We start from the raw sequence: 57671 nt of genomic DNA, 5'->3' as shown, positions 1-57671 counted from the left end.
GAGCACATCCGCCAGAAAATTCATCACAATGAAGACGAGCGCGAAAATGAAGATCAACATCTGCACCGTCGGAATATCGCTGCCCAGAATCGATTGCAGCGTCAACCGGCCCAGGCCGTTGATGGCAAAGATGGATTCGACAATCACCGAGCCGCCGAACTTCTGACCCAACTGCACTGCCAGCACGCTGACGATGGGCAGCATGGCATTGCGCATGGCATGCCGCATCAATAGCGACACGCCGCGATAGCCTTTCGCGCGCGCAGTACGCACGTAATCGGAGCCCATGACTTCAATCAACCCCGCACGGGTCAACCTCATCACCGCAGGGACCGAGCTGGTCCCCAGCACAAAGGCCGGCAATACGTAATGCAACCAGGTCGAATCGCCCGAGACGGGAAATATCGGCACCATCACGCTCAACAAGATGACGAGGATCAGGCCCAACCAGAAATTCGGAATGGCCTGTGCCGACACGGCCACACCCAGCGAAAAACGATCAAGCGCGGAATTCGGTCGCAACGCCGCCGCGACCCCCAGAGGGATGGCCAAGAGCACTGTCACGATGATCGACATCAAAGCAAGGCGAATCGTCGGTGGCGCATGCTTGGCGACGAGTTGGCCTACCGAATCATGCCAGTAGTAACTACGGCCGAAATCGCCTTGCACGGCATCCGACAGCCAGTTCCCATAGCGTTCGAGAAAAGGTCTGTCAAAGCCGTACTCGTGGCGGATTTGCTCGACCAGCTCCGGCTCGGCATTCTCGCCCGCGATGGCTTGGGCGGGATCGGTCGCCAGGTTCAGCAAAAGGAACGTGGCAAACGATACGACCAGCGCGACCAGCACCGCCAACCCAAGGCGTTTTAGCGCAAAGCGCAACATGGATAATCTCCGTCGAGAAAAACAGGGCGCGCCCGGCGGTGCGGCGCGCAAAACGATTGCTTAGGATCGTTTCCAACGCGCTTCGTACAAACGCGGCAAACCGTCCGGTGGAATAGGAAAGTCCAGCGCCGGCGACATCAGATAATTCACGGAATAGGTGTACAGCGGAATCCAATACGCCTGATCGGCAATGATCTGCAATGCCTGATGGTAAAGATCAGCACGGCGCGTTTTGTCATTAGTGCGCTCGGCATCCGTGACCAACTGCGCCACCTGCGAATTACGCGACAGATTGCGGTCGGTATCGCCGAAATGAACGCGTGCGATCATGGCCGTGTCCGCCGTCCCGCCGTTAGCCCATGAACCGATATACGCACGAATCTTGCCGTCTGCCCGCGCACGATCCAATGACGCCAATTGCCCATAACGCAGCTTGACATTCACGCCGGCGGCGGAAAGATCTGCAGCCACTGCCTCCGCGACGGCACGGTCGCGATAAGCCCATAGTTCCAGAGAGTCCGTCTTCTTGTATCCGGCCTCGTCCAGCAATGCCTTGGCCTTTTTCAGGTCGTAGGCATAGTGGGGCACATCCTGCGAACATCCGAACTGCGTGGGATGGCATGCCGTAAACAATGGCTGCGCCACCCCGCCCACCAGAAACTCGGCAATCGCCTTGCGATTGACCGCGTAGTTCAGCGCGCGCCGCACTTTCACATCGGTCAACGGACTCGGCCCGCTCACCCCCGCCGCATCCAGCACAACGAAGCTGACACGCAGACTGGGACCAGCCTCCTGCACCGCACGCCCGGTGGCCGCCATACTCTGCGCGACGTCCAGCGGCATATCGTATGCCCAGTCCACCCCGCCACTCATCAACTCGGCCTGCTGCGTCCCCCAGTCGGGAATCGTGCGTGCGACGATGCGGCCGATTGCGGCCCGCCCCTTTGGACTGCCGGCATAATAATCATCGAATCGCACCAACACGGCGCGCTGTCCAGGTTCGAAGGACTCAACGCGATACGGTCCCAACCCATCGGGGTGCAGCGCCTGGGCACCGCGATCAGGCTTGCCATCGACCTCATAGACGCCATTGCGACGTATCGGTATGCGCCGCGCCATATCGCGCAACGCTAGCGGGTACACATCCTTCAGATGAAAACGCACTTGGTATGGGCCGAGCTTCTCGACGCTCTTGAGCCAACGGCTCACCGTGCCCGAAGCGCGCGTGCCGCTGTCTGGCGACAGTACCCAGTTGTACGTGTAGACCACGTCATCGGCCGAAAACGGCGCGCCGCTATGAAAATGCGCCCCCTCGCGCAATGTCACATCGATCGTGGTGTCGTCCACATATTGATACGAGGTCGCCAGCATGGGCGAGATCTCGTTGGTCTGTGTATCGACATCAAACAGACGGTCATCCGTGAGATCCGACAGAATCACGTGCTCTTGAGACGTGGTGTACAGATAATCCAGGTTCACCACTTCCCGCTGAAAAGCCACCACGAGCGTATCGTTATCAGGCCCGGCCCAGGCGGCCGTAGTCGCCATCGCACTACTCAAAGCAAGAGCGCCCGCCCAGCGCCGACAGTATCGCAACAGCATGTCGTCTCCCTAGAATTATCAGAATTTCAGGCATGCTACCGTGGCCGTTATCTGCGTAACTTCGAATTATCGGCACAAAACATCGAATTATTAGAATTATCGGGTCGATCAACGCCACGCATTTGGCAAAGCGGCCGGTCCCCGCCCCGGGCGCCCCATGGCAGGGCCGCATTTCCCCTCAGGATATGATGGCGCCTGTCATCCTATTGCGGCCAGATCTCCCTCCATGCCCCGGCGCCTCGCTCTGCTGATTTCCACGCTCATCGCTCTGCTATTGAGCGTCAATGCCTATGCGCAATATTCCGTCGAGTCGCTTCCGAATCCTAAAGACCGCGGACAGAGCCATTACGTCAGTGATCCGGATAGCAATCTGCAAACCGACACCGTGGTTGAACTCGATGCCATCAGCGCTGCCATCGAACAGCAGAACGGCAGCGAGTTCGCTATCGTGGTCGTCAATGACTACCTGGGCGACAGCGATTTTCAATTTGCCCTGGATCTGTTCAATCATTGGGGCATAGGCAAACAGGGCGCCAATAACGGCTTGCTGCTATTTCTGGCAATGGACCGGCACGAATATCGCTTCATCAGCGGTTACGGTGTCGAGGGCATATTCCCCGATGCGCTGTTAAAACAGATCGGGGAAAAATATCTCGTTCCCTATTTGAAATCCGGTAACACCGATATGGCGGTCTTGGCTGCCGCCAAGGCCGTGGAAACGGTGTTCCTCTCACCCGATCACGCCCTGGAGCTCGAGGGCTTGAAAGCCTATGAGCCCACGTTCTGGAACCGGCATGGCGAAGCGATCGATCAATCCGGATTTGCGGTCGCTCTGTTTGCCGTCGCTATGCTGTGGATGAGCTTGGCGCGCAAACACGTACTGACGAGATTTTCCATAAAGAGCACCAAGTACGAAGGCCACCCTTTCTGGTTTGGACTGTTCACCTTCGTGTTCCTGCTCTTTATGAGCCTGTTTGTTTTTCTTTTGACAGAAACGATCGAACAGGTCTATCAGTTCAAGAACCTGCCCTACTTTGTCGCGACGTTTTGTGCGTTGATATTGAGTTTTCATTACCACGCATGCTCCACCCTGCTTGCACGCAGCACCAAGGATAAAAAGACAGCCTTGGACATGCGCACCTCATTCACGCGCTGGAGTCTATTGCCGCTCGTACTCGCGCCATTTGCTTATCTGGCCTACGTCGGAGTCGTGAAAAACGGCAGACTGGCGCGCCTGCGGGCGACGCCACCCGACAACTCGGGAGACTGGTCGCGTCAGAGCCGGGACAAACTCACGCCCAAGGACTTGATGCGCTATCTCACCGGCGAACAGCAATGCGAAGAGAAAATTGAGTCCAAATCATATGAGATCTGGGTAAACCAGAAAACAGGTGCCAAGCAGCTCTGCGATTTTGCGGGAACACAGGCCAAGTCGTTCAGCGTCTGCCCGCAGTGCCATGCACAGACGCTGAAAAAGCCTGCGATCAAAGTCATAGAACCCTCGACCTATTCCGAGGAAGGAAAGGGCGAACGCATCCAGACGTGCGCGTACTGCGACTATAAAAAATCACTGGGCTTCATCGCGCTCGCTGTGCTGAGCGACAACGACTCTAGTTCCGGCGGCTCCAGCAGTAGTAGTGGCGGAGGCAGTAGCAGCTCATCAAGCGGGAGTTTTGGCGGTGGCTCCAGCGGCGGTGGCGGCGCTGGAGGACGGTGGTAGCCGATATTGCAGGCACATTAACCGTCGTGGCATTACTCCCGATAATTCACGTATTTGGACAGGAAGCCAATACCGGGGTTAAAGCAGTTGCACGGGTCCAGCTTCTTATAAAAAGCCTGCAACTGCAGCTTGGCCTGATATAGATGGCCCACATTGTGCTCGGCGGGATACTCGGCGCCCCTGGCATCCAGCAGCTCCAGCATCTGGTGCTCGATCGCCATGCAATCGTGCCCCTTGCGGATGATGTAGTCCTGATGAAAAACGTGGCACAAAAAATGCCCGTAGTACAGCTTCATCTCGATCGCATCATCGAACTTGGCCGGCAGACGCTCGAACCAATCGCGATCGTCCCGTCGCAAAGCAATATCCAATGCCACGATGTCCTCCACCGTCGAGCCATGCACGGCCCGATAGCGGACCGCTGCACTGGCTGCAGCAAAGCGATGCAGAAATGCCTTTTTTCCCTCTTCTTCGGTGCACTCGAAATAGCCGCCCCGGCCTTGCGCAAAATACTCGGATAAGAATGCCTGTGCTTCGGCAACGCCTTCGGCCGGGATCTTGAGCATCAAGTGATGCTCGTACTCATTGCGATAAGCCAACAGCCGGGCCGGCAGATGATTGGGCAGCAGCCGGCTGAAAAATTGCATCAGGCGATCACTGAGATTGGCCTGAAAAAACCCGAGCCGCTCAAAGAATGCGTCGCAGCGATTTTTCAGATTGAAGAACGCCGGCAACCGGTCTGTACCGAAGTGCTCGATGATCCAAAAGAGGTCTTTGCCATAACGCGCCGCCACATCAAAAGCATCGCGATGCACGTACTCGCCGGCAATGGGCAGATGCTCGAACGTGCCTAATGCATGACGGCGAATGTCGGTCAGCACATTGGTGTCGTTCGTACCGATATAGAACACCTTGGCGCCACGTGCGGCGGGAAAGGTATCGAGCCTGACCGCAAAGACCATGACCTTGCCTGCAGAGCCCGAGGCCTCGCGCAAACGCAGCGGGTCGGCGTTGTAGCGAGCGGGAGTGGAGGCATCGATATCACGGACGTGTTTGGCGTAGCCATGATCCGAGGCAGCGCCAGCGTCTCGCACTACATCCTGGTCCGTGAACCCGCGATTCTCCAGCGTCGCCAGGATCGTTTCCGGATCGGCTCCAAGCTCGATACCCAGGTGATTGACCAGATGCAGCTTTCCCTCTGCATCGACAGCACCGTATAGCGCCATCTCGGTATAGGCTGGCCCACGATTGACCAGGGAACCGCCCGAGTTATTGCACACGCCGCCGATGACTGACGCCCCGATGCATGATGATCCAATGACCGAGTGCGGCTCACGTCCCAACGGCTTGAGCAAACGCTCTAACTGATCCAGTGTCGAACCTGGCAGGCACACGACCTGGCGGCCATCTTCGATCACGTGCACTTTCTTGATGCGGCTGGTGCTGATGATGACGATATCGCGATCGTAGTCCTCGCCATGCGGCGTAGAACCGCCGGTCAGGCCTGTATTCGACGCCTGAGCGATGATGGCCACACCTGCCGCCACGCATTGCTCCAGGACTTTCCATTGTTCGACCAGCGAGCCTGGGCGCACGACCGCCAGGGCCTTGCCGCGGCCGAAACGAAAACCGGTGCAATAGCGGCGCATCGCCCGGTCGTCCGTAAGCACCTGCGAAGCGCCCACGATAGTGGACAGCGAGGTCAGCAATCGCTGGCGCATTTCAGGCGTTTGCGCCGAGGTAACCGTCGGCAGGATGACATCAGACATGAATCCTCTCTCTACATTTGGCACGTCGTTCTTTTTATGCACTGGACAGGGCCAGTTTGGCGTTGGATCGCTCACGCGCGAGAACGCCATCTATTTGACACCAAATGATAGGGGCGACGCCAACGTAGCGCCTATCCTGAAAATTGAGGGGCTTTGATGGGCAACAGTCAGGACTTATCCGCATAACGCGGACGAGACCAATGTACCGTCGCCTGCAATCCTATTTCTGCCCGGTTGCTCAACGTTACGGTAGCGCCATCGTTGGCAGCCAAGGTGCGGGCGATGGTCAGCCCCAGACCTACGCCACCCGTCTCGCGAGAACGCGAGGTCTCTAGCCTGACAAAGGGCTGGAACACTGCCTCGAACATATCTGCAGGCATACCTGGCCCGGCATCGCACACATCAACAGCCACCCCATTTTCGTTGGCGCGGGCAGAGACTCGAACCTGATGCCCATACTTCAGGGCATTGTCCACAAGATTCGAAAAAAGCCGCTGCATGGCCAACGGCCGCAGCATCAACACTGCGCCACAGCCCTGTTCGAAAACCGCGTCATGGCCTGTCTCTGCCGCATCCTCAATGATGCTTTCCAGCAGAGAGTCCAGGTCCAGCGCAACGGGCGCCTCTGACGTGGCGGCGCTGCGAGCAAGATCCAGGCCCTCTCGGACCAGCGCCCGCATCGCCCCTAAATCGGCAATCAAGCGCTCGCGCAACGCCTCATCGGCGACGTCCTCGAAACGCAGGCGCAAACGTGTCATGGGCGTTTGCAGATCGTGCGTGATAGCGGCCAACATATGCGTGCGTTCTTCCAGGTGTCGTTGCAGACGGCGCTGCATGGCATTGAACGCATCGGCTGCACGGCGGACTTCCAGCGGACCGCGCAATACCAACGGTGGCCGCTCCAGATTTTGACCCAGTTCGTCGGCCGCATCCGCGAGCTGACGCAGAGGCCGGCTGGCCAGACGCGCCACCGTAAATGCCAGCAATCCGATACATAGGGTGAGCAGCGAGATATAAACGGGGTCTGCCGCTAGCGCCTTGACGTGCATAATGGGCGGGCCGCCCATGGCCAACACGAGGGGTGTGCCGTCCTGCAGTTGGATGTGGACAATGCGGCACGTCGGCTCTGGCATGTCGGGATCGAAATTGTCATCTTGCTCGGACTGTGGCAAGAAATCACGCAGCCTGGGCCGGCATGCCTCCTCGTCGGCCGTCTGCACACGAGCCTGGGCAAAACGCGCGTACTGCGACGCCAATACGTGGGCGAACGTCGTGTCCAATTCCTCTGCCTGGACATCAGAGGGCGCCCGATGGATACCGGGTCCGCCCAACTCGATCAACCGCTGCCGCAGTTCCGCCGGGCTGTTGTCCAGCATGTTGACGTAACCATGCAAGCGATCGGCTGCCCGCACCATGTTCTGGTGCTCTTCGTCTTGTTGGCGGCGGGTTTCGGCCAGGACGGTCGCCAGCAATGCTGCGGCTGACATCCCCAACAGCAAGATCAGAAACAGCCGGCCGGCCATCGTGCCGAAGAACCGGCGCAGGCGTTTCATTCCAGGGTAACCGCTGCGGCCAGGACGTAGCCTTCGTTGCGCACGGTCTTGATCGGGCCGATACTGCCTCCAGCCGTGCCGAATTTATGGCGCAAGCGGCTGACCTGCAGATCGATGGCGCGCTCCTGCCCCTCGTATTCACGGCGCGCGGTCAGCGAAGCCAGTTGTTCGCGCGACAGGATCTTGTTGGCATGCCCGACAAATACGCGCAGCAAGCGGAATTCCGCCCCCGACAGCATGATCACGCGTCCACTGGGATCCACCAGGTGGCGGCGCTCCAGGTCGAACATCCAGCCCACGAAATGAGCTCGGCGGATTGCGAGCGGCTCGAGATTGACGGGCAGCGCCTCGGTGCGGCGCAACACGTTACGGATGCGCGCCAACAATTCACGCGGCTCGAAAGGTTTGGCCAGATAATCATCGGCCCCCATCTCCAGGCCCAGCACCCGGTCGATGGCTTCGCCGCGTGCCGTCAGCATGATGACGGGCGTTCTGGATTTGGCCCGCAGATCCCGGCATAGGGTCAACCCATCCTCGCCGGGCAGGCTCAAGTCCAACACAATCAGATCGATGTGTTCACGGTCCAGGATAGAGCGCATTTCAGTGCCCTGGCTGGCGGTAACCACCCGATAGCCCGCGCGGCCTAGTTGTTCGGCCAGCAGAGTTCGGATGTCCACATCGTCATCGACGATGAGTAAGCGGTGCACGCAGAGGTCCTCGTTCATAAGAAAGAGAGGATCCATTTTATGCTTCTGATTTGCACGCGGTTTTTTTTGTCGCAACATAGCGGGTCCGCTATGCGGTTGACATGTTATGACACCGTCTCGGGCCGCATTGACAAAGAACGACATATTTCGAGCGTTGCGGCGCCCCGTTGGCATCGCTGTGCTGTCGCGGAGGGAAATAAACGAAAAAAGGCAGCCGTGGCTGCCTTTTTTGCGATCCGGATTCGCATCTGACGCGATATGCGCCAGAGATGCGATCCGTCGTGCTTAGTGCGTACTGCGGGTCTGGCGCAATTTGCGTGCTGCCACGGCCTGGGCTGCCAGCATGGCCAGCTCGGCTTCGACAACGGCGATATCGGCCTTGTCCTTGGCGTTGCGCAGGGCTTCTTCGGCCTTGGCACGCGCCTCGACGGCGCGGGCCTCGTCCAGATCGGCAGCGCGGATGGCCGTATCGGCCAACACCGTCACCGAACCCGGCTGCACTTCCAAGATGCCCCCGGCGACGAAGATGTTTTCCTCGGCGCCATCGGGACGGACAATTTTGACCGTACCAGGGCGTATGCGCGAAATCAGCGGGGTGTGGCCGGGCAAGATGCCCAGTTCACCCGCCTCGCCAGGCAGGGCCACGAACTTTGCCTCACCGGCAAAGATCGCTTCTTCTGCGCTGACGACATCCACATGCAGGGTAGCCATATCAGATCCTTATTGCAGTTTCTTGGCCTTCTCGAAGGCCTCGTCGATGGTACCGACCATGTAGAAAGCCTGCTCGGGCAGCGAATCGCACTCGCCGTCGACGATCATCTTGAAACCACGGATGGTTTCGGCCAGCGGCACGTATTTACCAGGCGAACCGGTGAAGACTTCGGCCACGTGGAACGGCTGCGACAGGAAACGCTGGATCTTACGCGCACGGGCCACGGCTTGTTTGTCGTCGGGCGACAGTTCGTCCATACCCAGAATCGCGATGATGTCACGCAGTTCTTTGTAGCGTTGCAGGGTTTGCTGCACGCCACGGGCCACGGCGTAGTGCTCTTCGCCCACGACTTGCGGGTCGAGCTGGCGGCTGGACGAGTCCAGCGGATCCACGGCGGGGTAGATACCCAGCGCAGCGATGTCACGCGACAACACGACGGTGGAATCCAAATGCTGGAAGGTCGTGGCAGGCGACGGATCGGTCAAGTCATCCGCAGGCACGTACACGGCCTGGATCGAGGTGATCGAGCCGGTCTTGGTCGAGGTGATGCGCTCTTGCAGCACGCCCATTTCTTCGGCCAGCGTCGGTTGGTAACCCACGGCGGAAGGCATACGGCCCAGCAGTGCGGACACTTCGGTACCGGCCAGGGTGTAACGGTAGATGTTGTCAACGAAGAACAGGATGTCACGGCCTTCGTCGCGGAACTTCTCGGCCATGGTCAGGCCGGTCAGCGCCACGCGCAGACGGTTGCCCGGGGGCTCGTTCATCTGACCGAACACCATGGCGACCTTGTCCAACACGTTGGACTCTTCCATTTCGTGGTAGAAGTCGTTGCCTTCGCGGGTACGCTCGCCCACACCGGCAAACACCGACAAACCGCTGTGCTGCTTGGCGATGTTGTTGATCAGTTCCATCATGTTGACGGTCTTGCCCACACCGGCGCCGCCGAACAGACCGACCTTACCGCCCTTGGCGAACGGGCAGACCAAGTCAATCACCTTGATGCCGGTTTCGAGCAGTTCGACCGAAGGCGACAGCTCGTCGAAACGCGGCGCAGGCTGGTGAATGGCGCGTTTTTCTTCCGAAGCGATGGGGCCGGCTTCGTCGATGGGACGACCCAGCACGTCCATGATGCGACCCAGGGTGCCGTGACCCACGGGCACCGAGATCGGTGCGCCGGTGCCGACGACGGTCATGCCGCGGCGCAGGCCGTCGCTGGAGCCCAGGGCGATGGTACGTACCACGCCGTCGCCCAGCTGTTGTTGGACTTCCAGGGTGAGACCCTTTTCAGCGAACGGCGACGAGTCGTCGGTCAGCGTGAGGGCTTCGTAAATCTTGGGCATGTGATCGCGGGGGAACTGAATATCCACCACGGCGCCGATGCACTGAACGATGGTTCCGTTGCTCATGTCGATTCCTTGCTTGATAGCTTTTTGACGGGATGCAGCCTGCTTACACAGCGGCCGCGCCCCCTACGATTTCCGAAATTTCCTTGGTGATCGCCGCCTGACGGGTCTTGTTGTAGACCAGTTGCAGTTCGCCGATAACCTTCTTAGCGTTGTCCGATGCGGCCTTCATCGCGACCATCCGCGCCGACTGCTCCGAAGCCATGTTTTCCGCCACGGCTTGGTACAGCAGGCCTTCGACGTAACGCTGCAACAGATCGTCGATCACACCCTTGGCATCGGGTTCGTAGATGTAGTCCCAGCTGTAGTTCGATTTGACTTCGGAGATGCTGCTCAAAGTCTCGGCGCCCGTCTGGAAGGGATCATCCAAACCGCTAGATAGCGGCAGCAAACGCAGGAACACCGGCTCTTGCTTCATGGTGTTCACAAAGCGGGTGGCCGCGACATACAACGCGTCGATCTCGCCATTGAGGTAAGCATCGAGCTGAATCTTGATCGCGCCCAGCAAACGGTCGAGATCGGGCTTGTCACCCAGTTGAACTTCGTGCGAAACCAGTTTGGCGCCGATACGAGTCAACAGACCCAGGCCCTTGTTGCCGAAAGCCGTCGTCTGCACAGCAATGCCGCGCTGTTCGAATTCTCTCAGCTTGGCCAACGCGACTCGGCTGATGTTGGTGTTCAAGCCGCCGCACAGTCCCTTGTCGGTGGTGACCAGCACCACGCCTACCGCTTTGACTTCGCGCTCGATCAGGTACGGATGGCTGTATTCGGGGTTGGCCTGCATCAAGTGCGCAGCAATTTCGCGCACCTTGTTGGCGTACGGACGGCCCGCGCGCATCCGTTCCTGCGCCTTGCGCATTTTGGATGCAGCGACCATTTCCATGGCCTTGGTGATCTTGCGCGTGTTTTGCACGCTCTTGATCTTGGTTCGGATTTCCTTGATTCCGGGCATTGCGCTTTCCTGTTGTAACGGCTTGGCGGGATGCGGCCGGGGCTCGTCCCCGCCCTACCGTAGGGCGGGGACGAACCCCGCCGCTACGCCAGACATTGCCTTAAAAAGCACCGTGCTTCTTGAAATCCTGGATGGCGGCAGCCAATTCGGCTTCGTCGTCCTTGGACAGTTCCTTGGTGTCTTCGACACGCTGGATCAGGCCGGCATGCTTGGCCTTGAGCTGATCCTTGAGCGCTTTTTCGAAAGGCAGAACCTGTGCCACGTCCACGTCATCCAGGTAACCGTTGTTGACGGTGTACAACGTCACGGCCAATTCCCACACTTGCAGCGGCTGGTATTGCGGCTGCTTGAGCAGTTCGACCACGCGCTTGCCGCGTTCGAGCTGACGGCGGGTTGCGTCGTCGAGGTCGGAGGCGAATTGCGCGAAGGCGGCCAGTTCACGATACTGTGCCAAGTCGGTACGGATACCACCGGACAACTTCTTGACGACCTTGGTCTGAGCAGCACCACCCACACGCGACACCGAGATACCGGCGTTGATAGCGGGACGGACGCCGGCGTTGAACAGGTCGGTTTCCAGGAAGATCTGACCGTCGGTAATCGAGATCACGTTGGTCGGCACGAAAGCCGACACGTCGCCTGCCTGGGTTTCGATGATCGGCAGCGCGGTGAGCGAGCCGGTCTTGCCCTTGACGGCGCCGTTGGTGAATTTTTCGACGTACTCTTCGTTGACGCGAGCAGCACGCTCGAGCAGACGCGAGTGCAGGTAGAACACGTCACCGGGGTAGGCTTCACGGCCGGGAGGACGACGCAGCAGCAGCGAGACTTGGCGATAGGCCCAGGCTTGCTTGGTCAGGTCATCATAAATGATCAGGGCGTCTTCGCCACGATCACGGAAGTATTCGCCCATCGTGCAACCGGCGTAGGCAGCCAGGTATTGCATAGCGGCCGAATCCGAAGCGGTAGCGACCACAACGATGGTGTATTCCATGGCGCCGTGCTCTTCGAGCTTGCGCACCACGTTGTTGATGGTCGATGCCTTTTGGCCAATGGCGACGTACACGCAGGTAACGCCCTTGCCCTTTTGGCTGATGATGGTATCGACAGCAACAGCGGTCTTGCCGGTCTGACGGTCACCGATGATCAGTTCGCGCTGGCCGCGGCCGATAGGCACCATCGAATCGATAGCCTTGATACCGGTTTGCAGCGGTTGCGACACCGAGCGGCGGGCGATCACGCCCGGAGCCACTTTTTCGATGATGTCGGTTTCTTTGGTGTTGATCGGGCCTTTGCCGTCGATCGCGACGCCCAGCGTATTGACCACGCGGCCTTTGAGTTCGGGGCCCACGGGGACTTCGAGAATGCGGCCGGTCGTTTTGACCTGGTCGCCTTCGGACACACCGGTGTAGTCGCCCAGAATCACGGCGCCGACGGAATCACGCTCGAGGTTGAGCGCCACGCCGAAGACGTTGTTGGGAAACTCGAGCATTTCGCCCTGCATCACGTCGGACAGACCATGAATACGGGTAATACCGTCGGTTACGGACACGACGGTGCCCTGGGTACGAATGTCAGCCGAAGCGCCCAGGCCCTCGATGCGGCTCTTGAGCAGTTCGCTGATCTCGGAGGGATTGAGTTGCATATTGACTCCTGGAATCCTGTTTATCTGGCCGTGCGCGCGTCAAGCGGCCAGCGTATCCCGCAAGCGGGCCAATTGGGCTTGTACGGAAGTATCGAGCACCTGGTCACCGACCGCCACCCGCACGCCGCCGATGAGCGACTTGTCGACGGTGACGCTGGGACTGAGCTTGAGACCGAATTTGATTTCGAGCGCATCGACCAGTTCTTTGACCTGGGCATCGCTGAGTTCGAACGCGCTGGTGATTTCCGCCTGCGCCGTGCCTTCGTGGCGATTTTTCAGCGCGACGAATTGCTTGGCGATGATGGGCAGCAACAGCAGACGATCGTTCGCTACCAGCAGTTCGACGAAATTGCGAACCGCTTGAGGCAGCTGGGTTTTGATCAAGCCGGTAAACAGCTCGACGCGCTGCGCGTCTTCCAATCGAGGATCGGACATTGCTTCGCGCACGTCGGCGTTGTCGGCCACTTGGGCCAGCTCGCCGATGAGATCGGCCCAGGCCGGCAAGCCGGCCTTGTCGTCGCGTGCTGCGCTGAATAGCGCTTCGGCGTACGGCCTGGCGACAGTGGAAAGTTCAGCCATGGCGTTCCCGGATTAAAGCTGCGCCTTGAGCTGGGTCAGCAGCTCGGCGTGAGCGCGGGCGTCAACCTCGCGCTTGAGGATCTGTTCAGCACCTTTGACTGCCAGCGCGGCAACATCGTCGCGCAGCACATCACGAGCACGCTGGACTTCCTGCGCGGCATCCTGCGCCGCTTGGGCGATGATGCGGGCGCGTTCAGCTTCGGCTTCGCGGCGAGCTTGCTCGATCAACGCAGCAGCCTGCTTTTCAGCCTCGATGATGCGGGCATGGTTTTCGGACTTGGCAGAGGCCTCGATCAGACTGACGCGCGCTTGGGCTTGGGCCAGATCGGCCTTACCCTTCTCGGCGGCGGCCAGGCCGTCGGCGATTTTTTGGCGGCGCTCGTCCATCGCCTTCGTCAGGGGGGGCCACACGAATTTCATCGTGAACCAACCCAGAACGAAGAACACGAGCATCTGGAAAAAGATCGTCGCGTTCAGATTCACGGTCGTTCCCTTTAACACCTTACGGCCCCGGGCGCACTATAGGCGTCGCGGAGCACTCGATACTTTGCCGACCTGCAGCGGAGGATTCCGCATACCGCCGGCGTCATGCCCGTCACCGCAGCGACGGGCGTTGCCATGAGCCGTGGGGCTTAGCCTACGAACGGGTTGGCGAAAGCGAACAGCATGGCGATACCCACACCGATCAGGAACGCCGCGTCGATCAGGCCTGCCAACAGGAACATCTTGGTTTGCAGGGCGTTCATCAGTTCAGGCTGACGAGCCGAAGCTTCCAGGTATTTGCCGCCCATCAATGCGATGCCGATGCAAGCGCCGATAGCACCCAAACCGATGATAAGACCGCAAGCGAGAGCAACGAAAGCGACGTTGGTCATGACAACTCCTTGGTTAGAAATCTGAAGTCAAATTGTAAGAAAACGGATACTGCTTGGAATGCAAGAAAACCTTGCGCCCCGGCACGGACAAGGCTGCCCGTGCCGGGAAAAAGGGGTCAATGCCCTTCGTGAGCCTGGCCGAGGTAAACCAGCGTCAGCATCATGAAGATGAAAGCCTGCAACAGCACGATCATGATGTGGAAGATGGCCCACACCGAACCGGCCAGCACATGGCCAATACCGAAACCAACGCTGGCAGCGTTCAGGCCCGTCCAGGCACCGCCCAACAGAGCGATGAGCATGAACACGAGTTCGCCGGCGAACATGTTGCCGAACAACCGCATTCCCAGCGACACCGATTTCGCGGCGTATTCGATCAGGTTGAGCAGGAAGTTGGCAGGCGCCAGCAGCACCGCACCAATGCCATGCGCATGGAAAGGTGCAGTGAAGAGTTCTTTGAAGAAACCGCCCGGGTGCTTGATCTTGATGCCGTAGTAGAACATCAGCAGCAGCACGCCCAGCGCCATGCCCATGGGCACGTTCAGGTCGGCGGTAGGAAGAATACGGTGGTAGTAGATGGGATCGCCGTGATGCGCACCCAGCCCCGTCCAGCGCATGATGGAAGGCAGGAGGTCAACGGGGATCAAGTCGAGCGCGTTCATCAGGACGATCCAGATGAAGACGGTCAGCGCCAACGGGGCGATGAACAAACGGCTCTTGGCGTTATGGACGATGCCCTTGGCCTGCTCGTCGACCATGTCGACGATCATTTCGACAAAAGCCTGGAAACGGCCGGGTACACCGGAGGTCGCACGACGGGCAGCAGCCCAGAGGAACAGAACGGCAGCCAGCCCCATCAGCACGGACCAGAATATCGAGTCGTAGTTGATGACGTCGAACTGGGCGATAACGGATTGTTTTTCGCCAATATTGTTCAGATGCACCAGATGGTGCTGTATATACGCGGACTGAGGCGATACGTCGCTGGCGGCTGCCATTTGAACCCTACCCTGTTTGCTGTGTGGCCGATTCTCGCGAACCGACCGTTTGCATGATTTCTAAGCAACTACGACAACTTGCGGAACATCAACAGCAGAAGATAGCCCTTGAGCGTGAAAGCCAGACCCAGCAGCACCGACGGCCAAACCAGCCAGTCATGCGCAACTCGAGCCAGCAGCCACAACAGCAATGCCGTCATGAGCAGCTTGAGCATCTCACCGAGGAAAAAGGTAACAGGACTCGCCCGGCCCGATTTGAGCACGTTCACGAGCAACCGCAACGCAAATAATGCGTTGGGTACAAAATACGCCCCTGCTCCCGCCAGCGCTGACCAACCAGCCGCCGTCCCCGCAATGATCCCCGCAATTGCCGCTGCTGCGAGCCCCATGGCCCCCTGCGCCGCCAATACCCTCAAGAGCCCCCGGCAAGCCTGAGCATCAAGTGCCGCGCGATCGGCATCAGTAAGCACCGGATTTTGTTCTACCAGGCTTTGTTGCATCAGGATTCCCCGCTCTTGCGCTAAAGACGTGCGCGGTGGTTCACCACACGTGTTATCCCGCAAGCGTCAAACCCGTAAAGTATAGCGGGTTTTTCCCTAGTCGAGCAAATCAAAAGATAGCCGGCGGCCAAGGAATCGGTGTCGGACGCAACGATACAACACCCTTGCGTCCGCGGCGCTCAATCGCGCTCTACAGGCGGAGGCGCCCACTCGCCGTCCAAGGCCAGATCGTCAGGCCAGTACAGACGCATACTGAGACTGAAATGTCCCTGGGCCGGCGTCGGCAACCAGTTCGCCGTCTTGCCCGATCCCGGGTCATCTGGCGAAATGTAGATATCCAGCGATCCATCCGCGTTATATCTCAACGGATCCGTACTGCGTACCGTATATCGGCCCGCACGATTGGGCGCCAGGTTATTGCTCTCGTTATATAAGGTCAGCGACCACGAGGCGTTGACCGGCGGCAATTGTCCCTTGTCAAAGTGGAGAATGTAATCATCGTCGCTGCGCAGCCGCCTGCCGTCGTCATCGACGGCTGTGACCGGATACAGCGCCTCGCTCGGCGTGGTTGCGCCCAGCCCGGCATAGGCAATGGCCGCGCGGCGGACATAGTCGGTGCCATACGTACCGATACCTGACAACACGGTATTCCAGCCATTCAGAGGCGTGCCCAATCGGGTCACCGTATCGGCGATACGGCGGCCCGCCACGGCTCGAGCTTCCTCCAGCGCCTGCTTCACGGCGGGATCGAGCCGGTCGTAAGAAAAGGGCTGCGGCCCCACCAGGCCGATGCGTTGCATGCGGGTCAGAATGGCGTTGTCGTTATCGTGCGGCGGATTCGTGCGCAACAACTCGGCAAACAGAGTGAAGAACGTGGCAGGAGACATCGACGCGACTTGCTGCCCGGCAGACCCTTGGGGCTCCCATGTCACATAGGACGTGGATGTCATGGAGGGCGACGCGGAGCCCGTCAATGTATGGCCCGTGCCAGGGATTTGCTGTTGCGGCCATGTCGCGGGCTTGGCTGCGCCGCGCCTGTACGGCGTCACCAGGTTCGGGGTGGGCGCTGCAGCCGCTACAGGTGTCGCTGTCATGCTCGCCTGAAATTGATTCACTGCCCCGTACTCGGCTGGACCTCCGGTCTGGATGCGCGCGATCAGCCAACCGGTGCCGGTAGGACTGCGCACGACATCGGTGCCAAACGGCGCGTGGCCCTGCCAGTTCGGGCCGACGATCATGAAGGCCTGCTCGCCATTGCCGGTCACGCGGGTGCCCCGTGACGCATATTCATCCGACCACATGTCCAGCAGCGACAGCGCGTAGTAACGGCCGCCCGAGGCGGGCACTCGAATGAGCAGAGGTTGATAGCTGACGTCGTACCACAGGTTGGAATACAACATATCGGCGCTCGGCCAACCGACATCGGTGGCGCCGGGCTCCGGGAATGTGGTGCGATGGCCGAACTGGTTCATCGGCGCCCTGCCCGCCAGCGGATTCTGCACTTGCGTCGAGGCACGTCGCGTTGCCTCCATCAAAACCATCGGATAGGCGTAGAGATAGGCGTCAACGGCGATTTCATGCAGCTCTTGGGCCGACACGACGGGACTGACAACCGGAGTCTGAGACACCATTCGCATCGACGGCTGCGGCGACTGCGCCCATGCGGCGCAAGCAAAACCGGCGCTCAGTGCAACGGCGAGTATGGCTTTGGACCGGTGTGTAGACCGGGAGGCACGGCAGTAAGGCATGGAGGGCTCCTTGTTCGTTATAGGAAAACGAGCCGGCCATCCCGTCTCCAGGATGGCCTCTTCGGCATCACGCTTTAACAGAATAGGCCCGGACGCGATCATCCGGGGTAACACAAAGGTTACAGGCCGCAACTCCCGTGAGGCGCCATCAGCGATGCTTGAAGATGGGCGGACGCTTTTCCACGAAGGCAGCCATGCCTTCTTTTTGGTCTTCGGTACCAAACAGCGAATGGAATACACGGCGCTCGAACAAGAGACCCTCGTTCAGCGAGGATTCGAACGCACGATTGACGCATTCCTTGGCCATCATGACCGAGGGCAATGACATCGAGGCGATCACCGTCGCCGCCTCGATCGCCTCGTCCAGCAGTTTGTCCGCCGGCACAATGCGAGACACCAGCCCCGCGCGCTCGGCCTCCTCGGCACCCATCATGCGGGCCGTCAGCGCCAGATCCATGGCTTTGGCCTTGCCCACGGCGCGCGGCAGACGCTGCGTCCCGCCAGCTCCGGGAATGACGCCCAGCTTGATTTCCGGCTGGCCGAATTTCGCCGTATCGGAGGCAATAAGGATGTCGCACATCATGGCCAGCTCGCAACCGCCACCCAGGGCGTAGCCCGAGACTGCGGCAATGACGGGTTTGCGGATACGTTTGAGGGTTTCCCAATTGCGGGTAATGTATTCGCTGCCGTAGACATCCATGTACGACCAGTCTTTCATTGCGCCGATGTCCGCACCGGCGGCAAACGCCTTTTCGCTGCCGGTGATGACGATTGCACCTATGCCCTCGTCGGCCTCGAACGCCAGCAGGGCGGCGCCCAGCTCATTCATCAATTGGTCGTTGAGTGCGTTGAGCGCCTTGGGGCGGTTCAACGTCAACAAGCCCACCCGGCCACGGGTCTCTACCAACACAAACGACTCGCTCATCAACTGTCTCCTGAATAAGTGCAAGTAAGATAATGCAATGGACACATCCGTAATTTACCGCCTCGAGCCCCACGACCCCGCCGGCCATCGTTACCGGATTACCCTGACGATACCGGAGCCCGATCCGGCCGGCCAGCGCCTGGCCCTGCCGGCCTGGATCCCGGGCAGCTATCTGATCCGCGATTTTTCGCGCCAGATCGAAACCCTGCGCGCCCGCGCCGGCGGCCGGCCGGTCGCGGTGACCAAATCGGACAACCATACTTGGCAAGTCGCTCCGTGTACGGGGCCGCTGCAAGTGGACTACATTGTCTATGCCTGGGATTTGTCCGTGCGCGGCGCGCATCTGGATGAAACCCATGGCTTTTTCAATGGGACGAGTGTTTTTCTGCGCGTAGAAGGCCAGGATCACAAGCCCTGCCTGCTGGATCTGGCGCCGCCCCGCGGCATCGACGGCTGGAAGGTCTATACCAGCCTGCCTGAGGCGCGCGGCCATCGCGGTGCAGCGCGGCGACACGGATTCGGCCTGTACCATGCCCCCGATTACGATGCCCTGATTGACCATCCAGTGGAAATGGGCACACCCCAGGTTGCCCGCTTTACCGCCCACGGCGCCGAGCACGAATTGGTCTTTACGGGCGTGATCCCGAAGCTGGACTTGGCGCGCATCACCGAGGACGCCCGCCGCATCTGCGAAACGCAAATCGCGTTTTTCGAGCCCCGCACCAAGCGCGCGCCATTCCTGGACAGCAGCGATCGCTATGTATTCATGACCATGGTCGTCGGCGATGGCTACGGCGGCCTGGAACATCGCGCCAGCACGGCGTTGATGGCCTCGCGCAAGGATCTGCCCGTCATCGGCCAGCAAGGCCAGGGCGAGGGCTATCGTACGTTTCTAGGCTTGGTCAGCCACGAATATTTCCACACCTGGAATGTCAAACGGATCAAACCGGCCGCCTTTGTGCCATACGGTTTGCAGCAACCGGACCTGACCAGGCTGTTGTGGGTATTCGAAGGTTTTACCTCGTATTACGACGACCTGATGCTGCTGCGCTCGGGAACGATAGGTTTGCCCGATTATCTGCGCCTGCTGGGCAAGACCATCACCGGCGTGGCGCGCTCGCCAGGGCGGCACAAACAATCCGTGGCGGAGAGCTCGTTCGACGCCTGGACCCGCTATTACAAGCAGGACGAGAACTCGCCGAACGCGCTGGTCAGCTATTACACCAAGGGCTCTTTGGTCGCACTGGGCCTGGATCTGCTGATCCGCCGCGACAGCGCCGGGACGCACTCGCTGGATGATGTCATGCGGCTGTTGTGGCAACGTTACGGCCGGGCCTTTTATCAAGGCCAGGCTCAAGGTCTGGGCGAAGAAGACCTGCCCGCCCTGATCCGCGAAGCCACGGGCGTCGATACCCGCCGCTTTATCACGCGCTATGCCTACGGCACCGCCGACGTGCCGCTGGCCGAGCTGCTCGAACCTCACGGCATTGCCATGAATTGGAAAGCCACGCTCAACATTCCGTCGCTGGACGTGCGCACGCGCAAGCAAGGCGACACGTTGACGCTGGCAACGGTGCTGGAGGGCGGGGCTGGCCATAAAGGCGGCTTGTCCGCAGGCGATGTGCTGGTTGCGGTTGACGGCCTGCGTGTCGACGCACCTGCGGGACTGGATCAGTTGCTCGCCCAATACCGGCCCGGGGAACGCGTGACTGTTCACGTGTTCCGGCGCGACGAATTGCGCGCATTTCAGATCAGGCTGGCCGCGCCCGAACCGCTGGATTGTGTATTGACGACGGCGCAGTAAAGCCTCGCCAGAGGGCAGTAGAAACAGGCGCCGTGCAGACTTAGCCTGAACTCGGAACGGAGCGCTGCTCCTGCCCGATTTCTACTGCGGCACGTAAAAAGGGCGCCAGCGCCCGCCGCCCGCCCTGCCTGTGGGTCACGGCATAGACCATGCCGTTGACCACATTGGCGGGCAATACGCACGCCGCAATACGATCACCAAACTGCTGGCAGGCTGAACGCGGCACCAGGGCCACACCCAGGCCCGCTTCGACCAGCGCCAATTGCGCCGGCACCTCGGCAACCGTCTGGGCCACCCGACGCGCCACCCCTGCCTGGGCGCAAGCCTGCGCCAACGCACGAGCGAATCCCGAGGTCTCCTGGCGCAACATCACAAACGTCTCATCCGCCAGCTCCACGAGCTTCAGGCGGCGACGGTTTGACAAGGCATGCCCGCGCGGCAGTGCCGCCATCACCGGATCTGACCACAAGGGCACGGACTGCAACACCTCATCATCGACTTTGGTCCGAGAGATGCTGACGTCGATGCGATGGCCTCGCAAGGCCTCAAGCTGGGTGGCCGGATTCATCTCGTTCAGCAACACCGAAACCTGAGGATGCCTTTGCGTGTAACGCGCAATCAATGCCGGCACGGGCCCCATGAAATGGGAACCAGACAGGCCGATCTCGATGCGGCCTGCCAACCCCTGATCCACATCGCGCGCCCGCAGCGTCGCATCGGCAAGACGGCCTAGCGTGAGACGCACATCATTCAGGAAGGCAGCGCCCGCCTCGGTCAAAGCCACCCGCCGATTGTTCCGGTCAAACAGACGCACATCCAGCTCTCGTTCCAGCTGCGCAATCTGCAGGCTCAATGGCGGCTGCGAAATATGCAACCGCGCGGCGGCCCGGGTGAAGTTCAGCTCTTCTGCCAATACGGCGAAGTAACGGAGTTGGCGTAGTTCCATGAGATGAGCCGTCAAGGAAGTGATATCAAACAAGATGGCCGCGGCGAACGTACCATGCGATCACGCGGAATAATTTGCCAAAGATATCAAATAAGACAAAAACGATATTGGAAACTATTGTTCCACGGGTTCAAAATGAACCTGAACCTTTCCTGCAAGACGCAGAAAACTATTACGAGACACTCATGCAGAAGCTATTTGCGGGCACCATCCTCGTGGCGATGACCCTCACAGCCCAGGCGGCGGACGATTTCCCTGCCCGCTCTGTGACAATGGTCGTTCCCAACCCTCCCGGCGGGCTCGTCGATACTTCGGCACGCATTGTCGCGGAACCTCTGAGCACCGCGTTAGGCCAATCCGTGGTCGTGGAAAACAAGGATGGTGGCAGCGGCAATATCGCCTATCAAGCCGTGGCAAGATCCCAGCCCGATGGCTATACGCTGCTGGTCTCGTATTCCGCCTATCACGTGGGCAACCCTAACCTGAGCAACAACCTGCCCTGGGCGCCGAAAGATTTTGTGCCGGTGGGTCTCATCACGATTTCCAGCAACGTGATCGCGGTCAACCCTTCCAAAATCAAGGCCGCCACGCTGACGGACTTTATCAACGAGGTGAAACAGTCACCGGGGGCGATCAACTACGCCTCGCAGGGTGTAGGCTCGGTATCGCACCTGGGCACCGAGGTGTTCAAGCAACAGACCGGGGCCGACATGACGCACGTTCCCTATCGCGGCTCTGGCGCTGCGATCAAGGATGTATTGGCGGGCAATGTCCAGGTTTTCATCACAACGCCCCCCTCCGTCATGGGTCACGTGCAAACCGGCAAACTACGAGCACTGGCCGTCACCAGCGACAAGCGCCACCCCATGTTGCCCGACGTACCGACAACGGCCGAAGCCGGCTTGCCCGGCTATCAGTTGGAGTCGTGGGTCGCATTGTTCGCGCCAGCCGGCACGCCACAGCCGGTCATCGACAAGCTGGCGGCCAGCGTCGAGGCCGCGCTCAAACAAGCCTCTACTCAGCAGAACGCGCAAGCGGCCGGTATCGAGGCCCGTTTCGAAGGGCCGGCGATACTGCAAAAACGCGTCGATACCGAGCTGGCCTATTGGAAACGTACCGTGGCAGAGGCAGGCATTACCGCTGAATAACGCACTGGCGGCCTGCCCCTTTCCGCCGTTCTGACATCACAACTTCTATGTCCCGCCCTGCTGGGCGGCAGGGCGCCTTGCGCCTTTTTTCTGGAGATTTCATATGACCTCATCGCCCCGTACCATTCGGATCGGCCAAATCGTTCCGAGCTCCAATACAACCATGGAAACGGAAATCCCGGCAATGCTGCGGCGACGCGAAGCATTTGCCCCCGAGCGCTATACCTTTCATTCCAGCCGCATGCGGATGAAGCAAGTCACGGCCGCCGAACTGGCCTCGATGGACAAAGAGTCTGACCGCTGCGCACAAGAGCTGTCTGATGCGCGTGTCGATGTGCTGGGCTATGCCTGCCTGGTGGCCATCATGAGCCAAGGCCTGGGCTATCACCGGGTCTCCCAGGAACGTCTACACCAGGCGACCGTGGACAATGGTGGTCCTGCCCCGGTCATTTCCAGCGCAGGCGCGCTGGTCGAAGGCCTGCATGCCATCGGCGCGCGCAAGGTCGCGATTTTGACCCCCTATATGAAGCCCCTGACCAAATTGGTCGTGGACTACATCGAAAATGAAGGCATCGAGGTGCACGACAGCGTATCGCTGGAAATTCCCGACAATCTGCAGGTCGGCGCACAAAACCCGTTGGCGCCAGCCGAACACGTCAACCGTCTGAACACCCATGGCGTGGACGCTGTGGTCCTTTCAGCCTGCGTACAGATGCCCTCGCTGGCATCGATTCAGCCGGTGCAGGACCGGCTGGGCCTGCCCGTGATCACGGCTGCAGCCGCGACGGTCTATCGCATGCTGCAAGTACTGCAGCTGGAAACCCGCGTTCCGGACGCGGGTGAACTGCTGACAGGCAAATACTGAAACACGGAGCTGGCCTCCCCGGGGGCCAGACACATCGTCCCCGATGAACGAGTAGAGAGCCTCAGCGACCCGCCTCATCGCTGCGTATCGCGCTCCCAACGGCGTTGAATCGCCTTGGCGGCGACCACGCCGTCGGCCATCGAGGTCACGACGCAGGGATGCATGCGGTTGGCGACTTCTCCGATGGCGTAGGTGTCGGGCACGGTGGTCTCGGCCGTAGCACTGTGGGTCTGGATATAGCCACGCTCGCCGTATTGCAAAGCCAGCCCTTCGGCGAACGCCGCCTGCGGCTCCCAGCCGTAAAAGACGAGGATGAGATCATAGGCGCGCCCGTCGACCGTACGCGCTACGGGATCGACTTGATAGGGGCCCACGCGCACGCCGTCCTCGCCTGCGCGGGCCACCCACTGCTGCTGCGCGCGCACGCTGCGCGCATACAGATGCACGTCGCGCGCCCCCCGGTTGCGCACATAGACAAAGTTCTCGTAGGCGTTGTCGCCCCCGCCCAGCACAGCGACGGACAGGCCCGTGTAGTCTTGCGCCACGATGGATGAGCCCGGGCCGATAAATACGCCGGGCCAACGGGCGCCGGCCGGATGTCCGGGCAAGCCACGCGCACGCACGCCAGAGGCAATCACCAAGGATCGGCCGGACACGGTTTCCATGCCCCTGCCTGCCATACCAAAGTCCACCTCGAAACCGCTCTCGACGCGGCGAGCTTGCTGCGCACGAGCCGTCAAACGCACAGGCACCTGAGCTGCCCGCACGCTTTCGGCGATATTGGCCGCCGTCTGTTGGCCGGTCACCCCTGGCAATACCGCGATCCAATCGTCGGCAAAGGGGTTATCGTTACCCAAGCCTCCCAGGCGTGAACTCGCCTCGATCAGCATGGGGGACAAACCCAGGCGAGCCAGCCAAATCGCGCACGAGGCGCCGGCCGGACCGCCGCCCACGATGATCGCGTCATATTGCTGCATGGTTGTCGTATTCCGTGTGTGGCTATCCCGCACCCTCCCAAGGAAACCGAGGGGCGTATAGGCGGAATTGTAGCGATAGGCGCCGGTCGCCTTACAATTCCGATTCTCTCTACCAGGTAGACATCATGCCTACACGCCGCATTTTTCTTTCCGGGCTGGCCCTGGATGCCCGCATTGGCATTCTGGAACACGAACGCCGGGCCACACAGCCGCTGCACATCGATGCGGAATTCGACGTCGATATCACCCGTGATGTCGATGATCATGACATCCACAGCGTGCTGGATTACCGCCGCCTGCGCGAAGCCATCGTCGAGGAATGCACCCAGGCTCATGTCAACCTGATCGAAACCCTGTCCGAACAAGTCGCCCACCGGCTGCTGCGCGACTTTGCCGAGGTACGCGCCGTGAAACTGCGCATCAGCAAACCGATGGCGTTTTCGGACTGCGCCGCCGTCGGCGTAGAAATTCAGATCAATCGTTAAGCCGCTGTGACGGCGTAACTCTCATGCAAGCTATCAGCGATACCCCGGCGGCCTTCCGCACACGTGCAGAAGAAAAAATCCGCCACGAAGGCAACAAGCTCACCAAGCGCCTGGCGCGCGAAACGACGCGCGCGCTCAGTGACTACAACATGATCGAAGCGGGCGACCGCGTCATGGTGTGCCTGTCCGGTGGCAAAGACTCCTACGCACTGCTCGACATTCTGATCAGCCTGCGTAAACGCGCGCCTTTTCCGTTCGACATCGTCGCGGTCAACCTGGATCAGAAACAGCCGGGCTTTCCGCCCGACGTGCTGCCCACCTATTTGACCTCGCTCGGCGTGCCCTTTCATATCGAGACACAGGACACGTATTCGATCGTGACCCGGGTCATTCCCGAAGGCAAGACCATGTGTTCGCTGTGCTCGCGTCTGCGGCGCGGCATTCTGTATCGCGTAGCCGACGAACTGGGCGCGACCAAAATCGCGCTGGGCCACCATCGCGACGATATTCTCGCCACGTTCTTCCTGAATCTGTTCTACGGCGGCAAGGCCAAAGCCATGCCGCCGAAACTCGTCTCGGACGACGGCCGCCATACCGTCATCCGGCCGTTGGCCTATGTGCCCGAAAGCGATCTGATCGCGTACGCAAAGCTCAAGCAGTTCCCCATCATTCCGTGCAATCTCTGCGGCTCGCAGGAAAACCTGAAACGCCAGGAAGTTTCGCGCATGATCCGCGATTGGGATCGCCAGCATCCGGGCCGCTCGTGGAACGTGTTTAGCGCGCTGTCCAGCGTCGTGCCATCGCACTTGATGGATCGTGACTTGTTTGATTTCGTGGGACTGAAACCCACAGGCGTGCCGGACGTCAATGGCGATACCGCGTTTGACACAGTAGACCCCGCCAATGATGCCGCGTCGAACACGGATCAGGGCTGTCATGACGAGGCTGGCGATGGCGACACCACGCGCAACCATCGCTCGGCAGACGAGCCGATGGCCGAGCAAAAAATCGTGTTCACGCGCAGGTAAAAATGCTGGCAGGGGAACCGGGCACGAGCGGCACGCATCCACGTGCCCATGCTCGGCGATTCATAAGACATCGACGGCGTCCGGCGCGGCAGCCTGAGCCTCAGGAATTGGCCTCGCCGGGCCCTGCCCTGTCCCGTCCTGCCGAATCCAAGGACTGACCGACATCGGGCGTCGGGAACGCCTCACTCAAGCGTTCAACACGCGTACCGGCTTGCCTGCCAGCCACGCCTGCACCGACTCGGCCGCACTGCGATAGAACGCGGTGAAGTTTTCGGGACTGACATATCCCAGGTGCGGGGTCAGGATGACGTTATCCAACGCACGCAAGGCATCGGTGGGCGGCAACGGCTCTTCTTCGAAGACATCCAGGCCGGCACCTGCGATACGCCCTTTACGCAACGCATCCAGCAATGCCTCCTGGTCCACCAGCCCGGCACGAGAGGTGTTGACCAGGAATGCCGAAGGCTTCATTGCCGACAATGCGGCCGCGTCCACCACGTGGCGCGTACGATCGCTCAGGATCAAATGCAGACTGATCACGTCAGCTTCGGCAAACAAGGTTTGCTTGGACGCGTACTCGACACCCGCCTGCTCCGCCCGCTCAGGCGTGAGGTTCGGGCTCCAGGCTTGCACGCTCATTCCGAACGCTTTGCCCACCTGGGCCACTGCGGTACCGAGTTTGCCCAGGCCGACCACGCCGAGCCGCTTGCCCGCGATAGGCCTCGGCATCCCGGTTTGCCACAGGCCGCGGCGCATATTGGCGTCCTCGATAGTCAGGTTCTTGAACAAGGCGAGAATATGCGTCCAGGCCAGTTCCGAGGTCGCGGTATTGGCATCCGGACTGCCCGGCGCACCGCACACAACGATGCCACGACGCGTGCAGGCGTCGAGATCAATCGCCAGATTACGCATCCCGGTGGTGACCAAGAGCCGCAGCTTGGGCAACGATTCGATCAGCGCCGCCGGAAACGGCGTGCGCTCGCGCATTGCCACGATCACATCAAAAGACTGCAAGGCTGCGACGCGATCCCCCTCGGGCAAATAATCGCGAAACGCCTGGACGCGCACATTCGGTCCCAACGTCGTCCAGTCGGCGTAACGCTCGGCCACGCCATGATAGTCATCGAGTAACGCAATGCTGATCGTATCCGCACTCACGGTAAGTCTCCGGTTATTTGCCCAAATGGCTCCGAACCATCTCTAACGGCGCGGCGCCATTAACCCGGCTGCCGTCCTGGAAAAATATCGCGGGCGTGCCGCGCACCATCAGTTTCTGGCCCAAGGCCAGGACCTGCTGAATCGGAGCATCGCACTCGGCGGTCGGCGGCTTTTTGCCGTCGAGCATCCAATCCTGCCAAGTTTTGGCCGGGTCTTTGGCGCACCACACATCACGCGATTTGATGGTCGAATCCGGCGCCAGAATGGGATACAGGAACGTATAAATCGTGACGTTGTCTTCGTCTTTCAGCGTCTTGTGCAGTTGCTTGCAATAGCCGCAGTTCGGATCCTCGAAAATCGCCATTTTGCGAGCCCCGTTGCCGCGCACCTGCTTGACGGCCAAGTCCAGCGGCAATTGATCGAACGACACAGAGCCCAGCTTTTCCAGGCTCTCGCGCGTCACGTCACGACGCGTGGCGGCATCGATGAGCGGGCCTTCCATGACCCACGTGACCTTTTCGTCGGTGTAGATCAGATCGCTACCGACCTGCACCTCGTAAATCCCGTACGGCGTACGACGCACTGCAGTGACTTCCAAGTCGGTAAACAACTCGCCAAAACGTTTGGCGACCGCCTGGGCGGCGGGATCCGACGCGGAGGTGTCACTCTTGGCCGACTGTCCGGCCGGGGCCACATCTGCCGGTGCCGACGATCCAGCCTGTGCCCAGGCGCCCACTGACCATACGAGCCCGGCGGCACACAATACCTTGGCCAGGCAAGACGAAAAACGGAAACTCATTCATGCTCCTTCGGGCGTCTCAATTACGCGAGGCGCCATCGATCAAATAACGTTTCACCAGCGGCGCCGCATCCACCCAACGCATTCCCGCGTTGCGCAGCCATGCCAGCGGCGCATTGCGTGCGCCAAACAAACGATGCAGGCCGTCGGTGGCCACGCGCATCGCCAATACTGATTCCGCACGGGCACGCTGATAACGGCGCAACACGCGCTCATCGCCTGCCTGGCGATAAGGCTCGCGCTCGGCCACGACACGAGCCAATGCCTCGACGTCGCCCAAGCCCAGATTCAGGCCTTGTCCGGCCAGCGGATGCACACGATGCGCCGCGTCGCCCGCCAAGGCAATTCCGGGCGCCGTCATGCGCCCTTGATCCAGGGTCAGCGGGAACCCGTGCAGTTTGCTGCGCACCTGCAGCCGGCCCAGACGGCCATGGGTCGCATGCAAGAGCATTTGCTCCAACTGCGCTGCCTGCGCATCGGGGTCCAAGGCCTGCAGGGTTGCGGCCTGCGCGTCATGCATGGACCACACCATCGATACCTGAGGCCCATCGGCCGTATCGGGCAAGGGCAGCAACGCCAACACGCCGTCGTCGCGAAACCATTGAAATGCCGTGCCGTGATGCGGCCGCTCGGCATTCAGATGCACCACCAGACCCGTGTCGTTATACGGCACCGACGTGTGCTGCATGCCTGCAGCGGTACGCAGCGGCGACGAGGCGCCGTCGGCGCCCACGAACAACTCGGCTTTGATCCAATCGCCAGCGCTGGTTTGTACAGCCCCCTGGCGGTAATCGACGCAACGCTCTGTCAACCAGGCGATCCCGAACATGCGCACAGCCTGCAGCAACACACGCTCGATTTCACCAGACTCGACAATCCACGCCAACTGCGGCTGGGCCGCCTGCCACGCGTTCAACTCTACCCGCCCATCTGCGTCGCCATGAATTTCCATCGCCTCTACCGGCGTGATGCGCGAGGCAGGCATGGCGTCCCAGACGCCCAGCTCGGCCAGAAAGCGCTGGCTGGCCGGAGAAATCGCATAGACCCGCGGGTGGTAGACATCGGCGCTGGCAGCGGGCACCGTTGCGGGCGGCGCCAACAGCGTCACGCGCTGACCACGCCGGGCCAACGCCAAGGCGCTGGCCAGACCCACGATCCCCGCACCGCAAATCACAATCGGGCTAGTCATCGTGCGGAGGGCTCCCCGGCCTGCTTCGGCCACAGCACCCACATCTGGCCACGCTGTTTCATGCGGCCAGCCTGGGCGCCGGCCTCATCGCCGAACCCCCAGTAAAAGTCGGCGCGCGCTGCCCCCTTGATCGCAGCCCCCGTGTCCTGGGCAAATACCAGCCCCTGCAACGGGCGATCCGACGCCGGCCAGGTGGTCGCGAGATACACCGGCGTGCCCAGTGGCACGAAACTGGTATCCACCGCAATGGAACGATGCGCCGCGAGGGCGATGCCGTAAGCTCCCTTGGGCCCGAGCTCGGGGTCGACCACCGCCTCTTCGCGGAAAAACACCACGGCAGGGTTGGCGTTCAACATTTCCTGAACACGTGCGGGATTACGCTGCGCCCAGGCGCGGATATTCTGCATCGACGCCTCATTGGCGCGCAGCTCGCCCTTGTCGATCAGCCAACGGCCAATCGACGCATACGGTTGACCGTTGTGATCCGCATACGCGACACGTATCGTCGTCCCCGCGTCGGGGCCGTCTTTGAGCAGAACACGGCCGGAGCCCTGCACTTGCAAGAAGAAGTTATCGACCGGATCGTCCACCCAGACAATCACCGGAGGACGGTTGCCCGAGGATGCGATCGCCGCGCGCGTGTCATAAGGCACCACGCGCTTGCCCACCAGTTTGCCGCGCACCCGTTTGCCGGCCAGATCGGGATACACCGCCCCCAGATCAATGGTTAGCAAATCGTCTGGCACCGCGTACAACGGCCATTGATACGGACCGCCTTGCGTGCGCGAGCCAGTCACGAGAGGCTCGTAATATCCGGTCACTGTGTTGGACGCAGGCCGATTATCGGCGCCATTCAAGCGCCAGGGCTGCAACTGGGTCTGCAAGAACTGGCGCACCGTCACCGCATCCGGGGCCGTCTTGCCGAGACTGACGGCAGCCGCGCACACCGGCTGCCATGCACGCGGCGTCGCACGCGCCGGGGCAGCCAGATTGCCAGTCGTCTGCCGCATCAGGCCCTGGCAATTGCGCAGAAACAGCGGCCAGAAACGCGACAGATCGTCATTGCTCCATCCCGGCAGCTCGGCCCAGGCGGCGCGTTGAAAGCGGCCGGCCAACGTCCGCGCGGGCGTATCCCGCAAGGCGTTCAACGGCGGCACCACCAAGGGCCCCGTATCAGACACATTAACCGAGCCGGGCTGGCCAGGCTCGCCGCTTGCGGAAGGCGGTGGCGTAGTGCAGGACGCCAATGCCGCCAACAGGGGCGACAGGCACAACAATTTCAGAAGACGATTCATGGGCAATCTAGTGGGACGGTCAATCCGTCAATGCAAGGTACGCGGCATGGCCAGCAGGAATTCGGCAATCGGCACCTCAAACGGGATGCCGTTTTCGCCCACGCAGTGGTAAGTCCCTCGCATGGTACCGACAGGCGTAGGCAGCGGACAGCCGCTGGTGTATTCAAAAGTTTCGCCAGGAGCCAGCAAGGGCTGTTGGCCCACCACGCCCAACCCGCGGACTTCTTCGACGTGCTGGTTACCGTCGGTGATGATCCAGTGACGGCTGATGACCTGCGCGGGATGCTCGCCGGTGTTGGTGATACGGATGGTATAGGCGAACACATACTGCTGTTCGGCGGGATCAGATTGCTCGGGCACGAATCGCGGAGCAACGGAGACGGTCAGGTCGTACGGTTTCACGGGCCTTTTCCGAGGAGCACAAAGGCGGTTAGACAACGCGCCGAGCGACAAATTGCCCTGTCAGGCGACCGTCGCGCGCGGCAAATTACAATAATGGCACATTATGCCCGTGGAAACCTGATCATCATGCCCGCCTCATCCTCGGCCCTCACCCGTATCGCCCCCAGCATCCTGTCCGCAGACTTCGCCCGCCTGGGCGAGGAAGTCCGCAACGTCGTCGCCGCCGGCGCCGACTGGATCCATTTCGACGTGATGGACAACCATTACGTTCCCAACCTGACCATCGGGCCCATGGTGTGCGCCGCCATCCGGCCGCACGTCCAGGTGCCGATCGACGTGCACCTGATGGTCGAGCCCGTGGACGAACTGATCCCTCAGTTCGCCAAAGCCGGCGCCAACATCATCACCTTTCATCCCGAAGCCTCGCGCCATGTGCACCGGACCCTGTCATTGATCCGCGACCACGGCTGTCAGGCCGGCCTGGTGTTCAACCCGGCCAGCTCGCTCGACGCCATGGACCACGTGATGGACTTGCTGGACGTCGTCCTGCTGATGTCGGTCAATCCCGGTTTTGGGGGACAGAGCTTCATTCCCTCCACGCTGGACAAACTGCGCGACGCCCGCCAGCGCATCGACCGCTGGGTCCAGGACGGCGGACAGCCCATCCTGCTGGAGGTGGACGGCGGCGTCAAAGTCGACAACATCGCGCAAATCCGCGCCGCTGGCGCGGACACCTTTGTCGCCGGCTCGGCCATTTTTGGCAAACCGGATTACACCAAAGTCATCCAGGACCTGCGCGACGAAATCGCCAAAGCCGGAACACTGACGGTTTAAGCCCCGTACCTTTGAGCGAAAAAAAACCGTGCCACCCCATCAGCGTGCCTCTGACGCGAGTTTGTCCCAGCCGGTGAGCAGTGGCGGGCGGGCCTGTCGGAGGCTGCCGAGCCCGCATCCCATCGGCGGGGGAAGTCCGAGGACCATGTTTGAGCGAAGCGAGTTTGGCCCCCGGCCCGCCGATGAGATGCAGACGAAGGCCGAGTCCCCGTTGAGGGGACGAGTCAGCCGACCAGGCCCGCCCGCCACTGCTCACCGGCTGGGACAAACGCCTCAAGAACCCCGCCTGTGGCCTCTTTTGAACCGCTAAACCTCATTACGACGACGGACCCCTCTCATGACCACCTTCCAAGCCGTCCTGCTAGACCTAGATGGCACCCTGCTGGATTCCATCCCCGATCTAGCCCACGCCGCCAACGCCATGCGCATCGAGCTGGGCATGCCCGCCTTGCACGAAGACATCGTGGCGACCTTCGTCGGTAAAGGCGTCGACAACCTGGTGCGCCGCGCCCTGGCCGGATCCCTGCACGCAGCCGACCCCGAGCCCGCCGAATTCGAACGCGCCCGCGAATCGTTCTATCGCCACTATCACCTGGTCAACGGCGACAAGGCCACCATTTTCAACGGCGTCATCGAGGGCTTGAAAGCCATGCGCGAGCAGGGTCTCAAGCTGGCTGTTGTCACCAACAAGCCGACCGAATTCACCATCCCGCTACTGCAACGCACGGGCCTGGCCGGCTTTTTCCAGGAGATCGTCTGCGGCGACACCTGCGAGCGCCGCAAACCCGATCCTGACCAGATGTTCTACGCCTGCGAACGCCTGGGCGTCACCCCTGACCAGGCACTCGCCATCGGCGACTCGGTCAACGACGCCCAAGCCGGCCGTGCCGCCGGCATCCAGGTGCTGGCAGTACCGTACGGCTACAACGAAGGCCAGGACGTGCACGGATTGGATGTCGATGGTATAGTTGCCAGCATTGCTGAAGCGGCCGAGTGGATCGCCCGCAAAAACGCCGAACAGCAACAAGCTTGATTTTTACCTAGACCCGATTCATATGAACGCTCGTCTCTCGAACCAAATGCGCAACGCCTCGTGGCGTTGGTGGCGTTTGTCTTCCGGGTGGCGATAGTTCCTTCCCGGCCCTGGACGCGTCAGCATCCCAGCGCCGCAGCTGCATAAAAACAGCGCCAAAGCCCGGACCCACACACTGGACCGGGCTTTTTTGTTGATGTGCCCGGTCACCAACGAGAAATCTGAAATGACCGAAATCGAATTCAAAGCTCTGGCGGCCCAGGGATACAACCGAATCCCTCTCATCTCGGAAACCTACGCCGATCTGGACACCCCGCTGGCCATTTACCTGAAGCTCGCCCATAGCGGCCCGCAAAACGGCCACATGAGCTGCCTGATGGAATCCGTCGTAGGCGGCGAGCGTTTTGGGCGTTATTCATTCATCGGCCTGCCTGCCCATACGGTGATCCGCGCCAGCGGCACAACCACCGAGGTTTTGCACGACCGTCAGGTCGTCGAAACCCACGAGGGCGACCCGCTGGCCTTCATCGAACAGTACCAGGCACGTTTCAAAGTCGCCCTGCCCCCCGGCATGCCACGTTTCTGCGGCGGCCTGGCCGGCTATTTCGGCTACGACACCGTCCGTCACATCGAGCCGCGCCTCGGACCCGCCGTCAAGCCATTTCCCGACGGCATGGATGGTGGCACCCCCGACATCATGTTGATGCACGTCGACGAACTGGTCATCGTCGACAACCTGGCGGGTCGCACCTATCTGATGGTGTACGCCGACCCACGTCAGCCCGAAGCCTACAGCCGCGCCCAACGCCGCCTGCTCGATTTGCGCACCCGCCTGCGCCGCCCCGTCGACATTCCGTACAGTCACCCCAGCATGCTGACCGACGAGCAGCGTGATTTCAAAAAAGAAGACTATCTCGCCGCCGTACATCGCGCCAAGGAATACATCGCCGCTGGCGATCTCATGCAGGTACAGATCGGTCAGGTCATCTCCAAACCATTTCGCGACTCGCCGCTCTCGCTCTATCGCGCCCTGCGTTCGTTGAACCCGTCGCCCTACATGTACTACTGGAATTTCGGCGACTTTCAGGTGGTCGGGTCATCCCCCGAAATCCTGGTGCGCCAAGAGCAAATCCAGGACAACGGCGTCGCCAAATCCCAAGTCACCATCCGCCCGCTAGCCGGCACCCGCAAACGCGGCGCCACGCCCGAGCAGGATCTGGCACTGGCCGCCGAACTGCAGGCTGACCCCAAGGAAATTGCAGAACACGTCATGCTGATCGACCTGGCCCGCAATGACGTGGGCCGCGTCGCCGAAGTCGGCTCCGTCAAGCTCACCGACACCATGACCATCGAACGCTATTCGCATGTGATGCATCTCGTGTCGAACGTGACCGGCAATCTGAACCCCGGCATGAGCAGCATGGATGTGTTGCGCGCAGCGTTCCCCGCCGGCACCTTGACCGGCGCTCCCAAAGTCCGCGCCATGGAAATCATCGACGAGCTCGAACCGGTGCGCCGCGGCATTTATGGCGGCGCAGCCGGCTACTTGAGCTACGGCGGCGAAATGGACGTCGCCATCGCCATCCGCACCGGCGTCATCAAGAACGGCATGCTGTACGTCCAGGCTGCCGCCGGCATCGTCGCCGATTCCAACCCCGAACTGGAATGGGCCGAAACGGAAGCCAAGGCACGCGCGGTATTGCGGGCGGCTGAACAAGTGCAACACGGATTGGACGAACCGATCTAAGGACAGTCACTACCGATATCGGACCAAATACGCAGCGGCCGACGGCCACCCTTGAACAACACGTCCAAGGCCGCCTCTTAAAGAACAATGCACGGATTCCAAGCGACCGCGCCATTCATCCTCGCAGGTGCCCCATGCTGTTGATGCTAGACAACTACGATTCCTTTACCTACAACCTCGTGCAGTACTTCGGCGAACTCGGCGAAGACGTTCAGGTTGTCCGCAATGACCAGATCACGCTCGACGAAATCGCGGCCATGAAACCCGATCGCATCTGCGTATCGCCCGGCCCTTGCTCACCGGCCGAAGCCGGCGTCTCCGTCCCGCTCATCCAACGCTTTGCCGGACAAGTCCCGATCCTGGGCGTATGCCTGGGCCATCAAGCCATCGGCGCGGCCTACGGCGGCGATATTGTGCGAGCGCAGCAAATCATGCATGGCAAAACGATACAGGTCTCGCATACCGGCACCGACATATTCGCCGGCCTGCCGACGCCGTATACCGTGATCCGCTACAACTCGCTGACCATCGACCCCAAGACCCTGCCAGACTGCCTCGAAGTCACCGCCACCGCCCCCGACGGCGACATCATGGGAGTCCGCCACAAAACGCTGCCGCTGTACGGAGTACAGTTCCATCCTGAATCGGTATTGAGCGAGCACGGGCATGACATGCTGCGCAATTTTTTGAACATCTAATAACGAGGGGACAAATATCATGACCATCACCTGCACCGAAGCACTGACCCGATGCATCGAACACCGTGAGATTTTCCACGACGAAATGCTGCATCTGATGCGGATGCTGATGCGTGGCGACATGTCGCCCCAAATCGCCAGTGCGCTCATCATGGGCCTGCGCGTCAAGAAAGAAACCGTAGGAGAAATCACCGCAGCGGCGCAGGTCATGCGCGAATTCGCCACGCCGGTCGTCACCCCTAACCCGGAAGACCTGCTGGACATGTGCGGCACAGGCGGCGACGGCAGCCACACGTTCAACATTTCGACCACAGCCATGTTTGTCGCCGCTGCCGCTGGCGTACCCATCGCCAAGCACGGTGGCCGCAGTGCGTCATCGTCCTCGGGCAGCGCCGACGTGCTGGAGGCCCTGGGCGCCAATCTGGTCCTCAGCCCCGAACAAGTCGCCGAATGCCTGCAGGCGACCGGCATCGGTTTCATGTTCGCTCCCGCGCACCACAGCGCCATGAAAAACGTCGCCCCCATCCGCAAAGAGCTGGGCGTACGCACGATTTTCAACATCCTGGGGCCGCTGACCAACCCCGCCGGAGCCGCCAACCAACTGATGGGTGTATTCCACCCCGACCTGGTCGGCATCCAGGTACGCGTCTTGCAGCGCCTGGGCTCTCGGCATGTCCTGATCGTGCACGGCAGAGACGGCATGGACGAGGCCTCACTTGGCGGCGCCACACTGGTCGGCGAACTCAAAGACGGGCAAATCCGCGAATACGAGATCCATCCAGAAGACTATGGGCTGGCAATGGTGTCTAATCGAGGAATCAAAGTGACCAACCGCGAGGAATCTCGCGAGCTCGTCATCCAGGCCCTAGACAATGTCGAAGGCGTTGCCCGCGACATCGTCGCCCTGAACGCAGGGCTGGCGATCTACGCCGGCAACAAAGCCGATACCATCGGCCAGGCACTATCGATGGCCTTTGAAACACTTGCCAACGGCTCGGCCCGCGCCAAGCTGGAAGAATTCTGCGCCTATACCCGGAAATTTCAAAAATGAACGACATTCTTGCGAAGATCCTTGCCGTAAAGGCAGAGGAGATCGCCACGGCACGCCAGTTGCGCAGCGAAGCGGAGCTCTTGCGCGAAGCGCAGGCTCGCCAGGACGTACGCGGCTTTGCCCAGGCCATCGAAGACAAAATCGCACAAGGCCATGCCGGCGTCATTGCCGAGGTGAAAAAGGCGTCGCCCTCCAAAGGCGTCTTGCGCGAAAACTTCGACCCTGCCGCGATCGCCGCAACCTATGCCGTGCACGGCGCCGCCTGCCTGTCCGTACTGACAGACGTGCAATTTTTCCAGGGCTCGCACGACAACCTGCGCCGCGCCCGCGCGGCCTGCCCGCTGCCCGTGCTGCGCAAGGATTTCGTCATTGATCCCTATCAGATCATCTCGGCCCGCGCCATGGGCGCCGACTGCGTCCTGCTGATCGTAGCTGCCCTGGCACCGAACCAGCTACGCGATCTGGAAACATTGGCGATGGAGCTGGGCATGGACGTCCTGGTCGAAGTACACGATGCCAAAGAACTGGACATCGCCCTCAGCCTCAAAACCACCCTGCTGGGCATCAACAACCGCAACCTGCGCACCTTCGAAACCAGCCTGCAAAACACCTTGGATCTGCTGCCGCACATCCCGGCCGGCAAACGCGTCGTCACCGAGAGCGGCATCCTGACGCCCGACGACGTCAAGCTCATGCGCAGCCACAAAGTCGACGCCTTCCTCGTAGGCGAAGCCTTCATGCGCGCCGAAGACCCCGGCGCCGAATTGGCGCGCCTGATGCGCTAACCCCTAGATTTGCGGTGGCAGACCACTGTGCACCGCAACTCCCGGAGACCCGCCATGAAATCCTCTCGTGCCACCGTGCCAGCCCTGCGCACCACCCTCGCGCTGATCGCCCTCACCGCACTCCTCACCGGCTGCGCATCGCTCGACAACCCAGGTCCTCCACACCCCGGCGCAGTCAACCCTTACAGCAACGGCGGCTTCCATGACGCCGGCCCCAATTACCCCAATACCGGCATCTAAACGCCCGAGCACGAGGTATTGATCGGCTCTCGCCGTGGAACGCCAAAGTACGCCATCCGATACGGACGCCTGGTCACACGGTGCCCCAACCCAACATCGGTGTCTGATCGAAGCCACGACGGCCGTACTCAGCATCAGCCCGTGTCCACTCGAGACACACGGCCCCCCAAAACAAATCCGCACAACCTCGACATGCCGCCACTGTGAGTCCCTACCCTGAACAACCTCGGCATGCCGCCACTGTGAGTCCCTGCCCTGAACAACCTCGGCATGCCACCACTGTGAGTCCCTGCCCTGAACAACCTCGGCATGCCACCACTGTGAGTCCCTGCCGGGGGCGTGGGCGCCGTGCCGGCCCGTAGAGCTCGCCGAACCTGCCTTGTCAGGCGGGGGGCAGTCGGCTGGGCATGTTTGAGCGAAGCGAGTTTGCCCAGCCGCCCCGCCTGACAAGGCAGGTGAAGGGAAGTCTGGCCGCGCAGGCGGCCAGACCGAGGGATAGGGCCGGCGCGGCGCCCACGCCCCCGGCAGGGACGCCTAATGAGCCCATCCCTGTGTCAGCAACCGAACACCGCACCTAACGCCTAGCAGAAGGGCACCAGGCCAAACCTATTTCCCACCAGAAACCTCGATAAACGACCCCGTCGTATACCCCGCCTCATCGGAAAAAAGCCACATCACCGCCCCCGCGACCTCCTCAACGGTACCGCCCCGCTGCAACGGAATCGCACTGGCCAATCGATCCACCCGCCCAGGCTCCCCGCCACTGGCGTGCATCTCGGTATAAATCGTTCCTGGCCGAACCGCATTCACACGAATCCCATCGGCCGCCACCTCTTTAGACAGACCGATCGTCAACGTATCGAGCGCCCCTTTCGACGCTGCGTAATCGATATATTCGCCGGGCGATCCCAAACGAGACGCCACCGAAGACACATTCACGATAGCGCCGCCCCGTCCACCATGACGCGGACTCATGCGCCGCACCGCCTCGCGGCAACACACCACCGCGCCGACAACGTTTGTCATCAGAATGCGCGTCACACGGGCAGCATCCAGGTCCTCGAGCCGACATTGCGTCTCGAGTATGCCGGCGTTGTTGACCAGAGCATCCACCCTGCCCAACTCCCGGTCCACGGTTTGAAACAACCGCACAACCTGCGCCTCGTCGGCAACGTCCGCGCCGACGGCAATGGCTCGCCCGCCATCGGCCTGAATTTCTCGCACCACCGCATCCGCATCCTCGCGGCGATGACGATAATTCACGCAAACGGCATAACCCCGGCGGGCAGCCAGGCGCGCCACCGCGGCGCCTATACCCCGGCCGCCGCCGGTGACCAGCATGATTTTTTCAGATTGAGACACGTGTCGCTCCATCAAATGGGGCGACGGTTTCTCATGAGTCTTGGCGCCCCGCTACGAAACGGTACACCAACGCAGCCAGAATCGCGCCCACAATCGGCGCCACCCAGAACAGCCACAACTGCTCCACCGCCCATCCCCCGACAAACAACGCCGGTCCCGTAGAGCGCGCCGGGTTCACCGACGTATTTGTCACAGGAATACTGATCAAATGAATCAGCGTCAGAGCCAGGCCAATCGGTATCGGGGCAAAGCCGGCCGGCGCGCGCTTATCAGTGGCCCCCAGGATCACGAATAGAAAACCGAACGTCAGAACGATTTCGCATACCAGCGCAGCCCCCAAGGCATATTTGCCCGGAGAATGGTCGCCATAACCGTTCGCGGCAAAACCGCTTGCCACCAGATCAAAGCCCGGCTTGCCGCTTGCAATGCAATACAGCACGGCAGCCGCCAGTATTGCTCCGATCACTTGCACCACCACGTAAGGCAGAATTTCGCGCGTCGGGAACCGCCCGCCTACCGCGAGCCCCACTGTGACGGCCGGGTTGAAATGCCCGCCCGAAATATGGCCCACCGCATACGCCATAGTCAGCACCGTCAGCCCGAATGCCAGGGCAACCCCGGCAAAACCAATGCCCAATTCAGGAAAACCTGCAGCCAATACCGCGCTGCCGCAACCGCCTAACACCAACCAAAAAGTACCGATCAACTCGGCCATGCAACGTTTGGATAATGATGACATGATGGGTTTCTCCAAGGGATGGAGCTTGTGATCGTACCCCTATTTAATGGCAGCGTATCGTCAAGTTTTGCAAAAACAACAAGCCCAGCGATTACCATGGCGTTTTTCACTCGCGCGATCTGCCATGCAAGAAACCAATCACCAACTGTCGATGACTATCCTGATGACGCCCGATATGGCGAATTTTGCAGGTAACGTCCACGGCGGCACGATTTTGAAGTACCTGGATCAGGTCGCCTACGCCTGTGCCAGCCGTTATGCGGGCCACTACGTCGTCACCCTGTCCGTCGACCAGGTCATGTTTCGGCAACCGATCCATGTCGGAGAACTGGTCACCTTTCTGGCGTCCGTGAACTACACGGGCCGGACCTCGATGGAAATCGGCATCAAGGTGATCACCGAGGACATCCGCAAACAAATCGTGCGCCACGCCAACAGCTGTTATTTCACGATGGTGGCGGTCGATGATAACGGGCAGCCGACGGCCGTCCCGCCATTGGTTCTACATACCCTGGAACAACGCCAACGCTACGAGGCTGCAAGCGAACGCCGCGCGTTACGCCAAGAAATGGAAAAGCACCACGAAGAAATCAAGCAACGCGTGCAGGACCCAGCACCCGGCTCGGCGGATTGATCAATCCGTTCTGCTTGTTATCGGGCACAGAAAAGCGAGTCGTCATGAGCGTCGAGGCGCTCATGACACAAGCCCGGGCAGGCCGCATCGCATATCGTGTTGCCACGCGAAAAATCCTTTAACAATACCTGACAGCGGGCTGTCACACAGCCAAATCGTTGTGCCAACACAACAAATCGAACGGCAACAGCCCTAGGATTTTCCCTAATATGAGAATTTAATCTCGGGGTTCCGCCGGTGCTACCGAGGCGCCTTGAATGCCATGACGCGCGAGCGCGTCAGCGACGAAACCGCTGGCCTTCATGTCCTCGACAAAGGCGCTGAGCAGCGCTGCCGCCCTGGCATCACGCCCTTTGGGCAAGCCCATCGCCTGGCGAATCACCATGAAACGGCCCGGCAGCAAACGCAGGCCACTCAAACGCTGCGCATCGGATTCCAGCTGCTGGCGTACGCCCGCCGCTACCTCCAGCCCCTGCTCCAGAAAAGTATCGACCACAGCCGGAGAGCTCGGAGCTCGGACGATTTCGGCATGCTTGAGCTCACGCGTCAGGTACAAATCGTATGCGCTGCCCTTACCGACCGCGACGCGGTGCGCGGCTTGATCCACCTCGTCGTTCGATTGCAGCGGCGAGTCGTCCTTGACGAGATAGGCGCCCTCGATCAGCACATAGGGTGCCGTAAACGCGATACCGGCGCCACGTACCGGATCCACCGCAAAAAAGCCGATATCGGCCTCTTCAGCCGTCACAGCGTCGACGGATTTACCGGCCGTATCGAACACCACCAATTCGAGCTCGACGCCGAGACGACGGGCGAATTCGCGCGCCAGATCGATCGATACGCCCGCAGGCTCACCGGCGGCATTGCGTCCGGCCAAGATGGGATTGCCCAGGTTGATCGACGCACGCAGGCGCCCCGCAGGGGTGAAAACAGCACGCAATTCAGGGGTAGTGTCCATCTGATGGTCGTTTTTTCAGCGAGTTGAAGAACCGAACTGGTCCAATAATTTAATCAGCAAGGGCCCGATGCGCCGCAGTTGCTCGAAATGTACGGCGGACAGCGCCTGCAATTTTGCTTCGGCCAAGGCGGTCAACGTCACCCGTACACGCCGGCCATCCTCGGGGTCGACCGAACGTGACACCATGCTCATGCGCACTAATCGGCTGATGAGTTCGACGGTGCTGTGATGCTTTATACAGAGCTTGTCTGCAAGCTCACCAACGGTCAGAGCCTGCGCTTTACTGCCCTTGATAGCCAGCAACGCTTGATGTTGTTGCGGGGATAGTCCCTGTCCGTGCGCTTCGGCTTCACTGAAAACCGTGAAGCAGCGCAAGGCATAACGAAACTCGGCCAAGGTTGCAAAATCCGCCGGTTGCAATTCCTGCGTGTCGATCTTTGCCCCCTGAAAAGTTAGAGGATTCACCAACAGAATTCTAAACTACATCGTGATACGATCCGTTCGACTTGGACTTTGCGTGCTGGCGGTGCGCTTAGTGTCCGGACGCTTGGCAACCCTGATATGGCTCGCGCCGCCGTGCCATATTTTTTTATATGTTTTTTGTCCAAGCTTCATGCGTCCTTAGACATTAGGTCTCCGCCACCCATGCTCGCGCAGTATGGCACGACACAATACGGAGACCTTTTATGCAGCTAAAGAACAAGCAAGATTTCTGGTCGGGGGTGATGTTTACCCTAATCGGCCTGGGATTTGCGTATGGCGCCACACAGTATTCCATGGGGACATCCGCCCGGATGGGCCCCGGTTATTTTCCATTTTGGCTGGGGATATGCCTGGCCATTCTGGGAGCAGTAGTGGCTTTGGGAGCCATGTCCCCCAAGGCAACTGCAACCACGATCGACAAGTTCGATTTCAAGATTCTGTTCATCATCATCGGCTCCGTCGTCTTGTTCGGCGTGCTGCTGCGCCCGCTGGGTCTCTACGTGTCACTGTTCCTGCTAGTCGTAGGCAGCAGTCTGGCCAGCCATGAGTTCAGCTGGCGCGTCGCCTTGCTCAACGCCATCTTCCTTGTTGTGTTCTGCTGGCTGGCGTTCATCAAGGGTCTGGGATTGATTTTCCCGCTATGGCCGTCGTTTCTAGGCATGAACTAATAAGGGGAAGACACAATCATGGAATTGATGGAACACTTGGCGATCGGATTTTCGGTTGCGTTCACACCTGAAAACCTACTGTACGCCCTGCTAGGCTGCATTCTCGGCACATTGGTTGGCGTGCTCCCGGGTCTGGGCCCCGTACCCACGATCGCCATGCTGCTGCCGATCACGTACGTGCTGCCACCAGTCGCTGGCTTGATCATGTTGGCGGGCATTTACTATGGCACGCAATACGGGGGGTCCACCACCGCCATTCTGGTCAACTTGCCGGGCGAAACTTCGGCGGTAGTCACTGTGCTCGACGGCCACCAGATGGCGCGTAACGGGCGGGCGGGCGCGGCATTGTCGCTGGCAGCTATCGGGTCATTCTTTGCTGGCTGCGTGGCAACCCTGCTGATCGCCGCTTTCGCGCCTCCACTGTCCGAAATCGCGTTCAAATTCGGTCCGGCCGAATACTTCTCGTTGATGACCCTGGGCCTGATCGGTGCAGTGGTGCTGGCTTCTGGCTCTCTGCCTAAAGCCATCTGCATGATCTTGTTGGGCCTGCTGCTGGGCATGGTTGGCACCGACGTCAACTCAGGCGTGGCCCGCTATGACTTCGGTATTCCCGAACTGCAAGACGGTATCGACTTTGCCATCGTGGCCATGGGCGTGTTCGGTTTTGCGGAAATTTTGTCCAACCTGGAACAAAAAGAAAACCGCGTCGAGCTCCAAGACAAGATCGGTTCGCTGTACCCCAGCAAAAAAGAATTCCGCGAAGCAGCCCCCGCTATCATCCGTGGTACGGCTCTGGGTTCGATTTTGGGTATTCTGCCTGGTGGCGGCTCCGTACTGTCGGCCTTCGCGTCCTACACCTTGGAAAAGAAAATTTCCAAAGAGCCGGAACGCTTTGGCAAGGGACACCCCGCTGGTCTCGCAGGTCCTGAATCGGCCAACAACGCCGGTGCACAAGCCTCGTTCATCCCGCTGCTGACCTTGGGTATCCCGGGTAATGCCGTGATGGCCCTGATGGTTGGCGCCATGACCATCCACAACATCCAGCCCGGCCCGCAGGTCATGACCAGCCACCCGGAATTGTTCTGGGGTCTGATCGCCTCGATGTGGATCGGTAACCTGATGCTGGTGGTGCTGAACCTGCCGCTGATCGGCGTATGGGTCAAACTGCTGAAAGTCCCCTATCGCATTCTGTTCCCGGCGATTCTCGTGTTTTGCACGATCGGGGTGTATTCGTTGAACTACAACACGTTCGACATTTTCACCACGGCCATCTTCGGGGTGATCGGCTATTTCTGGTCGAAACTGAAGTGCGAAGGCGCCCCGCTGCTGCTGGGCTTGGTGCTGGGCCCCATGATGGAGGAAAACTTCCGTCGTGCCCTGCTGCTATCGCGCGGTGATTTCTTCACCTTTGTCGAACGGCCCTTGTCTGCGTCCTTGTTGGCTGCGGCTGCGATTCTGGTCGTATTGGTGGCACTGCCCTCCATCCGCAAGAAACGTCAGGAAACCTTCGTAGAAGAGGATTGATCTGACATGGGGCATGGGTCCGTTAAGCCGGATCCGTTCCCTACGCACCAATAAAAAAGGCCTGGGATGGTAATCATCCCAGGCCTTTTTGTTGCCTGCCGCCCCCAGAAAAAAACATTCACTTTTGGGAAGGGCAGGCCGACGACGCAAGCATGAGGGCGTTTTCATTGGCGGCTGACGCCGCCTCAACGCCTCAAATCGTTTTTATTGCGGAGCTGCGGGAGCGGGGGCAGCCGGAGCGGGGGTAGCCGGCGCGGCAGGTGCAGCGCCATTAGCCGGGGCCGCTTGCCCTTGATCGCCACGGATCTTGGCTGCGATATCCGATGCCGCCTGGGCCGAAGGCACGCCAAAGGCCAGCACGCCACGGTTCAGCGGCTCGGCAATACGCGGAGCAGCAACGAGCTCACGATCAATGACCAACGCCAGCATGTTGCCGATGTTCTGGCTGCTCACCTCGTTCAATTTACGGGCACCGGCCTCTGTGAAGCGCAGGCCGACGAAATTCTGTCCTTGACGATCAACCAGGGCGGCGGCCTCGCTCAGATCGGCACGCGTCAGCACGGGCTGGCGCTGGATGAACAACGAGCCATCGGGAATCTTGACTTCCGTCAGGCCGGGCGCCGTCGTCGCTTGAGCCACATAGAACTCAACTGCGGAAGCCGTCGCCGGCTGGGCCGGAGTCTGGGGCGTGGTAGTGCCGCTGGCTGCACCTTCAGTCCCTTGCTTCGGCGGAGTTTGGCAGCCGGCCAGTGCGAGCGTGAGGACAGCCAGCGCGGGAGCCAGTTTGCGCATAGTGAGTTGCATGATGGTTATTCCTTTTTCAATGACTGAGGGAGCTGCATGCCGGGTCGCTGACTGCCACCCAGCTTACAAAAAGTGTACAGGGCCGTTGCGTGTCCCGATAGCCCCAACCGTATGCAGATGTAAAGCAGCGAAATACGACCATACAACCACGATACCACCTATACTTCGGTTTCACGCAGGGGTACTCGTCGCCTTTTCCGGGGCGACGTGTTGAGAGAGTCCCTTCGTACCAGTACGGATAATGCCGATGCTGGGAGCGTATTCCGCGTCGCCAGGCCTGTCTCCCAGGGCCGGGTTCGTCCTATCTGGCCCGGAATCCATCCCCAATCGGCTCCAACCTCATTATTGGAGCTTTCCATGAACGCCAATCCCAAGTTCCTCGCCGCTACGGCGCAAGTCGATGCCGCGGCCGTCGCACCGCTGCCCAAATCCCGCAAAGTCTACGAAATCGGCTCCAGGCCAGATATCCGCGTGCCCTTTCGGGAAATTTCGCAGGACGCAACGCCCACCATGTTCGGTGGTGAAAGCAATCCTCCGTTGACGGTGTACGACACCAGCGGCCCCTACACCGATCCCGACATTCACATCGACATCCGCCGCGGCCTGCCCGCGCTGCGCAAAGCCTGGATCGAAGAACGCAACGACACCGAGGTCCTCGGCGGACCCACGAGTGAATACGGCCAGTCACGCCTGACCGACCCCAAACTGACGGCGATGCGTTTTGATCTGCAACGCCCGCCGCGCCGGGCCAAAACGGGCGCGAACGTCTCGCAAATGCATTACGCGCGGCGCGGCATCATCACGCCGGAAATGGAATTCGTCGCCATCCGCGAGAACCTGCGGCGCGAACACTACCTGGAAACGCTGCGCGCCAGCAGCCCCGATGGCGAGAAAATGGCCCGCCGTCTGCTGCGCCAGCATCCTGGGCAATCCTTCGGCGCTGCCATCCCCGCAGTCATTACGCCCGAATTCGTGCGCGAGGAACTGGCCCGCGGCCGCGCCATCATCCCTGCCAACATCAATCACCCCGAAGTCGAACCCATGGCCATCGGGCGAAATTTCCTGGTCAAAATCAACGCCAACATCGGCAATTCCGCGGTCAGTTCGGGCATCGGCGAAGAAGTCGAAAAAATGACCTGGTCCATCCGCTGGGGTGGCGATACGGTCATGGACCTCTCTACCGGCAAACATATCCACGAAACCCGCGAATGGATTATCCGGAATTCACCCGTGCCCATCGGCACCGTGCCGATCTATCAGGCATTGGAAAAAGTCGATGGCAAAGCCGAAGAACTGACCTGGGAGATTTTCCGCGACACCTTGATCGAGCAGGCCGAACAGGGCGTGGACTATTTCACGATACACGCGGGCGTGCGTCTGCCGTTCATTCCCATGACTGCCGACCGCATGACAGGCATCGTGTCACGCGGCGGCTCCATCATGGCAAAGTGGTGTCTCGCGCATCACAAGGAAAGCTTTCTGTACGAACGCTTCGAGGACATCTGCGAGATCATGAAGGCCTATGACGTCAGCTTTTCGCTGGGCGACGGCCTGCGGCCTGGCTCAGGCTACGACGCCAATGACGAGGCCCAATTCGCCGAGCTCAAGACACTGGGCGAGCTGACTCAAGTGGCATGGAAACACGACGTGCAAGTCATGATCGAGGGCCCAGGCCATGTGCCGATGCAGATGATCAAGGAAAACATGGAGTTGCAACTCGAGCATTGTCACGAGGCGCCGTTCTATACCCTGGGGCCGCTGACGACCGACATCGCCCCCGGCTACGATCACATCACCTCAGGCATCGGCGCCGCGTTGATCGGCTGGTATGGCACAGCCATGCTCTGCTACGTCACGCCTAAAGAGCACTTGGGCTTGCCCAACAAGAAAGACGTCAAGGACGGCATCATCACCTACAAGATCGCCGCACATGCAGCGGATCTGGCCAAGGGTCATCCAGGCGCGGCGATTCGTGACAATGCGCTATCGAAGGCGCGGTTCGAGTTCAGGTGGGATGACCAATTCAACCTCGGCCTGGATCCTGATACAGCCAAGGAGTTTCACGACGAGACCTTGCCTAAAGATTCAATGAAAGTCGCACATTTCTGCTCGATGTGCGGGCCGCATTTCTGCAGCATGAAGATCACGCAGGACGTGCGTGATTATGCGGCGTCGCAAGGGGTCAGTGAGAAGGATGCGTTGCAGCAAGGGATGCGGGAGAAGGCGGTGGAGTTTGTACGCAAGGGGGCTGAGATTTATCAGCAGACTTGATCGTTTGATGGCATCGGGCGTCTCTATTTAGACCTCCGTGGCGGGGCGGTAAGCGTGTGGGGGCGCCTCGTGGTCGAGCGAGGAAAACCGAAGGAGCGCAGCGACGAGGTTGACGAAGCGGTGTCGGACGCGAAGGCGTCCGACCGACCACGCGAAGCCCCCACACGCTTACCGCCCCGCCACGACGTCAATAGAACCACACCCTCCAAACAACCACATCCGGCGCTCAACAAAGACGCCCCACAAAACACCGTCAATTCCGCATGACGCACAACCACATTCAGCCTACAGCAACTTCCCAGGATTCAAAATCCCCGCAGGATCAAAAACCCGTTTGATCTCACGCATCAACCGCAGCTCCAACGGATCTTTGCTATGCAGGAAATGATCGCGCTTGAGTTGACCGATGCCGTGTTCAGCACTGATGCTGCCGCCATAGCGATTCACTTCATCCAGCACGATATCTGTCACCGCATCGCCCTGCTGAGCCGCCCACTCACGCGGAGCACCCGCCGGACGCGAGAGGTTGTAGTGCAGATTGCCGTCGCCGAAATGCCCGAAGATAAACGGCCGAATATCCGGATAAGCCGCACGGACACGCTGCTCGGCAGTCTGCATGAACGCCGGAATCTGTTCGATCGGCAACGAAATATCGTGCTTGAGATGGGGCCCATCGGCACGCTGGGCCTCGGAGATTTCTTCGCGTAATTTCCACAGCGCCTGCAATTGCGCCAACGAGGTCGAGACAGCAGCATCCAGACATAACTCGCGTTCCAACGCAGCGCCCATCACGTTTTCCAACAGCGCATTCAGTGCCTCCTCATCGGCCGTGTCAGCCAACTCCATCAACACATAGCCGGGATAACGCTGTGCAAAAGGCTCTTGCACGCCTTGAGCATGCGTCAACACCAAGTCAACACAATCACCCGTGAAAAACTCGTAGGCCTGCAGACGCGGGCCACATTGCTCGTTGACCAGCTCAGCCAATTGCAGGGCCTGTTCAGGAGATTGCACTGCCGCCAGCACCACGGAACGCACACTATTGCGAGGAAACAAGCGTAATGCCACAGCGGTGATCACACCGAGCGTGCCCTCAGCGCCGATCAACAATTGCTTGAGGTCATAACCCGTATTGTCCTTACGCAGCGTACGCAGGCCATGAAAGATCTCGCCTGTCGGCAACACCGCCTCGATACCCAAGACCAGCTCACGCGTCATGCCATAGCGTACGACGTTGACGCCACCTGCGTTGGTCGAGACGTTTCCGCCGATCTGGCAAGAATCCTCTGCGGCCAAGCTGAGAGGCAGCATGCGGTTCACATCCTCGGCAGCACGGCGCAGATTACCCAGAATGCATCCCGCCTCAGCCACCATCGTATTGGCGATCGTATCGATCGAACGCACGGCATTCATGCGATCCAGCGAGAGCACCACATTGGCGGGCGCCTGGTCCGGCGTCGCACCTCCGCACAGACCGGTATTGCCACCGCGCGGCACAACAGGTACGCCGGCCTGTTGGCATAACGCGAGGCATCGCGCGACCTCTTCAGTGGTACGTGGACGTACGACGGCCTGGGCCTGCCCGTTATAAAGGCCACGCCAATCTGACAGCCACGGTGCGATGTCATCGGCTGCGGTCAATACCGTATCGGGGCCCAGGGCTTGAACCAGGCGCTGCGCAAAATCGGAAGTAGTCATAAGTGTTCAGGCAGAAGATGCAGAAATCGAAGAATCGAAAAATGAGCTAGGTTGTCCGCACGGTTTTCGTAATGCGCGCGCCCAGGTCGGCAGGCGTCATTGCAGCCGGCACCAACGCGCCATCAACAGCCGAAAAGTCCAACTGCAAACGCGCGGCGGCGCGCTGCAAATGCCGCACGGCAGTCTGCCGGGCAGCGACGGCGTCGCGGGCCGCAATAGCCTCGTATACGTCGACGTGCTCTTGGTGCACGTCGACAATACGTTCAGATTGATGCTGCAATGTATTGTCGCGTGCCATGCGTACCGCCTCGCGCACTTGCAGATTCAGATACTGCAGCAGTTGCTGGTAATAAGCGTTATGCGTGGCCACCGCAATCGCCGCGTGAAAAGCGATGTCTTGCTCGACAGCCTGTTCGGGATGATGCAGATGGCTTTGCAGATGTTCTAGACAACGGGCCATCTCCGCCAGATCGGCATCCGTGCGACGCATCGCGGCCAAGGCCGCAGCGCCGCCCTCGAGCTCCATACGCAGTTCGTAGACGCTGGCCAGCTCGTCGCGGCGGAGCGATGAACGGCCAGGCACTTGAAAGCCCCGGCTGACTGTGCGCGATATCACCGTACAGCCCGCACCCTGGCGGCTTTCGACCAGCCCCTGAGCGCGCAGCCGCTCGGTCGCCTCGCGAATCACCGCAGCACTGACCCCGTACAGCTGCGCGAGCGCCTTGCCCGTGGGCAACTTGGCCCCTACGGGGTAAACGCCTGCGGCAATGTCGGCCGACAGTTGGCCGGCGACCTGCTCAGTGAGAGTGGTGGATTTGGTCAGCATGTGACCATTGTAGATTATTTATCAGGTTATATGAAAACTTTTAAGCCATTCAGCCCGACACCGAGAATGACTACAAGGAGCCGCCAGGAAAACCGTATCTAGGGACCGCTCAAGCCGCGTTCTGAACATTAGCGTCGCGGTGCCCGCAGACCGCGCATTCAGGATCACGGTGCACGTTGACGCTGCGCCATTGCATGGTACGCACGTCCAACCACAGCAATCGGCCCGACAGGCTCTCGCCGATGCCAGCCAATAGCTTGAGGGCCTCCGCCGCCTGCATGGCGCCTATGATGCCCACGAGCGGGGCGAAAACCCCAGTCGTCGCACAATTCACGGCCTCGACGTCATCGGCCTCGGGAAACAGGCAGTGATAGCACGGCGCATCATCGCGACGCAGATCGTACACGCTGACCTGGCCATCGAAACGGATTGCCGCCCCGGACACCAGCGGTTTGCGATGATGCACACAGGCACGATTGATCGCGTGCCGTGTACTGAAGTTGTCGGTGCAGTCCAGCACCAGATCCACAGCCGCGACGGCCTCATCCAGAGCCAGGCCGTCCAGGCGCTCAACGCGCGCGGTCACATGCGTCTCGGGATTGAAGGCCGCCAGCGTATCGCGGCCCGATTCGGCTTTAGGCCGCCCGACGCTCGCCTCGCCGTGCAGAATCTGGCGCTGCAGATTGCTCAGCTCGACGATATCGTCATCCGCCAGGGTGATGTCGCCTACCCCCGCCGTCGTCAAATACAAGGCCGCGGGAGAGCCGAGCCCGCCCGCGCCCACCACCAGCACTCGAGCCGCCAGGAATTTTTCCTGGCCCTCGATGCCCAGCTCATCTAGCAAGATATGCCGGGCGTAACGCAATAACTGCTGGTCGTTCATTTGTTCTTGGCGGGTTGCACTCCAGACGGCGTGATCGTCAGGCGCTCTGTGTCGCCATTGACGGCAGGTTTGGCGTTGGCCTGTGCCTGTGCGCGGGCCGAGCCTTTTTGTACGGGCTTGCCTGCCAATACATTTTGCGCCTGCTGCAGTTGGAAGTCGTCTTTGCCGCCGAACTCGAATACCTTGCCGACCGGCGTAGACTCGTCCGCGCCCGGCAGAGATTTGATTTCGTCGCTCTGGTTATTCGACAAATGCCGCTGCAGATCGGCCTCGCGCGGCAGGCGGAACAAGTCGCCATCCGCGGTATCGGCCACGACATAATCAGGCTCGATGCCGGTTGCCTGGATGGAGCGCCCTTTGGGCGTGAAATAACGAGAGGTCGTAAGCTTGACGCCCGTGTCCTGGCTGAGCGGCAGAATGATCTGCACCGAGCCCTTGCCGAACGTACGGTTGCCCAGCACCTTGGCGCGCTTGTAGTCTTGCAGCGCGCCCGCCACGATTTCCGACGCCGAGGCCGAACCGACGTTCACCAGCACGACCATCGGCACAGTCTTGACCCAGCCGGGCAGATCCGACAGATAGTTGCCCTCGCCACGCGCATACTCCGCGGGCGTCGCCAGATATTTATGCTTGGAATCCGGCGTACGGCCGTCGGTGGATACCACGAGCACATCGGGCGGCAGGAACGCGGCCGCTACACCAATCGCACTGGTCAGCAGTCCGCCCGGATCGTTACGCAGATCCAGCACCAGGCCCTTGGGCGCGCCTTTTGCGCCCATGTCTTTCAGGTGACGCGCGAGATCGGCGCCGGTTTTTTCCTGGAATTGCGCGATACGGATATAACCCACGCCACCGTCGAGCATCTTGCTGCGCACGCTGCGCACCTTGATGATGTCGCGAATGATCTTCACAACAATAGGCTGCGGATTATCAGCCCGCACCAAAGTCAGCGTGATAGGCGTTTTCGGCGCACCGCGCATGAGCTTGACGGCGTCATTCAAGGTCATGCCTTTGGTGGGCGTATCGTCGATCTTGATGATCAGATCGCCAGCCATCACGCCAGCCCGCGCGGCTGGGGTGTCTTCGATGGGCGAGATGACTTTGACGAAACCGTCTTCTGCGCCGACTTCGATGCCGAGACCACCAAACTCGCCTTGCGTGGTGCTCTGCATTTCTTTAAATGCGTCCGCATCCAGATAGGCGGAATGGGGGTCCAGATTGGACACCATGCCCGAGATGGCGTTATCAATCAGCGTCTTGTCGTCGACCGCCTCGACGTAGTTGTTTTTGATGGCGGCAAACACATTGCTGAGCTGCCGAAGCTCGTCCAGCGGCAGAGGACTGCCTCGCTGCGCCAGTGCTGTCACACCTACGCTGAGCAGAACGCCCGCCACCACACCAGTAGCCATCAAACCTAAACCGCGAAACTTGCGAGTGCCCATGCACACTTCCTGATTTTGAGCCGGAGGTTATAAGGCCAACCACTGGGCCGGATCCACCGGGGTGCCTCGATATCGAATCTCAAAGTATAGGCCCGATTCCACCTGCCCGCCGGTGGAGCCTACCGTAGCGATGGCCTCGCCGGCCGCTACGGTGTCCCCAACCTGCTTGAGCAAACTCTGGTTGTAGGCATATACCGTCATATATTGCTTGCCATGATCAACAATGATCAAGTTGCCGAAACCCCGCAGCCAACTCGCGTAAACGACCGTGCCGGGGGCGACGACCTTGACCGGGGTGCCTGCAGCCGTACGCAGCACGATGCCCCGCCACACGCCGCCATCGGGACGATCCACCCCGAAACGACCCTGTACCGTACCACGGACAGGCGCCGTCAATCCGTGGCGCAGACCATTTGCCGTACTAGGCGGCGGCGCGGCGCGGCGCGCAGTTTGTTGCGTAGACGCCTCATCGCCGTCGGCTTCGTCGTCCGTCTGACGATTCGAGGGCGGTGACGCCGGAGCAGCCGCGCGTGCCGGAGGCTCTGCTCGCGGGGCCGGTTGTGGCTGACTCACTCTCACATCACCTTGGGTCGCCGGGCTCAACGCATCCCAATCGCCCAGTGCCACCGCGCCGCGTTGACGCTCGCTGGCAGCACGCTCGCGTTCGCGAGCGGCCTCGACCTGTTCACGTGCTCGCGCCGCATCACGCGCCGCTTCATCGCGCTTGGCTTGAGCGGCAGCCCGGACCTGCTCTGTTTTGGCCGCTTGCTCGGCTTTTGCCGCCTCGGCGGCGCGAGCCATGGCGGCCTGGCGTTCGGCCTCGGCCTTGGCGCGAGCGGCCTCGGCTTTGACTCGTGCCTCCTCGGCCAGACGCGCCTCTTGCGCACGGCGGACGGCCTCGGCGCGCTGCCGGGCCTCTTCGGCGCGACGCGCGGCCTCGGCCTGCTCGGCGATGGCTTTTTCCAGATCGACGATCAGCATCGACAGGCGGCTGTCATCACGCCCCAATTTGCGTGCCTCAGCGCGTTGCGCAGCGATCTGCCCTTCCAATTGGGCCAACAACGTTGCACGCTCGGACTGCTGTTTGACCAACTCAGCCTTTTGCTCAGAGGTTTCAGCGACCGTGCGTTGAATCTCTGCACGACGCGCGTCTGCCTGTCCCTGCAGTTCGGCCAAACGATCCAGATCACGCCGCAGTGCCTGTACCGTTTCCGCCCGGTCGCGCGAAACATAGCCCAAATAACTCAGATTGCGGCCTAGTTGCTGCGGATCATCGCCCGACAGTAACGCGGTCCACGGAGATAGGCCGCTGGTGTACTGGGTGCGTAATTGATCGCCCAATTCGGTACGTTTGCGCTGCAACGCTTGCTGTTGCGCAGCGATCTGTTTTTCAAGACCAGCCAAGTCGGCCTCGGCCCGGTCATTGTCAGCAGCCAGATCGCGCAACCGGCGGTTGATGCGCGAAATCGCCGATTCTGACGCTTTTAGCGCGTCGGCGGCTTCGCTGCGTGCGGCTTCTCGATCCTCGAGCGATTTCTGCAGGGTATCGATACGCTCACGCAGCTCGGCTTGCTGCCGCTCGGCATCGGACTGGCGGTCTGCCAGGTCCGACGACGCCGCAACACCGGGCCATGGCGTCGCCGCCACAGCCACCGTCAACAGCAAACCTGCCACAAACCGCATGAATCAGTCCTTTTTCGCCTTGCCTTGGGCGGCAACCGCGGCCATCGCGGCTTCGATTTCCGCTGCATCGCCCAGATAATAATGGCGGATCGGGCGCAGGTCTGCATCCAACTCGTAAACGAGGGGCTGACCAGTAGGAATATTCAGGCTCACGATGTCGTCATCAGAAATATTATCCAGGTGCTTGATCAAGGCACGCAGGCTGTTGCCGTGGGCCGCCACCAGCACTCGGCGGCCGGCGCGGATCGCCGGTGCGATGGAATCATTCCAGAACGGCAACACGCGGGCGACGGTGTCTTGCAGGCATTCGGTCGCGGGCAACTGATCAGCCGGGATTTTGGCATACCGACCGTCAAAACGAGGATGACGCTTGTCGTCCAGCGCCAGGGGCTCGGGGGCGATCGCGTAGGCACGGCGCCAGATCAAGACTTGCTCATCGCCGTATTTGGCGGCGGTTTCGGCCTTGTTCAAGCCTTGCAGGTTACCGTAGTGGCGTTCGTTCAGGCGCCAGCTGATTCCCACGGGGGTGTACATCGCATCCATGGCGTCCAGTGCGATCCAGAGCGTGCGGATCGCGCGCTTGAGCACCGAGGTGTAGGCCAGATCAAATTCGTAGCCCTCTTTTTTGAGCAGCTCACCTGCCTTGCGGGCCTGTTCGCGGCCGGTGTCGGTCAGATCGACATCGGTCCATCCCGTGAAGCGGTTTTCCAGATTCCATTGGCTTTCGCCGTGACGCATCAGAACGAGTTTGTACATGGTTTTGGGCCGCCCGAGGGCTGGCTTGAAGTTGACGAATGCGCTCATTTTATAATTGAGCGATTTTGCTCCTGGTTTTTCCCGGCAACTCTGGGTTTCTTACCGTAAGCGGCAGGCATTTCGACCTGACCGCAGTTAACCCAGTATGATGCGGGTCCGAATCAGGCCGCCGTGTCCAGACGAGCGATGCGTATTGTGCAAGCTTGTCCCCCTTTCAGGAACCTCTGTGGATCTTCTGCAATTCTTGGTAGCTAAAGAAAACATCTTCATCGTCGCCGTGGTGCTGGTGTCGGGCATCATGCTCGCCGTCCCGGCGCTGCGCAAGGGCCGAGGCGGCAATGGCCTCAGCACCGCCGAAGCCATTCAATTGATCAACCAGCGCCAAGGCGTCTGGGTGGATGTTCGGCCGACCGAGCAATTCCGCGCGGGCCACATCGCCCAGGCACGTAGCTTGCCGGCCGCCGAAGTCGAGCAAAAAGCCAGCGCCCTGCCTAAAAACAAGCCGCTGTTGCTGGTTTGCGAGACCGGCCGCGACTCAAATCGCATCGCCGCCCGCCTGCGCACACAGGGTTTTGCCGAAGTGTCCGTGCTCGAAGGCGGCATGCGTGCCTGGTCCTCGGCCGGCCTGCCCGTCACTCAGAAACCCTGATCTGGAGCCCCGGCATGAATAAAGTTGTCATGTACTCAAAGGATTATTGTCCCTATTGCGCGCGCGCCAAGGCGCTTTTGACCGAGCGTGGCGTCACCGATCTGGACATCATCCGCATTGATCAAGATCCGGCCCAGCGCGACGTCATGATTGAACGCACAGGCCGTCGCACCGTGCCGCAGATCTTTATCGGCGACAAACACGTTGGCGGCTGCGACGACCTGATCGCGCTGGACCGCTCAGGCGGCTTGTTGCCACTGCTCAACGGCTGACGGTCCGCCGCGCCGCCCGCTTTTTATTTTTGCCCACCTACAACCCGGAAATTCTCATGGCTGAACAGGATCAAAACAACCAGCAGGCAGGCGGCGAATCGCCTGCGTTCAATCTGCAACGCGTCTACCTGAAAGACCTGTCGCTGGAAATGCCCAATGCGCCTCACGTGTTCCTGGAACAAGAGCAGCCGCAGGTCGAAGTCAGCATCAACGTCGGCGGCCAGCGCCTGGCCGAATCGATTTTCGAATCCACCGTGACGGCCACCGTGACGACCCGCGTCAATGACAAGGTCTTGTACCTGGTCGAAGGCACGCAAGCCGGCATTTTCGAATTGGCCAATATTCCTGCCGAACAGATGGACCCGCTGTTGGGCATCGTTTGCCCCACCATGCTGTATCCGTATCTGCGCGCCAACATTGCCGATGCCATCACCCGCACTTCGCTGCCGGCACTGCATCTGGCCGAAGTCAATTTCCAGGCGCTGTACGAGCAACGCCTGGCTGAGTTGGCCCAGCAACAGGAAGGCAACACCAACGGCGCAGACTCGGGCATCATCCTGCCGCCCGGCGCGACTCGCCAGTAATCGACTGCGTTCGCACGTATGACCCAAGCGCCCGCTCCTTTGAACATTGCCGTTCTCGGCGCGGGCAGCTGGGGCACGGCGCTGGCTGCTGCGGCCAGCCGCCGCCATCGCACGATGCTGTGGGCACGAGATGCCGCGCAGGCCGATGCGATGGCAAAATCCCACGAGAACACACGCTATCTGCCAGACGTCGCGCTGCCCAACACCCTGGGCATCACCAGTGATCTGACAGAGGCCCTCGCGCCTTTGTCCGCTGCGCCGTCGCAGACCTTGATCATTCTGGGCGTGCCTGTCGCGGGCCTGGATGCGATTTGCCGTGACTTGGCAACCCGCTTGCCCGCATTGGGCTTGGCGCACACCCCCGTGGTCTGGACTTGTAAAGGCTTCGAAGCCGACACGGCTCGCCTGCCGCATGAGATCGTGGCCGAAGCCTTGAGCGATACGAGCATCCCCGGCGGCGTCCTGTCCGGCCCCTCGTTCGCGCGCGAGGTCGCGCAAGGTCTGCCAGTTGCCCTCACCATCGCCAGCGAACACGAGAGTGTGCGCACCGCCACGACCACCGCCCTGCATGGCGGCGCCGTACGCGTCTACGCCAGCACCGACGTTGCAGGTGTGGAGGTCGGCGGCGCCTTGAAAAATGTGATCGCGGTGGCCTGCGGTATTTCCGATGGCCTGGCCCTGGGCACCAATGCCCGCGCGGCGCTGATCACGCGCGGGCTGGCGGAAATGAGCCGTTTTGGTGTCGCGCTGGGCGCTCAGGCCGAAACCTTTGCCGGCCTGACCGGCCTGGGAGACCTGGTCCTGACCGCCACCGGCGAGCTATCGCGCAACCGCCGTGTCGGCCTGGAAATCGGCGCCGGGCGTAAATTGACCGATATTCTGGCCAGCGGCATCACCGCAGAGGGCGTACGCTGCGCGCGCGCAGCGCTGCAACGCGCTCGCACACTGGGTGTGGAATTGCCCATTACCGAGGCGGTCTGCGCCGTACTGTTCGAGGGCGTCGCCCCGGTGACCGCGGTATCCGCGCTCCTGGCACGCGAGGCGCGACTGGAAATTTAGCTCAGGCGTGATTCGATGCATGGTCAGCACAGCGTCAACATGCATCGACCGTCCTGACACACATAAATTTTTGACGTCAGCGCCGATCTGATCCTCGTGCACTCCAGGCCCCCTGATCCCCCTACCGCCGCGCCAACATATCCCTCACAATACGCCCCACAAAACCATATCAACATCGAGACAAGCCATCGAGTTCACCATGTCATTTGCCCGCCCATTTCGCGCAGGCGCTCTGCTGCGCTGCCTGCCCCTGCTACTGACTGCCGCCCTGCTCCCCACAACTGCCATGGCCGATTGGCCTGAGCGGCCCATCCACATGGTGGTGCCCTTTCCGCCGGGCTCATCGCCGGACCTGCTGGCGCGGACCATTTCCGAGCCGCTGTCACAGGCACTGGGCCAGCCCGTCGTCATCGACAATAAACCCGGCGCGGGCGGCAACATCGGTACCCGCATGGTCGCCAAGGCCACGCCCGATGGCTATACCTTGGTCTACACCATCAACGGCCCGATGGTCACCGCCCCCGAGCTGTACAAGAAAACCCTCGGCTACGACCCGCTCAAAGACCTGCAGCCCATCACACTGGTCGCCACCAGCCCCAATGTGCTGACGGTCCCGGGAACATTACCCGTCGCGAATGTCGCGGATTTCGTCAAACTGGCGCGCGAGCGCAAGGGCGCGTTGAACTACGGTTCCGTCGGCCCCGGCAGCTCTGCGCATCTGGCCATGGAAATGTTCAAAAGCGAGGCAAACATCGACCTCGTGCACATTCCCTATTCGGGCTTTCCGCAGATCATCAGTGCCATCATCGCCGGTGATGTCCAGGCTGGATTCATGGTGCCTGCCATCGCGATGCCGCAAGTCCAAAGCGGCAAAGTCAAAGCCCTGGCCATCACCAGCCTGCAGCCCAGTGAGTCCCTGGCAGGTGTTCCCACCATGGACAAACAGGGCTATCCGGGCTTTGAAGCCATCTCGTGGAACGCCATCTTCGCCCCCGCCGGCACGCCGGCTCCGATTGTGGAACGCCTGAACAAGGAGTTGGCGCAGATCATCAACAGCGACGCGGTGCGTAAACAACTGACGCAGCAATATTTCACGCCTGCCCCTTCCACGCCGGCCGAGTTGACCGATCGCATTCAAAAAGATCAAACGCGCTGGAATGCGGTGATCAAGCGGCTGGGATTATCGCTGGATTGAAGGGCCAGTCACGAAGGCGAAGCACTACGATAATGGCACACCCGGCACATGGTGACCCCATCGTGCCGCCGACCATCCCCACATGGCGCGATCCCGGACCACGTACGACATCGCGCTGAGGCTACGA

The 57671-nt window shown here is 60.6% G+C and carries 57 protein-coding genes (2 of these 57 only partly in view); 22 read left to right on the top strand and 35 right to left on the bottom strand.

Going from position 1 to position 57671, the window contains the following annotated elements:
- On the bottom strand, nt 1-882 hold the 5' portion of the coding sequence (locus ACYVIT_RS01390) for an ABC transporter permease (protein WP_415807793.1). The gene continues 36 nt to the left of window position 1, outside the view; 882 of the gene's 918 nt are visible here — the first part of the coding sequence; it begins with the start codon at nt 880-882; its stop codon lies off the left edge, out of view.
- Between the two features lie 60 nt (nt 883-942).
- Nucleotides 943-2430: an ABC transporter substrate-binding protein gene (locus ACYVIT_RS01385; protein WP_415807794.1), complete on the bottom strand. Its 1488-nt coding sequence runs from the start codon at nt 2428-2430 to the stop codon at nt 943-945.
- A gap of 280 nt (nt 2431-2710) precedes the next feature.
- On the opposite strand from ACYVIT_RS01385, the gene ACYVIT_RS01380 reads away from it, so the two are divergent.
- Nucleotides 2711-4204: a TPM domain-containing protein gene (locus ACYVIT_RS01380; protein ID WP_415807795.1), complete on the top strand. Its 1494-nt coding sequence runs from the start codon at nt 2711-2713 to the stop codon at nt 4202-4204.
- 32 nt (nt 4205-4236) lie between these two features.
- On the opposite strand, the gene dld is transcribed toward ACYVIT_RS01380, so the two are convergent.
- From dld to ACYVIT_RS01310, 14 genes are all read right to left on the bottom strand, one after another.
- Nucleotides 4237-5973, bottom strand: a complete 1737-nt coding sequence (dld, locus tag ACYVIT_RS01375) for a D-lactate dehydrogenase (protein ID WP_415807796.1) — start codon at nt 5971-5973, stop codon at nt 4237-4239.
- A 167-nt stretch (nt 5974-6140) separates the two neighbouring features.
- Nucleotides 6141-7526, bottom strand: coding sequence for an ATP-binding protein (locus ACYVIT_RS01370; protein ID WP_415807797.1), 1386 nt, complete (start codon nt 7524-7526; stop codon nt 6141-6143).
- Nucleotides 7523-8233, bottom strand: coding sequence for a response regulator (locus ACYVIT_RS01365; RefSeq protein ID WP_415807798.1), 711 nt, complete (start codon nt 8231-8233; stop codon nt 7523-7525). Before ACYVIT_RS01365 ends, ACYVIT_RS01370 begins: the two co-directional genes overlap by 4 nt.
- A 285-nt stretch (nt 8234-8518) precedes the next feature.
- Complete coding sequence (locus ACYVIT_RS01360; RefSeq protein WP_094824268.1) at nt 8519-8944, bottom strand: F0F1 ATP synthase subunit epsilon; 426 nt, start codon at nt 8942-8944, stop codon at nt 8519-8521.
- Between the two features lie 9 nt (nt 8945-8953).
- A complete protein-coding gene (gene atpD, locus ACYVIT_RS01355) occupies nt 8954-10354 on the bottom strand; it encodes a F0F1 ATP synthase subunit beta (protein WP_415807799.1) in 1401 nt (466 codons plus the stop codon).
- Nucleotides 10355-10397: 43 nt separating this feature from the next.
- A complete protein-coding gene (atpG, locus tag ACYVIT_RS01350) occupies nt 10398-11303 on the bottom strand; it encodes a F0F1 ATP synthase subunit gamma (RefSeq protein WP_415807800.1) in 906 nt (301 codons plus the stop codon).
- Between the two features lie 100 nt (nt 11304-11403).
- Complete coding sequence (atpA, locus tag ACYVIT_RS01345; RefSeq protein WP_415807801.1) at nt 11404-12945, bottom strand: F0F1 ATP synthase subunit alpha; 1542 nt, start codon at nt 12943-12945, stop codon at nt 11404-11406.
- Nucleotides 12946-12984: 39 nt separating this feature from the next.
- On the bottom strand, nt 12985-13524 hold the full coding sequence (locus tag ACYVIT_RS01340) for a F0F1 ATP synthase subunit delta (protein ID WP_415807802.1): 540 nt from the start codon (nt 13522-13524) through the stop codon (nt 12985-12987).
- 12 nt (nt 13525-13536) lie between these two features.
- Entirely contained in the window at nt 13537-14007 is a 471-nt protein-coding gene (locus ACYVIT_RS01335; protein ID WP_415807803.1) for a F0F1 ATP synthase subunit B, read from the bottom strand.
- 149 nt (nt 14008-14156) lie between these two features.
- A complete protein-coding gene (atpE, locus tag ACYVIT_RS01330) occupies nt 14157-14399 on the bottom strand; it encodes a F0F1 ATP synthase subunit C (RefSeq protein ID WP_003815363.1) in 243 nt (80 codons plus the stop codon).
- Nucleotides 14400-14515: 116 nt separating this feature from the next.
- Nucleotides 14516-15397 (bottom strand): F0F1 ATP synthase subunit A, encoded by an 882-nt coding sequence (atpB, locus tag ACYVIT_RS01325; protein ID WP_415807804.1) that lies wholly within the window; start codon nt 15395-15397, stop codon nt 14516-14518.
- 68 nt (nt 15398-15465) lie between these two features.
- Nucleotides 15466-15897 (bottom strand): ATP synthase subunit I, encoded by a 432-nt coding sequence (locus ACYVIT_RS01320; RefSeq protein WP_415807805.1) that lies wholly within the window; start codon nt 15895-15897, stop codon nt 15466-15468.
- 179 nt (nt 15898-16076) lie between these two features.
- On the bottom strand, nt 16077-17645 hold the full coding sequence (locus tag ACYVIT_RS01315) for a DUF1254 domain-containing protein (protein ID WP_415807806.1): 1569 nt from the start codon (nt 17643-17645) through the stop codon (nt 16077-16079).
- A 148-nt stretch (nt 17646-17793) separates the two neighbouring features.
- Nucleotides 17794-18570, bottom strand: coding sequence for an enoyl-CoA hydratase (locus ACYVIT_RS01310; RefSeq protein ID WP_415807807.1), 777 nt, complete (start codon nt 18568-18570; stop codon nt 17794-17796).
- 37 nt (nt 18571-18607) lie between these two features.
- Between ACYVIT_RS01310 and ACYVIT_RS01305 the strand changes: the two genes are divergently transcribed.
- The gene (locus ACYVIT_RS01305; RefSeq protein ID WP_415807808.1) at nt 18608-20374 is read left to right on the top strand and encodes a M61 family metallopeptidase; all 1767 of its coding nucleotides are present in this window, start codon (nt 18608-18610) and stop codon (nt 20372-20374) included.
- Between the two features lie 40 nt (nt 20375-20414).
- Here the strand turns inward: ACYVIT_RS01305 and ACYVIT_RS01300 are convergent, their stop codons facing one another.
- A complete protein-coding gene (locus ACYVIT_RS01300; RefSeq protein WP_415807809.1) occupies nt 20415-21320 on the bottom strand; it encodes a LysR substrate-binding domain-containing protein in 906 nt (301 codons plus the stop codon).
- Nucleotides 21321-21505: 185 nt separating this feature from the next.
- Between ACYVIT_RS01300 and ACYVIT_RS01295 the strand changes: the two genes are divergently transcribed.
- Nucleotides 21506-22468 (top strand): Bug family tripartite tricarboxylate transporter substrate binding protein, encoded by a 963-nt coding sequence (locus tag ACYVIT_RS01295; RefSeq protein WP_415807810.1) that lies wholly within the window; start codon nt 21506-21508, stop codon nt 22466-22468.
- A gap of 103 nt (nt 22469-22571) precedes the next feature.
- Entirely contained in the window at nt 22572-23333 is a 762-nt protein-coding gene (locus ACYVIT_RS01290; RefSeq protein ID WP_415807811.1) for a maleate cis-trans isomerase family protein, read from the top strand.
- A 74-nt stretch (nt 23334-23407) separates the two neighbouring features.
- On the opposite strand, the gene ACYVIT_RS01285 is transcribed toward ACYVIT_RS01290, so the two are convergent.
- Complete coding sequence (locus ACYVIT_RS01285; protein ID WP_415807812.1) at nt 23408-24310, bottom strand: NAD(P)/FAD-dependent oxidoreductase; 903 nt, start codon at nt 24308-24310, stop codon at nt 23408-23410.
- A 125-nt stretch (nt 24311-24435) separates the two neighbouring features.
- Between ACYVIT_RS01285 and folB the strand changes: the two genes are divergently transcribed.
- Together folB and ttcA are read left to right on the top strand one after the other, a co-directional pair.
- Nucleotides 24436-24795, top strand: coding sequence for a dihydroneopterin aldolase (gene folB, locus ACYVIT_RS01280; RefSeq protein ID WP_415807813.1), 360 nt, complete (start codon nt 24436-24438; stop codon nt 24793-24795).
- 23 nt (nt 24796-24818) lie between these two features.
- The gene (gene ttcA / locus ACYVIT_RS01275; RefSeq protein ID WP_415807814.1) at nt 24819-25823 is read left to right on the top strand and encodes a tRNA 2-thiocytidine(32) synthetase TtcA; all 1005 of its coding nucleotides are present in this window, start codon (nt 24819-24821) and stop codon (nt 25821-25823) included.
- A gap of 186 nt (nt 25824-26009) precedes the next feature.
- Here ttcA and ACYVIT_RS01270 read toward each other — a convergent pair whose 3' ends face one another.
- From ACYVIT_RS01270 to apaG, 5 genes are read right to left on the bottom strand one after another with little or no spacing between them, the layout of a single operon-like run.
- On the bottom strand, nt 26010-26966 hold the full coding sequence (locus ACYVIT_RS01270; RefSeq protein WP_415807828.1) for a D-2-hydroxyacid dehydrogenase family protein: 957 nt from the start codon (nt 26964-26966) through the stop codon (nt 26010-26012).
- Nucleotides 26967-26994: 28 nt separating this feature from the next.
- Nucleotides 26995-27780 (bottom strand): DsbC family protein, encoded by a 786-nt coding sequence (locus ACYVIT_RS01265; protein WP_415807815.1) that lies wholly within the window; start codon nt 27778-27780, stop codon nt 26995-26997.
- 19 nt (nt 27781-27799) lie between these two features.
- Nucleotides 27800-28969: a UbiH/UbiF family hydroxylase gene (locus ACYVIT_RS01260; protein WP_415807816.1), complete on the bottom strand. Its 1170-nt coding sequence runs from the start codon at nt 28967-28969 to the stop codon at nt 27800-27802.
- The gene (gene mltA / locus ACYVIT_RS01255; RefSeq protein ID WP_415807817.1) at nt 28966-30264 is read right to left on the bottom strand and encodes a murein transglycosylase A; all 1299 of its coding nucleotides are present in this window, start codon (nt 30262-30264) and stop codon (nt 28966-28968) included. Before mltA ends, ACYVIT_RS01260 begins: the two co-directional genes overlap by 4 nt.
- 27 nt (nt 30265-30291) lie before the next feature.
- Complete coding sequence (apaG, locus tag ACYVIT_RS01250) at nt 30292-30666, bottom strand: Co2+/Mg2+ efflux protein ApaG (RefSeq protein ID WP_094824250.1); 375 nt, start codon at nt 30664-30666, stop codon at nt 30292-30294.
- A gap of 126 nt (nt 30667-30792) precedes the next feature.
- Between apaG and rpe the strand changes: the two genes are divergently transcribed.
- The 7 genes from rpe (at nt 30793) to ACYVIT_RS01215 (ending at nt 37054) form a co-directional block, all read left to right on the top strand.
- A complete protein-coding gene (gene rpe / locus ACYVIT_RS01245) occupies nt 30793-31500 on the top strand; it encodes a ribulose-phosphate 3-epimerase (protein ID WP_415807818.1) in 708 nt (235 codons plus the stop codon).
- A 337-nt stretch (nt 31501-31837) separates the two neighbouring features.
- Nucleotides 31838-32533 carry a phosphoglycolate phosphatase gene (locus tag ACYVIT_RS01240; protein WP_415807819.1) on the top strand — a complete coding sequence of 232 codons (696 nt, stop codon included), beginning with the start codon at nt 31838-31840 and terminating at the stop codon, nt 32531-32533.
- Nucleotides 32534-32759: 226 nt separating this feature from the next.
- Nucleotides 32760-34280 carry an anthranilate synthase component I gene (gene trpE, locus ACYVIT_RS01235; protein WP_415807820.1) on the top strand — a complete coding sequence of 507 codons (1521 nt, stop codon included), beginning with the start codon at nt 32760-32762 and terminating at the stop codon, nt 34278-34280.
- Between the two features lie 134 nt (nt 34281-34414).
- Nucleotides 34415-34978, top strand: a complete 564-nt coding sequence (locus ACYVIT_RS01230; RefSeq protein WP_415807821.1) for an aminodeoxychorismate/anthranilate synthase component II — start codon at nt 34415-34417, stop codon at nt 34976-34978.
- 19 nt (nt 34979-34997) lie between these two features.
- Nucleotides 34998-36029, top strand: coding sequence for an anthranilate phosphoribosyltransferase (gene trpD / locus ACYVIT_RS01225; protein ID WP_415807822.1), 1032 nt, complete (start codon nt 34998-35000; stop codon nt 36027-36029).
- Nucleotides 36026-36814 carry an indole-3-glycerol phosphate synthase TrpC gene (gene trpC, locus ACYVIT_RS01220; protein ID WP_415807823.1) on the top strand — a complete coding sequence of 263 codons (789 nt, stop codon included), beginning with the start codon at nt 36026-36028 and terminating at the stop codon, nt 36812-36814. The genes trpD and trpC overlap by 4 nt, the downstream gene beginning before the upstream one ends.
- A gap of 54 nt (nt 36815-36868) precedes the next feature.
- Entirely contained in the window at nt 36869-37054 is a 186-nt protein-coding gene (locus tag ACYVIT_RS01215; RefSeq protein WP_415807824.1) for a hypothetical protein, read from the top strand.
- A 606-nt stretch (nt 37055-37660) separates the two neighbouring features.
- On the opposite strand, the gene ACYVIT_RS01210 is transcribed toward ACYVIT_RS01215, so the two are convergent.
- The gene (locus tag ACYVIT_RS01210) at nt 37661-38428 is read right to left on the bottom strand and encodes an SDR family oxidoreductase (RefSeq protein ID WP_460478144.1); all 768 of its coding nucleotides are present in this window, start codon (nt 38426-38428) and stop codon (nt 37661-37663) included.
- Between the two features lie 19 nt (nt 38429-38447).
- Entirely contained in the window at nt 38448-39155 is a 708-nt protein-coding gene (gene aqpZ, locus ACYVIT_RS01205) for an aquaporin Z (RefSeq protein WP_415808109.1), read from the bottom strand.
- Nucleotides 39156-39279: 124 nt separating this feature from the next.
- On the opposite strand from aqpZ, the gene ACYVIT_RS01200 reads away from it, so the two are divergent.
- On the top strand, nt 39280-39789 hold the full coding sequence (locus ACYVIT_RS01200) for an acyl-CoA thioesterase (RefSeq protein ID WP_415808110.1): 510 nt from the start codon (nt 39280-39282) through the stop codon (nt 39787-39789).
- 217 nt (nt 39790-40006) lie between these two features.
- Here ACYVIT_RS01200 and ACYVIT_RS01195 read toward each other — a convergent pair whose 3' ends face one another.
- Complete coding sequence (locus ACYVIT_RS01195; RefSeq protein WP_415808111.1) at nt 40007-40747, bottom strand: ABC transporter substrate-binding protein; 741 nt, start codon at nt 40745-40747, stop codon at nt 40007-40009.
- 15 nt (nt 40748-40762) lie between these two features.
- Nucleotides 40763-41212 carry a MarR family winged helix-turn-helix transcriptional regulator gene (locus ACYVIT_RS01190; protein ID WP_415808112.1) on the bottom strand — a complete coding sequence of 150 codons (450 nt, stop codon included), beginning with the start codon at nt 41210-41212 and terminating at the stop codon, nt 40763-40765.
- Nucleotides 41213-41433: 221 nt separating this feature from the next.
- Between ACYVIT_RS01190 and ACYVIT_RS01185 the strand changes: the two genes are divergently transcribed.
- Complete coding sequence (locus ACYVIT_RS01185; RefSeq protein ID WP_415808113.1) at nt 41434-41898, top strand: tripartite tricarboxylate transporter TctB family protein; 465 nt, start codon at nt 41434-41436, stop codon at nt 41896-41898.
- An 18-nt stretch (nt 41899-41916) separates the two neighbouring features.
- Nucleotides 41917-43422, top strand: a complete 1506-nt coding sequence (locus ACYVIT_RS01180) for a tripartite tricarboxylate transporter permease (protein WP_415808114.1) — start codon at nt 41917-41919, stop codon at nt 43420-43422.
- A 204-nt stretch (nt 43423-43626) separates the two neighbouring features.
- Here the strand turns inward: ACYVIT_RS01180 and ACYVIT_RS01175 are convergent, their stop codons facing one another.
- Complete coding sequence (locus ACYVIT_RS01175) at nt 43627-44226, bottom strand: SecDF P1 head subdomain-containing protein (protein WP_415808115.1); 600 nt, start codon at nt 44224-44226, stop codon at nt 43627-43629.
- A 357-nt stretch (nt 44227-44583) separates the two neighbouring features.
- Between ACYVIT_RS01175 and thiC the strand changes: the two genes are divergently transcribed.
- Nucleotides 44584-46497, top strand: coding sequence for a phosphomethylpyrimidine synthase ThiC (thiC, locus tag ACYVIT_RS01170; protein WP_415808116.1), 1914 nt, complete (start codon nt 44584-44586; stop codon nt 46495-46497).
- 285 nt (nt 46498-46782) lie between these two features.
- On the opposite strand, the gene ACYVIT_RS01165 is transcribed toward thiC, so the two are convergent.
- The 6 genes from ACYVIT_RS01165 to gpmA form a co-directional block, all read right to left on the bottom strand.
- Entirely contained in the window at nt 46783-48195 is a 1413-nt protein-coding gene (locus tag ACYVIT_RS01165) for an FAD-binding oxidoreductase (protein ID WP_415808117.1), read from the bottom strand.
- A 46-nt stretch (nt 48196-48241) separates the two neighbouring features.
- Complete coding sequence (locus tag ACYVIT_RS01160; RefSeq protein WP_415808118.1) at nt 48242-49021, bottom strand: FadR/GntR family transcriptional regulator; 780 nt, start codon at nt 49019-49021, stop codon at nt 48242-48244.
- Nucleotides 49022-49130: 109 nt separating this feature from the next.
- Nucleotides 49131-49904: a HesA/MoeB/ThiF family protein gene (locus tag ACYVIT_RS01155; protein ID WP_415808119.1), complete on the bottom strand. Its 774-nt coding sequence runs from the start codon at nt 49902-49904 to the stop codon at nt 49131-49133.
- Complete coding sequence (locus ACYVIT_RS01150; RefSeq protein ID WP_415808120.1) at nt 49901-51346, bottom strand: S41 family peptidase; 1446 nt, start codon at nt 51344-51346, stop codon at nt 49901-49903. Before ACYVIT_RS01150 ends, ACYVIT_RS01155 begins: the two co-directional genes overlap by 4 nt.
- 27 nt (nt 51347-51373) lie before the next feature.
- Nucleotides 51374-53029, bottom strand: coding sequence for a murein hydrolase activator EnvC family protein (locus tag ACYVIT_RS01145; protein ID WP_415808121.1), 1656 nt, complete (start codon nt 53027-53029; stop codon nt 51374-51376).
- A 3-nt stretch (nt 53030-53032) separates the two neighbouring features.
- Complete coding sequence (gpmA, locus tag ACYVIT_RS01140; RefSeq protein WP_415808176.1) at nt 53033-53785, bottom strand: 2,3-diphosphoglycerate-dependent phosphoglycerate mutase; 753 nt, start codon at nt 53783-53785, stop codon at nt 53033-53035.
- Nucleotides 53786-54011: 226 nt separating this feature from the next.
- On the opposite strand from gpmA, the gene ACYVIT_RS01135 reads away from it, so the two are divergent.
- The 5 genes from ACYVIT_RS01135 (at nt 54012) to ACYVIT_RS01115 (ending at nt 57544) form a co-directional block, all read left to right on the top strand.
- Nucleotides 54012-54434, top strand: coding sequence for a rhodanese-like domain-containing protein (locus ACYVIT_RS01135; RefSeq protein WP_415808122.1), 423 nt, complete (start codon nt 54012-54014; stop codon nt 54432-54434).
- A gap of 14 nt (nt 54435-54448) precedes the next feature.
- Complete coding sequence (grxC, locus tag ACYVIT_RS01130; RefSeq protein ID WP_094824231.1) at nt 54449-54706, top strand: glutaredoxin 3; 258 nt, start codon at nt 54449-54451, stop codon at nt 54704-54706.
- A gap of 56 nt (nt 54707-54762) precedes the next feature.
- The gene (gene secB / locus ACYVIT_RS01125; RefSeq protein ID WP_415808123.1) at nt 54763-55290 is read left to right on the top strand and encodes a protein-export chaperone SecB; all 528 of its coding nucleotides are present in this window, start codon (nt 54763-54765) and stop codon (nt 55288-55290) included.
- 18 nt (nt 55291-55308) lie between these two features.
- A complete protein-coding gene (locus ACYVIT_RS01120; protein ID WP_415808124.1) occupies nt 55309-56349 on the top strand; it encodes an NAD(P)H-dependent glycerol-3-phosphate dehydrogenase in 1041 nt (346 codons plus the stop codon).
- A gap of 199 nt (nt 56350-56548) precedes the next feature.
- The gene (locus ACYVIT_RS01115; RefSeq protein WP_415808125.1) at nt 56549-57544 is read left to right on the top strand and encodes a Bug family tripartite tricarboxylate transporter substrate binding protein; all 996 of its coding nucleotides are present in this window, start codon (nt 56549-56551) and stop codon (nt 57542-57544) included.
- A gap of 121 nt (nt 57545-57665) precedes the next feature.
- Here the strand turns inward: ACYVIT_RS01115 and ACYVIT_RS01110 are convergent, their stop codons facing one another.
- Nucleotides 57666-57671 carry the 3' portion of a tRNA (cytidine(34)-2'-O)-methyltransferase gene (locus tag ACYVIT_RS01110; protein WP_415808126.1) on the bottom strand. 465 nt of this gene lie beyond the right edge of the window, so only the last 6 of its 471 coding nucleotides appear in the window; the start codon falls outside the window, past its right edge; its stop codon occupies nt 57666-57668.

Source organism: Bordetella muralis (assembly GCF_054781015.1).
Note: the sequence above shows the minus strand (reverse complement) of the source record. Positions and strands in the feature narration are given on the sequence as shown.

Coding starts and splice junctions, on each gene's coding strand:
- ACYVIT_RS01385 (WP_415807794.1), bottom strand. CDS start 2,430: ATGGCGACTACGGCCGCCTGGGCCGGGCCTGATAACGATACGCTCGTG.
- ACYVIT_RS01380 (WP_415807795.1), top strand. CDS start 2,711: ATGCCCCGGCGCCTCGCTCTGCTGATTTCCACGCTCATCGCTCTGCTA.
- dld (WP_415807796.1), bottom strand. CDS start 5,973: ATGTCTGATGTCATCCTGCCGACGGTTACCTCGGCGCAAACGCCTGAA.
- ACYVIT_RS01370 (WP_415807797.1), bottom strand. CDS start 7,526: ATGAAACGCCTGCGCCGGTTCTTCGGCACGATGGCCGGCCGGCTGTTT.
- ACYVIT_RS01360 (WP_094824268.1), bottom strand. CDS start 8,944: ATGGCTACCCTGCATGTGGATGTCGTCAGCGCAGAAGAAGCGATCTTT.
- atpD (WP_415807799.1), bottom strand. CDS start 10,354: ATGAGCAACGGAACCATCGTTCAGTGCATCGGCGCCGTGGTGGATATT.
- atpG (WP_415807800.1), bottom strand. CDS start 11,303: ATGCCCGGAATCAAGGAAATCCGAACCAAGATCAAGAGCGTGCAAAAC.
- atpA (WP_415807801.1), bottom strand. CDS start 12,945: ATGCAACTCAATCCCTCCGAGATCAGCGAACTGCTCAAGAGCCGCATC.
- ACYVIT_RS01340 (WP_415807802.1), bottom strand. CDS start 13,524: ATGGCTGAACTTTCCACTGTCGCCAGGCCGTACGCCGAAGCGCTATTC.
- atpE (WP_003815363.1), bottom strand. CDS start 14,399: ATGACCAACGTCGCTTTCGTTGCTCTCGCTTGCGGTCTTATCATCGGT.
- atpB (WP_415807804.1), bottom strand. CDS start 15,397: ATGGCAGCCGCCAGCGACGTATCGCCTCAGTCCGCGTATATACAGCAC.
- ACYVIT_RS01320 (WP_415807805.1), bottom strand. CDS start 15,897: ATGCAACAAAGCCTGGTAGAACAAAATCCGGTGCTTACTGATGCCGAT.
- ACYVIT_RS01315 (WP_415807806.1), bottom strand. CDS start 17,645: ATGCCTTACTGCCGTGCCTCCCGGTCTACACACCGGTCCAAAGCCATA.
- ACYVIT_RS01310 (WP_415807807.1), bottom strand. CDS start 18,570: ATGAGCGAGTCGTTTGTGTTGGTAGAGACCCGTGGCCGGGTGGGCTTG.
- ACYVIT_RS01305 (WP_415807808.1), top strand. CDS start 18,608: ATGGACACATCCGTAATTTACCGCCTCGAGCCCCACGACCCCGCCGGC.
- ACYVIT_RS01300 (WP_415807809.1), bottom strand. CDS start 21,320: ATGGAACTACGCCAACTCCGTTACTTCGCCGTATTGGCAGAAGAGCTG.
- ACYVIT_RS01295 (WP_415807810.1), top strand. CDS start 21,506: ATGCAGAAGCTATTTGCGGGCACCATCCTCGTGGCGATGACCCTCACA.
- ACYVIT_RS01290 (WP_415807811.1), top strand. CDS start 22,572: ATGACCTCATCGCCCCGTACCATTCGGATCGGCCAAATCGTTCCGAGC.
- ACYVIT_RS01285 (WP_415807812.1), bottom strand. CDS start 24,310: ATGCAGCAATATGACGCGATCATCGTGGGCGGCGGTCCGGCCGGCGCC.
- folB (WP_415807813.1), top strand. CDS start 24,436: ATGCCTACACGCCGCATTTTTCTTTCCGGGCTGGCCCTGGATGCCCGC.
- ttcA (WP_415807814.1), top strand. CDS start 24,819: ATGCAAGCTATCAGCGATACCCCGGCGGCCTTCCGCACACGTGCAGAA.
- ACYVIT_RS01265 (WP_415807815.1), bottom strand. CDS start 27,780: ATGAGTTTCCGTTTTTCGTCTTGCCTGGCCAAGGTATTGTGTGCCGCC.
- ACYVIT_RS01260 (WP_415807816.1), bottom strand. CDS start 28,969: ATGACTAGCCCGATTGTGATTTGCGGTGCGGGGATCGTGGGTCTGGCC.
- mltA (WP_415807817.1), bottom strand. CDS start 30,264: ATGAATCGTCTTCTGAAATTGTTGTGCCTGTCGCCCCTGTTGGCGGCA.
- rpe (WP_415807818.1), top strand. CDS start 30,793: ATGCCCGCCTCATCCTCGGCCCTCACCCGTATCGCCCCCAGCATCCTG.
- ACYVIT_RS01240 (WP_415807819.1), top strand. CDS start 31,838: ATGACCACCTTCCAAGCCGTCCTGCTAGACCTAGATGGCACCCTGCTG.
- trpE (WP_415807820.1), top strand. CDS start 32,760: ATGACCGAAATCGAATTCAAAGCTCTGGCGGCCCAGGGATACAACCGA.
- ACYVIT_RS01230 (WP_415807821.1), top strand. CDS start 34,415: ATGCTGTTGATGCTAGACAACTACGATTCCTTTACCTACAACCTCGTG.
- trpD (WP_415807822.1), top strand. CDS start 34,998: ATGACCATCACCTGCACCGAAGCACTGACCCGATGCATCGAACACCGT.
- trpC (WP_415807823.1), top strand. CDS start 36,026: ATGAACGACATTCTTGCGAAGATCCTTGCCGTAAAGGCAGAGGAGATC.
- ACYVIT_RS01215 (WP_415807824.1), top strand. CDS start 36,869: ATGAAATCCTCTCGTGCCACCGTGCCAGCCCTGCGCACCACCCTCGCG.
- ACYVIT_RS01210 (WP_460478144.1), bottom strand. CDS start 38,428: ATGGAGCGACACGTGTCTCAATCTGAAAAAATCATGCTGGTCACCGGC.
- aqpZ (WP_415808109.1), bottom strand. CDS start 39,155: ATGTCATCATTATCCAAACGTTGCATGGCCGAGTTGATCGGTACTTTT.
- ACYVIT_RS01200 (WP_415808110.1), top strand. CDS start 39,280: ATGCAAGAAACCAATCACCAACTGTCGATGACTATCCTGATGACGCCC.
- ACYVIT_RS01195 (WP_415808111.1), bottom strand. CDS start 40,747: ATGGACACTACCCCTGAATTGCGTGCTGTTTTCACCCCTGCGGGGCGC.
- ACYVIT_RS01185 (WP_415808113.1), top strand. CDS start 41,434: ATGCAGCTAAAGAACAAGCAAGATTTCTGGTCGGGGGTGATGTTTACC.
- ACYVIT_RS01180 (WP_415808114.1), top strand. CDS start 41,917: ATGGAATTGATGGAACACTTGGCGATCGGATTTTCGGTTGCGTTCACA.
- ACYVIT_RS01175 (WP_415808115.1), bottom strand. CDS start 44,226: ATGCAACTCACTATGCGCAAACTGGCTCCCGCGCTGGCTGTCCTCACG.
- thiC (WP_415808116.1), top strand. CDS start 44,584: ATGAACGCCAATCCCAAGTTCCTCGCCGCTACGGCGCAAGTCGATGCC.
- ACYVIT_RS01165 (WP_415808117.1), bottom strand. CDS start 48,195: ATGACTACTTCCGATTTTGCGCAGCGCCTGGTTCAAGCCCTGGGCCCC.
- ACYVIT_RS01160 (WP_415808118.1), bottom strand. CDS start 49,021: ATGCTGACCAAATCCACCACTCTCACTGAGCAGGTCGCCGGCCAACTG.
- ACYVIT_RS01155 (WP_415808119.1), bottom strand. CDS start 49,904: ATGAACGACCAGCAGTTATTGCGTTACGCCCGGCATATCTTGCTAGAT.
- ACYVIT_RS01150 (WP_415808120.1), bottom strand. CDS start 51,346: ATGGGCACTCGCAAGTTTCGCGGTTTAGGTTTGATGGCTACTGGTGTG.
- ACYVIT_RS01145 (WP_415808121.1), bottom strand. CDS start 53,029: ATGCGGTTTGTGGCAGGTTTGCTGTTGACGGTGGCTGTGGCGGCGACG.
- gpmA (WP_415808176.1), bottom strand. CDS start 53,785: ATGTACAAACTCGTTCTGATGCGTCACGGCGAAAGCCAATGGAATCTG.
- grxC (WP_094824231.1), top strand. CDS start 54,449: ATGAATAAAGTTGTCATGTACTCAAAGGATTATTGTCCCTATTGCGCG.
- secB (WP_415808123.1), top strand. CDS start 54,763: ATGGCTGAACAGGATCAAAACAACCAGCAGGCAGGCGGCGAATCGCCT.
- ACYVIT_RS01120 (WP_415808124.1), top strand. CDS start 55,309: ATGACCCAAGCGCCCGCTCCTTTGAACATTGCCGTTCTCGGCGCGGGC.
- ACYVIT_RS01115 (WP_415808125.1), top strand. CDS start 56,549: ATGTCATTTGCCCGCCCATTTCGCGCAGGCGCTCTGCTGCGCTGCCTG.